General features: G+C 40.3%; 38 protein-coding genes and 25 pseudogenes (2 of these 63 running past the window's edge). 31 read left to right on the plus strand and 32 right to left on the minus strand.

The features are described 5' to 3' along the window. Positions 1-501: the 3' portion of a PD-(D/E)XK nuclease family protein gene (locus tag KA717_29210; GenBank protein ID UXE59782.1), read on the plus strand. It extends 261 nt beyond the left edge of the window; 501 of the gene's 762 nt are visible here — the last part of the coding sequence; its start codon lies off the left edge, out of view; the stop codon is at positions 499-501. 431 nt (positions 502-932) lie between these two features. On the opposite strand, the gene KA717_29215 is transcribed toward KA717_29210, so the two are convergent. Continuing rightward, positions 933-1613 carry an energy-coupling factor ABC transporter ATP-binding protein gene (locus KA717_29215; protein ID UXE59783.1) on the minus strand — a complete coding sequence of 227 codons (681 nt, stop codon included), beginning with the start codon at positions 1611-1613 and terminating at the stop codon, positions 933-935. A gap of 208 nt (positions 1614-1821) precedes the next feature. After that, positions 1822-2394 carry a hypothetical protein gene (locus tag KA717_29220; GenBank protein ID UXE59784.1) on the minus strand — a complete coding sequence of 191 codons (573 nt, stop codon included), beginning with the start codon at positions 2392-2394 and terminating at the stop codon, positions 1822-1824. Positions 2395-2497: 103 nt separating this feature from the next. On the opposite strand from KA717_29220, the gene KA717_29225 reads away from it, so the two are divergent. The 3 genes and pseudogenes from KA717_29225 to KA717_29235 all read left to right on the plus strand — a co-directional run bounded on the left by KA717_29225 (position 2498) and on the right by KA717_29235 (position 6129). Beyond that, entirely contained in the window at positions 2498-3853 is a 1356-nt protein-coding gene (locus KA717_29225) for an ISNCY family transposase (protein UXE59785.1), read from the plus strand. A gap of 676 nt (positions 3854-4529) precedes the next feature. Further along, positions 4530-4679 carry a hypothetical protein gene (locus KA717_29230; GenBank protein ID UXE59786.1) on the plus strand — a complete coding sequence of 50 codons (150 nt, stop codon included), beginning with the start codon at positions 4530-4532 and terminating at the stop codon, positions 4677-4679. A 112-nt stretch (positions 4680-4791) separates the two neighbouring features. Continuing rightward, positions 4792-6129: pseudogene (locus tag KA717_29235) on the plus strand (IS5 family transposase). A gap of 279 nt (positions 6130-6408) precedes the next feature. Here the strand turns inward: KA717_29235 and KA717_29240 are convergent. Continuing rightward, positions 6409-7584, minus strand: a pseudogene (locus KA717_29240) (IS66 family transposase). Positions 7585-7673: 89 nt separating this feature from the next. On the opposite strand from KA717_29240, the gene KA717_29245 reads away from it, so the two are divergent. Continuing rightward, positions 7674-8786, plus strand: coding sequence for a transposase (locus KA717_29245; GenBank protein ID UXE59787.1), 1113 nt, complete (start codon positions 7674-7676; stop codon positions 8784-8786). A gap of 97 nt (positions 8787-8883) precedes the next feature. On the opposite strand, the pseudogene KA717_29250 reads toward KA717_29245, so the two are convergent. Beyond that, a pseudogene (locus KA717_29250) lies at positions 8884-9159 on the minus strand (ISAs1 family transposase). A gap of 83 nt (positions 9160-9242) precedes the next feature. Between KA717_29250 and KA717_29255 the strand changes: the two are divergent. Then, entirely contained in the window at positions 9243-10286 is a 1044-nt protein-coding gene (locus KA717_29255; GenBank protein UXE59788.1) for an IS630 family transposase, read from the plus strand. On the opposite strand, the gene KA717_29260 is transcribed toward KA717_29255, so the two are convergent. Beyond that, the gene (locus KA717_29260; GenBank protein UXE59789.1) at positions 10242-11144 is read right to left on the minus strand and encodes an ISAs1 family transposase; all 903 of its coding nucleotides are present in this window, start codon (positions 11142-11144) and stop codon (positions 10242-10244) included. The genes KA717_29255 and KA717_29260 overlap by 45 nt on opposite strands. A gap of 76 nt (positions 11145-11220) precedes the next feature. Then, a complete protein-coding gene (locus KA717_29265) occupies positions 11221-11502 on the minus strand; it encodes a DUF6444 domain-containing protein (protein ID UXE59790.1) in 282 nt (93 codons plus the stop codon). 160 nt (positions 11503-11662) lie between these two features. Here KA717_29265 and KA717_29270 point away from each other — a divergent pair, with 160 nt between their 5' ends. Further along, a complete protein-coding gene (locus tag KA717_29270) occupies positions 11663-11923 on the plus strand; it encodes a hypothetical protein (GenBank protein ID UXE59791.1) in 261 nt (86 codons plus the stop codon). Further along, positions 11889-12671 (plus strand): hypothetical protein, encoded by a 783-nt coding sequence (locus KA717_29275; GenBank protein ID UXE59792.1) that lies wholly within the window; start codon positions 11889-11891, stop codon positions 12669-12671. The genes KA717_29270 and KA717_29275 overlap by 35 nt, the downstream gene beginning before the upstream one ends. Before the next feature lie 155 nt (positions 12672-12826). Here KA717_29275 and KA717_29280 read toward each other — a convergent pair. Then, a pseudogene (locus KA717_29280) lies at positions 12827-14164 on the minus strand (IS5 family transposase). Positions 14165-14305: 141 nt separating this feature from the next. Here KA717_29280 and KA717_29285 point away from each other — a divergent pair. Next, positions 14306-14497 (plus strand): annotated as a pseudogene (locus tag KA717_29285) (ISKra4 family transposase). Between the two features lie 59 nt (positions 14498-14556). Here the strand turns inward: KA717_29285 and KA717_29290 are convergent. Both KA717_29290 and KA717_29295 read right to left on the minus strand, forming a co-directional pair. Beyond that, the gene (locus KA717_29290) at positions 14557-15402 is read right to left on the minus strand and encodes a WD40 repeat domain-containing protein (protein UXE59793.1); all 846 of its coding nucleotides are present in this window, start codon (positions 15400-15402) and stop codon (positions 14557-14559) included. 169 nt (positions 15403-15571) lie between these two features. Continuing rightward, a complete protein-coding gene (locus KA717_29295) occupies positions 15572-15889 on the minus strand; it encodes a hypothetical protein (GenBank protein UXE59794.1) in 318 nt (105 codons plus the stop codon). Positions 15890-16189: 300 nt separating this feature from the next. Between KA717_29295 and KA717_29300 the strand changes: the two genes are divergently transcribed. The 3 genes from KA717_29300 to KA717_29310 all read left to right on the plus strand — a co-directional run bounded on the left by KA717_29300 (position 16190) and on the right by KA717_29310 (position 18362). Next, positions 16190-16642 carry a hypothetical protein gene (locus KA717_29300; GenBank protein UXE59795.1) on the plus strand — a complete coding sequence of 151 codons (453 nt, stop codon included), beginning with the start codon at positions 16190-16192 and terminating at the stop codon, positions 16640-16642. Positions 16643-17041: 399 nt separating this feature from the next. Next, a complete protein-coding gene (locus tag KA717_29305) occupies positions 17042-18121 on the plus strand; it encodes an IS1 family transposase (protein ID UXE59796.1) in 1080 nt (359 codons plus the stop codon). Between the two features lie 58 nt (positions 18122-18179). Further along, the gene (locus tag KA717_29310; GenBank protein UXE59797.1) at positions 18180-18362 is read left to right on the plus strand and encodes a hypothetical protein; all 183 of its coding nucleotides are present in this window, start codon (positions 18180-18182) and stop codon (positions 18360-18362) included. 30 nt (positions 18363-18392) lie between these two features. On the opposite strand, the gene KA717_29315 is transcribed toward KA717_29310, so the two are convergent. Continuing rightward, on the minus strand, positions 18393-18995 hold the full coding sequence (locus KA717_29315; GenBank protein ID UXE59798.1) for a DUF4129 domain-containing protein: 603 nt from the start codon (positions 18993-18995) through the stop codon (positions 18393-18395). Between the two features lie 71 nt (positions 18996-19066). Beyond that, positions 19067-20224 (minus strand): glutamine-hydrolyzing carbamoyl-phosphate synthase small subunit, encoded by a 1158-nt coding sequence (gene carA / locus KA717_29320; GenBank protein UXE59799.1) that lies wholly within the window; start codon positions 20222-20224, stop codon positions 19067-19069. A gap of 204 nt (positions 20225-20428) precedes the next feature. On the opposite strand from carA, the gene KA717_29325 reads away from it, so the two are divergent. Then, entirely contained in the window at positions 20429-21412 is a 984-nt protein-coding gene (locus KA717_29325; GenBank protein ID UXE59800.1) for a hypothetical protein, read from the plus strand. 71 nt (positions 21413-21483) lie between these two features. Here the strand turns inward: KA717_29325 and KA717_29330 are convergent, their stop codons facing one another. Both KA717_29330 and KA717_29335 read right to left on the minus strand, forming a co-directional pair. Further along, positions 21484-22155 (minus strand): hypothetical protein, encoded by a 672-nt coding sequence (locus tag KA717_29330; GenBank protein ID UXE59801.1) that lies wholly within the window; start codon positions 22153-22155, stop codon positions 21484-21486. Between the two features lie 9 nt (positions 22156-22164). Further along, a complete protein-coding gene (locus tag KA717_29335) occupies positions 22165-22710 on the minus strand; it encodes a hypothetical protein (GenBank protein UXE59802.1) in 546 nt (181 codons plus the stop codon). A gap of 634 nt (positions 22711-23344) precedes the next feature. On the opposite strand from KA717_29335, the pseudogene KA717_29340 reads away from it, so the two are divergent. From KA717_29340 to holA, 3 genes and pseudogenes are all read left to right on the plus strand, one after another. Continuing rightward, positions 23345-23593 (plus strand): annotated as a pseudogene (locus KA717_29340) (hypothetical protein). Positions 23594-23858: 265 nt separating this feature from the next. Beyond that, positions 23859-25859 (plus strand): ATP-dependent zinc metalloprotease FtsH, encoded by a 2001-nt coding sequence (gene ftsH / locus KA717_29345; protein UXE59803.1) that lies wholly within the window; start codon positions 23859-23861, stop codon positions 25857-25859. Between the two features lie 308 nt (positions 25860-26167). After that, positions 26168-27160, plus strand: a complete 993-nt coding sequence (gene holA, locus KA717_29350) for a DNA polymerase III subunit delta (GenBank protein ID UXE59804.1) — start codon at positions 26168-26170, stop codon at positions 27158-27160. A 407-nt stretch (positions 27161-27567) separates the two neighbouring features. Here the strand turns inward: holA and KA717_29355 are convergent. Further along, positions 27568-27876 (minus strand): annotated as a pseudogene (locus KA717_29355) (transposase). Positions 27877-27912: 36 nt separating this feature from the next. Next, positions 27913-28044 (minus strand): annotated as a pseudogene (locus tag KA717_29360) (transposase). 164 nt (positions 28045-28208) lie between these two features. On the opposite strand from KA717_29360, the pseudogene KA717_29365 reads away from it, so the two are divergent. From KA717_29365 to KA717_29375, 3 genes and pseudogenes are all read left to right on the plus strand, one after another. Further along, a pseudogene (locus tag KA717_29365) lies at positions 28209-29257 on the plus strand (IS5 family transposase). A gap of 199 nt (positions 29258-29456) precedes the next feature. Next, positions 29457-29651 (plus strand): transposase, encoded by a 195-nt coding sequence (locus tag KA717_29370; GenBank protein UXE59805.1) that lies wholly within the window; start codon positions 29457-29459, stop codon positions 29649-29651. Positions 29652-29668: 17 nt separating this feature from the next. Next, positions 29669-30844: an IS4 family transposase gene (locus KA717_29375; GenBank protein ID UXE59806.1), complete on the plus strand. Its 1176-nt coding sequence runs from the start codon at positions 29669-29671 to the stop codon at positions 30842-30844. A 357-nt stretch (positions 30845-31201) separates the two neighbouring features. On the opposite strand, the pseudogene KA717_29380 reads toward KA717_29375, so the two are convergent. The 4 genes and pseudogenes from KA717_29380 to KA717_29395 all read right to left on the minus strand — a co-directional run bounded on the left by KA717_29380 (position 31202) and on the right by KA717_29395 (position 35703). Continuing rightward, positions 31202-32538 (minus strand): annotated as a pseudogene (locus KA717_29380) (IS5 family transposase). A gap of 252 nt (positions 32539-32790) precedes the next feature. Then, complete coding sequence (locus KA717_29385) at positions 32791-33849, minus strand: IS1634 family transposase (protein ID UXE64809.1); 1059 nt, start codon at positions 33847-33849, stop codon at positions 32791-32793. 91 nt (positions 33850-33940) lie between these two features. After that, positions 33941-35222: pseudogene (locus tag KA717_29390) on the minus strand (ISKra4 family transposase). 55 nt (positions 35223-35277) lie between these two features. Beyond that, positions 35278-35703, minus strand: a complete 426-nt coding sequence (locus tag KA717_29395; GenBank protein ID UXE59807.1) for a DUF4277 domain-containing protein — start codon at positions 35701-35703, stop codon at positions 35278-35280. 679 nt (positions 35704-36382) lie between these two features. Here KA717_29395 and KA717_29400 point away from each other — a divergent pair. Next, positions 36383-37440, plus strand: a protein-coding gene (locus tag KA717_29400; GenBank protein ID UXE64810.1) for an ISKra4 family transposase whose coding sequence is annotated in 2 segments (ribosomal slippage) — positions 36383-36539 and positions 36539-37440 — 1059 coding nt in all. Because the reading frame shifts where the segments join, the coding sequence is not laid out codon by codon here. A gap of 44 nt (positions 37441-37484) precedes the next feature. Here KA717_29400 and KA717_29405 read toward each other — a convergent pair. The 3 pseudogenes from KA717_29405 to KA717_29415 form a co-directional block, all read right to left on the minus strand. Next, positions 37485-38766 (minus strand): annotated as a pseudogene (locus KA717_29405) (ISKra4 family transposase). Positions 38767-38894: 128 nt separating this feature from the next. Further along, a pseudogene (locus KA717_29410) lies at positions 38895-39466 on the minus strand (ISKra4 family transposase). A 1230-nt stretch (positions 39467-40696) separates the two neighbouring features. Beyond that, positions 40697-41353: pseudogene (locus KA717_29415) on the minus strand (transposase). A 130-nt stretch (positions 41354-41483) separates the two neighbouring features. On the opposite strand from KA717_29415, the gene KA717_29420 reads away from it, so the two are divergent. Then, positions 41484-41639: a hypothetical protein gene (locus KA717_29420; GenBank protein ID UXE59808.1), complete on the plus strand. Its 156-nt coding sequence runs from the start codon at positions 41484-41486 to the stop codon at positions 41637-41639. Between the two features lie 129 nt (positions 41640-41768). Continuing rightward, complete coding sequence (locus tag KA717_29425; protein UXE59809.1) at positions 41769-42488, plus strand: transposase; 720 nt, start codon at positions 41769-41771, stop codon at positions 42486-42488. A gap of 19 nt (positions 42489-42507) precedes the next feature. Here KA717_29425 and KA717_29430 read toward each other — a convergent pair. Continuing rightward, positions 42508-43789, minus strand: a pseudogene (locus tag KA717_29430) (ISKra4 family transposase). A gap of 82 nt (positions 43790-43871) precedes the next feature. On the opposite strand from KA717_29430, the gene KA717_29435 reads away from it, so the two are divergent. Further along, complete coding sequence (locus tag KA717_29435; GenBank protein ID UXE59810.1) at positions 43872-44132, plus strand: hypothetical protein; 261 nt, start codon at positions 43872-43874, stop codon at positions 44130-44132. Positions 44133-44360: 228 nt separating this feature from the next. Here KA717_29435 and KA717_29440 read toward each other — a convergent pair. Next, positions 44361-45059 (minus strand): annotated as a pseudogene (locus tag KA717_29440) (transposase). A 367-nt stretch (positions 45060-45426) separates the two neighbouring features. Beyond that, complete coding sequence (locus KA717_29445; protein ID UXE64811.1) at positions 45427-46563, minus strand: beta-ketoacyl-ACP synthase; 1137 nt, start codon at positions 46561-46563, stop codon at positions 45427-45429. 181 nt (positions 46564-46744) lie between these two features. Between KA717_29445 and KA717_29450 the strand changes: the two genes are divergently transcribed. Beyond that, positions 46745-47173 (plus strand): hypothetical protein, encoded by a 429-nt coding sequence (locus tag KA717_29450; GenBank protein ID UXE59811.1) that lies wholly within the window; start codon positions 46745-46747, stop codon positions 47171-47173. A 386-nt stretch (positions 47174-47559) separates the two neighbouring features. Here the strand turns inward: KA717_29450 and KA717_29455 are convergent. Beyond that, a pseudogene (locus tag KA717_29455) lies at positions 47560-48418 on the minus strand (IS5 family transposase). 761 nt (positions 48419-49179) lie between these two features. After that, a pseudogene (locus tag KA717_29460) lies at positions 49180-49434 on the minus strand (transposase). A gap of 83 nt (positions 49435-49517) precedes the next feature. On the opposite strand from KA717_29460, the gene KA717_29465 reads away from it, so the two are divergent. Continuing rightward, positions 49518-49961: a helix-turn-helix domain-containing protein gene (locus KA717_29465; GenBank protein ID UXE59812.1), complete on the plus strand. Its 444-nt coding sequence runs from the start codon at positions 49518-49520 to the stop codon at positions 49959-49961. Between the two features lie 17 nt (positions 49962-49978). Then, on the plus strand, positions 49979-50218 hold the full coding sequence (locus KA717_29470) for a hypothetical protein (GenBank protein ID UXE59813.1): 240 nt from the start codon (positions 49979-49981) through the stop codon (positions 50216-50218). A gap of 16 nt (positions 50219-50234) precedes the next feature. Here the strand turns inward: KA717_29470 and KA717_29475 are convergent. The 4 genes and pseudogenes from KA717_29475 to KA717_29490 all read right to left on the minus strand — a co-directional run bounded on the left by KA717_29475 (position 50235) and on the right by KA717_29490 (position 52545). Next, positions 50235-50384, minus strand: a pseudogene (locus tag KA717_29475) (IS1 family transposase). A 250-nt stretch (positions 50385-50634) separates the two neighbouring features. Further along, a pseudogene (locus KA717_29480) lies at positions 50635-51972 on the minus strand (IS5 family transposase). A gap of 124 nt (positions 51973-52096) precedes the next feature. Continuing rightward, positions 52097-52342, minus strand: a complete 246-nt coding sequence (locus KA717_29485; protein UXE59814.1) for a hypothetical protein — start codon at positions 52340-52342, stop codon at positions 52097-52099. Positions 52343-52416: 74 nt separating this feature from the next. Then, positions 52417-52545: an IS1-like element transposase gene (locus KA717_29490; protein UXE59815.1), complete on the minus strand. Its 129-nt coding sequence runs from the start codon at positions 52543-52545 to the stop codon at positions 52417-52419. Positions 52546-52788: 243 nt separating this feature from the next. On the opposite strand from KA717_29490, the pseudogene KA717_29495 reads away from it, so the two are divergent. Next, positions 52789-53070, plus strand: a pseudogene (locus tag KA717_29495) (ISAs1 family transposase). A gap of 128 nt (positions 53071-53198) precedes the next feature. On the opposite strand, the pseudogene KA717_29500 reads toward KA717_29495, so the two are convergent. Then, positions 53199-54480 (minus strand): annotated as a pseudogene (locus KA717_29500) (ISKra4 family transposase). Positions 54481-54668: 188 nt separating this feature from the next. Between KA717_29500 and KA717_29505 the strand changes: the two are divergent. From KA717_29505 to KA717_29520, 4 genes and pseudogenes are all read left to right on the plus strand, one after another. Next, positions 54669-55058 carry an ISAs1 family transposase gene (locus KA717_29505; protein UXE59816.1) on the plus strand — a complete coding sequence of 130 codons (390 nt, stop codon included), beginning with the start codon at positions 54669-54671 and terminating at the stop codon, positions 55056-55058. A gap of 57 nt (positions 55059-55115) precedes the next feature. Then, positions 55116-55577 (plus strand): annotated as a pseudogene (locus KA717_29510) (ISKra4 family transposase). Between the two features lie 124 nt (positions 55578-55701). Continuing rightward, a pseudogene (locus KA717_29515) lies at positions 55702-57038 on the plus strand (IS5 family transposase). A 220-nt stretch (positions 57039-57258) separates the two neighbouring features. Next, positions 57259-57671: pseudogene (locus tag KA717_29520) on the plus strand (ISKra4 family transposase) (it continues 196 nt past the right edge of the window).

A 57671-nucleotide genomic window follows, 5' to 3' on the forward strand; every position in this document is an offset into this window, starting at 1 on the left:
AATCCCTATCCAGGGCGCAGACCAGAACATTATCTGATCCTTCCCTGGCAAAACTACTTATTGACCGTGATCTATGATTTGTTAGTAACGGAACCAGACCGAGCCGAAATTCTAGACTGGAAAACCTATTTATTACCCCAAAACCCTGAAAAAATTATCTTGTCTTGGCAAACGAAGCTCTATCTCTACGTTTTAGCGGAAACGAGTGTCTATGAACCTGAACAATTGTCGATGACCTACTGGTTTGTGAAATTACCCCAAACCCCTCAATCTCTAACCATTGCCTATGGTCAAAAACAGCATCAGGAAACTCGGCAGGAACTGGATCGTTTACTGACCCAGTTAAATCAATGCTTATCTCCCCCTGATGATTCTGTTCCTGTTTTTCCTCACCAAACCGATTGCCAGTCCCGTTGTCCCTACCGTCAACACTTTCCCATGGTTTCCCAAGAAGTAAATTTGCTCAAACGTTTAGCGGCGATTCCCCCTCTCTCTCCTTAAAATATTACAAAATGTAAATTTTCTAGCCCTAAGTTGTCTGAAAGACCAAAAGCAATGTTATCCTGAATTCAGGTACAAAGAAGCCAACACAATCTTCTTCAACCCCAGAGTTTAGAGCCTGTACCGAGTCTGCTCTGCTCCCCGTAGTATCTAGCCCCAGCATCACCTCAGCACGATGGTTTTGCCCTTGCGTTTTGGTTACTGAGCCAGCCGCTTTATGGGCATAGGCTGTACCGATATTTGAGTTAGCTTAGTGATGTTTTGTTATTGGATTGTAGGTATTGCGTTAACGGTAAACCTTTATTTGTAGTCCTTTTTTGTCTTTTTTAGGAGTCCAAAATCGTTTGCATATTCGTATTTACCCGTCTCCTTAGGCGGGTATCGTTGTTTTTAGCTGATTTTTCAAGAGATAGGTGCTAGAGAGATAGGTGCTAGGAATCAATTTCTGAACGCATTAATCGCTGTTTTAAGATTTGGGGATCGCCTTGGGCAACAACTTTGCCTGATTCCAATAAAAAGGCCCCATCACAGTAATTTAATTCCTCTAAACGATGTGTCACCCAAAGAGCCGTCATCCCTCTAACTTTGACTAAACGCTGCACTTCGATCACTAATTCGCGTTGAGTATTAGCATCCAATAGGGCTGTCGGTTCATCTAATAGCAATACCTCACAATGACGGGCGATCGCACCTGCAATCGCAATACGTTGTTTTTGACCGCCACTGAGCGCATAGATGGGACGACGTTCCATTTCCAAGAGATTAACGGCGGTGAGGGCTTCGGCGACTCGTTGACGGGTTTCTTGTACTGTCAGATTTTCCTTGACTAGACCAAAGGCGATATCGGCTCCGACGGTGGGCATGACCAATTGATGATCCGGATTTTGAAAGACAAAGCCCAAGGGTTGTTTTAGACTAATTTGTCCTGATTGAGGAGTCAACAAGCCAGCTAGTAAACGCAATAGGGTCGATTTTCCACTACCATTGGTTCCTAATAGCATCCAAAATTCCCCCTTCGGCACTTTTAGAGAACAATTTTGGAGCATGGGGCGATCGCTCTGCCAATAGAAGGAAATCTGGTCGGCGATAATACTATGGGCTTCGTCGTTCATTGGCTAGGGTAGTTCTCCAAAATTGATACTCGCTTTCGACCTATCATAAATGAGCGTTGTCTCGTCTCGTTAGGTCACAACAAATCCTATTCGCTGAAACCTCTGCTGAGTAAGCATTTTTTCTGGATGAGAAAAATATTAAGTTTGATCTGGGCTTGCCCTGAGATCATTAGCCTAGTCTCTTGTCAGCAATTCTAAATTTGAAAAATCAGGAGGAATTAGTGGCGGGCAGAGAGTCAAATGGCTCAAGCATAAAATCAAGAAGGTGTTGCCAGCTATCAAAGACAAAATAGGTAGTAAGAGTGCGTAAATGGGAAAAAAAGCATCTTCGAGCCCCTAAAAGTAGTCGGATACGTTGGTAGGACTCATCTAAAAGCTGTAAAACGGTGTGAAACAAGAAAGCCAGTAAATTTAAGGTGAGCAAAAAGGTAGCAAGATGGTGGTCACCATGTCCAAAATTGTGTTCTAGATGGTAGCCCTGAGTCTTAAGAGTATTATGGTTCTCATTTTCGGTTTTCCAACGAGAGCGAGCGACACTGACTAACTCAACAATGTTATCGGCTTGGGGAAAAAGGTCGGTAATCCAATCGTTGTGAAAGAGAACCTGACCATCAGAACGGCGAGTAACGGTAACCTCGAACCAATGAGTATTGAGGGCGGCGGAACCATCTCTTAGGGGCAAGTGATAAGTCCAACGATAATGATAATCATGCCAATCGCGACCATGACGACGACGCTCATGGAAAGAGTAAACCTCTCCAATCTTCTCGGCATAGTCCAAAAACTCATAAAGAGTGGGGTGAGATTCAGCAATTCCAAATTCAAATGGTATAAATAGAGACAGAAAAACTTTGACCTATAGGAAGTTATGAATAAAGAGAAAAGTGTCTACTGATTTTGCAGAGAGAAAGATGGAAGTAAACGACCTAAGTTTTGACGGAATCGTTCACTGTTTAAACGAGGTCATTGGGAAGATAGATGACCCCCGTTCGGTTAGTAATGCAACGAAATATAGTCTAAGAGAGGCGATACTGGGGGCATTTGCCGCCTTTTTTATGCAAAATGAGTCATTTTTAGAGTACCAACGTCAGCTTAACAGCCGTTGTGGGCGAGATAATGCTCAGAGGTTGTTTGGACTAGAAAAAATACCAACAGTAGAACAGATTCGCAACATTGTGGATGGGGTAGCAGCGAGTAGTCTATTCCCTTTGTTTGGGTTAATTTACCAAGCATTGAGGAGCATGGGATTCTTGAAAGCCTATGAAATATTGAGGGGAAATCTTCTAGTAGCAATGGATGGGACAAATTACTACAGTTCGGAAAAAGTAAATTGTCCATGCTGTTCAACCAAAACGTCAAAACAGGGAAAAGTCACCTACTTCCATCAGGCATTATTGCCCGTGATTGTTTCCCCAGACCATGAATCAGTTTTTTCCTTACCCCCTGAATTTATTACCCCTCAAGACGGTTCTGAAAAGCAAGATTGTGAGCAAAATGCGGCGAAACGTTGGATAAGTAACCATGCTAGTTTGTTTGCGGGACAGAAGATAACTCTGCTAGGGGATGACTTGTACAGTCGTCAGCCCACTTGTCAGCACTGTCTCGACCACGATTTCAACTTTATCTTCGTCTGTTTACCGACTTCTCATCCCACACTCTATGAATGGTTAAACTATTTAGAAGCTAATGGAGAAGTCAAAACCACTCAACACCGACGTTGGAATGGGAAGTATTTCGAGATTTGGCACTGCCGTTATCTCAATCAGATTCCCCTGCGAGACCAACAGCCTGCTTTGTTGGTTAACTGGTGTGAGCTAAAAATCCACCGCGAATCCGATGCTCAACTTCTTTATCACAATAGTTGGATTACCAATCATTTTCTCACCCCTCACATCGTTCTTGATGTCTGTCGTGCTGGACGGACTCGTTGGCGTACTGAGAACGAGAATCACAATATTCTCAAAAATCGAGGCTATCACTTAGAGCATAATTTTGGGCATGGTAAACAACACCTCGCCTCTGTTTTGCTTACCCTGAATTTGCTGGCTTTTCTCTTGCACACGGTTTTAGGTTTGGTTGATGAACGTTACCAGAGAATTCGCGTCCAACGCGGCACTCGTAAGGGATTCTTTCAAGATATTCTCTCTTTGACCAAATATCTGTTCTTTGAAAGCTGGCATCATCTTTTAGATTTTATGCTTGATGACTCAGTTTCTCTCGCTGTCTCGAATTCTTCCTAGTTGATTAATTGGCAATTTTCATAGCAAAACCCTTGCCAGTAAATACATCGAGCCTTTTGTATCTTTGACTACATTCTGAATTTGGAATTGCTGATAAAGAGTACGCCTGATGTGAGTTGGAGCATGGAATGGCGTAAACTCGTTTAATTGATGCTTTCTCTAATTAAAGGGGGGGCTAAAACCCTTGCTGACTACTAGGTTATTTTAACTCACATCAGACGTAGAGTCTAGAATTTTGATGCGTTTGCCCTGATTGATGACCAGCAATTCCAAATTCAGAATGTAGTCCAAGATACAAAAGCCTTGAAGTGCTTACGGTCAAGGGGTTTTGTATCAATATGTGGAATCAGCGTAATGCTCTATTTAGTGATTGATCAAGTTTGTTTGCAGGTTGCTGACTCTCCAAGAGGCTAAGATTCGAGGAGGAAGTACGAAAAACGTCAGAAATCAGCGAAATCTCTTTTAACTGCATAAAAGCGAGATAACGTCTGTATCTTATGTTACTGTTTGAATTTGGAATTGCTGACTCTTTATTTGACAAGCCTTTTAGCATTTCATAAAAAATCAATAATGATTGCTGAAACCTTTACCTAGCCTATCGTTCAAAAATTAAGATGCGTTTGCCCTGGGGGTATGACCTTTAGTTGATGAAGGAAAAGAAAAGTGTTAACATGAGATGAAAAGTGACAAAGAGGAAACAATGATGACAGCAAAACTAATTAATGTAGAGGGTTCAAAGATAAAAATAGAACTAACATTAGAACTCAGTCGTTCAATGTTGGATACAGAAATAAATATTCAAAAAGGCGTAATTAGGGCTTGCTGAAAAAAGCTGAGACCTTTACGGAGAAAAATAGTAGGCGAATTAAGAACCGCTAGAATGCACGAAAATAGGGTAGAATGCCTCAAAACCATTGCATTAAGAAGAGAGAAAGCAGATGTACCGAAAGCAACAGTACTCAATTGAAACACCAGAAAACTTGAAAAATCTGTTCGGCGGGCAGTTAGACGAAGAAAATCGTTGGATAGAAATGTCAAAAATGATTCCCTGGGAAGAATATGAGGAAGAATATGCAAAAAACTTCACAGAAAAAAAAGGAGCCCCAGCCAAATCATTTAGAATGGCATTAGGAGCATTAATTATCAAAGAAATTTCAGGAAAAAGTGACAGAGAAACAGTAGAACAAATAAAAGAGAACCCTTATTTACAGTACTTTATAGGAATGGAAAGCTATAGTAGCAAAGAAGCATTTAATGCGTCAATGATGGTTCATTTTCGTAAAAAAATAGGAATGGAATTAATAAATAAAATTAATAAAGAAATAGAAAAAAAAGCGACGGGTGTAGCGTCAGAAAAAAAAGAAAATGAAGGAAAGTTATTGTTAGATGCGACTTGTACACCAGCAGATATAAAATATCCAACGGATATAGGAATATTGAATGATGCCAGAGAAAAAACAGAAAAAATAATAGATAAGCTGTATGAAGAAATAAAAGAGAAAAGGAAAGAAAAGCCGAGGACTTATAGGGAAGTGGCAAGAAAAGAGTACTTAGCCATAGCAAAAAAACGTCGTGTGTCAAAAAAAGAAAGAAGAAAAGGAACAAAAAAACAACTAGGATATATAAAAAGAAACTTGTCTCATATAGAAAAAATGATAGAAGAGGGAGCAAAGTTAGAAAAACTAACGAAAAAAGAGCAAGAAGAGCTTGTAACGATAGGAAAAGTGTATGAGCAACAGTTAGAAATGTATGAAAAAAAGACAAATAAAGTAGAAAACAGAATTGTGAGTGTAAGCCAACCTCACGTGCGTCCAATAGTGCGTGGAAAAGCGGGAAAAGCAGTAGAGTTTGGAGCTAAAATATCGGCAAGTAATGTGAATGGCTTTGTCTTCTTAGACAAATTAAGTTGGGATAATTACAACGAATCGGGAGATTTACAAGCGCGAATAGAAGAATATAAAAGGGAAACAGGATGTTATCCGGAATCGGTTCATGTGGATAAAATCTATCGAACAAAAGCGAATCGAGCTTATTGTAAAGAAAGGGATATAAGAATGAGTGGTCCCCGATTGGGAAGACCGCCGAAAGAGGTGAGCAAAGAAAAAAAGAAAGAGGCACGCTCAGATGAAAGAGTGCGTAATGCCATTGAGGGTAAATTCGGACAGGGAAAGAGGAAATTTAGTCTTGGTCGAGTGATGGCCAAACTACCTGAGACCTCGGAAACGGTAATTGCGATGAACTTTTTGGTAATGAATCTTTCTACTCTACTTCAGAAGACAAAAAGTAAAAAGTTGTAGAGTCGTTTTTCTTGTGAAAAATGGTGTTAATTTTCCTCTCTTTTGTGAGGAGTGATTTGTGTTGACCTTTTTAGACAGAAAGGAACAATAGATTAAACAAAATCTGTATTTTGATTTGTTTCCATAAGGATAAGTTATCTATGCTTTTTCAGTCCATACTTCCCTAACCCACATTTCTTTCGTTTTTTGACTTTTTCAGCAAGCCCTAATTAGTCACAGCAATAAGTGGGGCTTAATTCTCATTAAGCCCCAAAAATACTAGAGAGGAAGAAAGTCATCAATGGAAGGAGGAGAAAGACCAGAGGAAGATAAAATAAGAGATAACTGTTCGACCGCACTTTTACCTTGAAGTCTCATGGTTTCAAGAAAACTAAACATCATGGCAACAAGTTGTCCGCCCCAATGACTTCTAGCACCGCCACTAACCTTACGATGAATAACAACAGGACGCAAGGCTCTCTCGGCATCATTGTTATCAGGTTTAACTTCAGGAAAAGTAAGAAAAGTAAACCAATCATGCCAATAACGTCGAAAGCGATTAGATAACAATTGGGAATCACTTGCCCATCCCGTGGGCGGCGGATTATCCAGAACCTCTTGAAGTTGAGCTTCTACTAGGGGTCGCTGTTGTTGTAAAGCTTCTAAGCTCAGTTTGCCTTGATGATAATCTCGATGGGATTGACGAGCTTGCTCTAGAATAGGAAAAACTCTCTGAGCAAAAAGTTTATTTTCAGAAAAGTGGGAAGTTTCCAAGGCCTTCAATTCCCGCCCAATATGAGCCAGACATTTCTGTTTATGCTGGGCATTTTGGCGATGGTAAGCCCCCCAACAGTCCGTACTGAGAAGCCCATGAAAATCTTTACCTAATAGGGAATGAACCTCATCGGAACTCCGGCTGGGAGCCAGAAACAAAACACAAACAGAGGAGGAAGTAGCCACCCACATCCAATAGTTAACCCCATTGACGCGATAGCTGGTTTCGTCCACACAACGGACTCCAGGCTCCTGTATGTAAGTCCACCACTGTTCATAACTAGGATACAAGCTTTCGCAAAACCATCGGTGCATTTTAGCTAAACTCCCTTGAGACAGAGGAATGCCAAAGACCGTTTCTACCAAGTATCGTTGTTTTAGCCAAGTCAAATTTCCCCCATATCCCAGCCATCCCACTAAGCTGGATAAGGTTGCACCGTAGCTAAAATCTTCACGACATCCCAAAGGAAGTGGGGCATAACCTTCCCAATCACATTTTGAGCATTGATACTTTTCCCTAACATATTCCCTTACCTCTACTGGTTTACTGACTAATTCAGCTATTTGATTTTTTTTGATGATAGTCTCCTTTTGCTTTTCCACTGACGCACCACATTTTGGGCATTTTTCCATCCTTAAATCTACTATTTCATCTACCCGACCAAACCCGTTTCTGGTTTTACTTACATCTTGCAGCAGAACAAAAGAACGACTGGCGGAAAGGGTCAAGAAAGTGGAAAAAGGAGTAGAAGTGAAAAAACAGCAAAACAATGGAAACCATTCTTATACAAGCCCAGACCCTAGTTTATACATTGCTAGGTTTGATGCCGACCTCCTATCAACGCGATAGTTTGCAGGCAATGTTGGGGCTATTCCTAGAAGCTCAAGGTCATCCTCTACCCCAACATAGTCAAACAAAATCACCCTCGGCCTTAAGCCGATTTTTGAATCAGTATGATTGGGGTACTCGCCAAATTATCCGAGCAGTGCAAAAAGCAATTCTCAAAGAACTACTTACCTATGCTCCAAGAGGAAGACGACCTTGGTTGCAGGTGATTGTGGACTTAACGACACTGGAGAAATGCGGAAAATTTAAGGCTTTTGAGCATTTAATTCATGTTCTTCACGGGAAGAGGGGTTTACATCTTTTGGTGATTTATCTGGTGATAGGAGAATTTCGAGTCCTTTGGGGATTTCGAGTTTGGAGAGGTAAAGAAACAAGAAGTCCCGCTCAACTCGCGGTGCGATTAGTGGATAGCCTACCCAAAGAACTCCTGAGTGCTTTTCGGGTTGTCATTTTAGCCGATACCGCCTTTAGTAGTGTGCAATTCCTTCAAGCGATGAAAAAACGCCGTCTTGCGGTTATCGTCGGTGTGCGTTGTGACCGTAAATTAGCTGATGGTCGTCAGCTTCGTGATTTGCTCAAAAAAGGACAACAGGTCACTCTTGATGGATTATCTTTCCCTGTTACTATCTCTTGGTTCTACCTCAAACGTAACGGCAAACTCGAAAAACGCTTCGTCTTATCGACTCGTCCTCTTAAGTCCAGTACCATTATCTGGTGGGGACGGCGAAGATGGAGTATTGAGGGCTTTTTCAAGACCGTAAAACATCGTTTTGGTTTACATCGTTTTGGTCAACAAACTCTTCTGGGGGTTTATCGCTGGTTGCTTCTTTCGATGATTAGTTTTCTTCTTGCCCATTGGGTTTATCTTTCTACTGACTCCTCTAAACCACCTGATTGGGGTCAAGCTTCTGCTTCTGCTCTTCAGACACTTTTTCCTGATGTTGCTCTTTGTTCCCTTTTTTCTCAAGTCGAGCGATTACGTCCACTTTTGCAATCTTTTGGGCTCCAACTTCAGTTAGTTGCTGTCACAACTTAGAACATGAGTTTTGGTGCAAGATGTAAGTTTACCCACATGGTCGTACTTTGGACCTCTTTTTTTTCCTTTTTGACCGAAGGTTCAGGGCAAACGCATCTTATCCGAGTAAAACCTTAAGGAGATAGTCCTCGTCCCAACCAGCGCGTAGCCGTTTATTCTTGATACCAAGTTTCAGAGTATTTTCCTTTGTGAGCAAGTTAAGAGCGATATGGCGTAAGACGGCTAAATTCTCAGGAGCAAAATCCTTACGAATGCGACAAGCATCCTCGTTGAAGGCCAAGTCTAGAACCCAATGTAAAGAGTTTTCTATCAACCAATGACTACGAACAGATTGGGATAATTTTTGAGCATTACTCGGCAGGCTACTGATATATACTAAACACGGTCACAGGTTGCGAATTCTAAAAATAAGAGATAATATAATAAAAATAGAAAAATTAGTCAAGAGGCTGAGAAATGATTAAGTTAGAATTTACAGAAGAAGACAAAAGACTGTTGTCTTACGGTCGGTTTAATCACCCGCATCCTAGAGTGCAGCTAAAGATGGAAGTTTTATGGCTAAAAAGTCAGGGATTGTCTCATCAAAAAATTGCTCAATTCGCAGGAGTTTCAGTAAATACGGTGACAAGCTATATCCGTGATTATCAAGAGGGCGGGATAGAAAAACTAAAAGAAATAAAATTTAATCGCCCGAAAAGCGAGTTAACAGAGCATCAAGGGACAATTGAGGCATATTTTGAGTCAAATCCACCAGCAACAATAAATGAAGCAGTAAAAAGAATAGAAGAATTAACAGGAATAAAAAGAAGTCCGACGCAAGTCAGAAAATTTTTAAAGTCAATAGGAATGAGGTGTCTAAAGGTGGGAACAATTCCATCAAAAGCAGATGTAGAAGCTCAGAATAGCTATAGAGAAAAAGAGCTAGAACCAAGGCTAGAAGAGGCAAAAGCAGGAAAAAGGGCAGTTTTCTTTGTAGATGCCTCTCATTTTGTAATGGGAGCATTTGTAAATTTTATATGGTGCTTCAAGAGGATTTTTATTAAGTCACCATCAGGGAGAAAACGTTTTAATGTGTTAGGAGCATTAAATGCAATTACCCATGAAGTAATTATGGTAACGAACAGTTCTTATATTACGGGAACTCAGGTTTGTGAACTCCTAGAAAAGATAGCAGAATTAGGACTATTAATACCGATTACGTTGGTATTAGACAATGCTCGTTATCAAAAATGCCGAATTGTACAGGAGTTGGCAGAATCATTAGGAATAGAGTTACTGTACTTACCTCCTTATTCTCCTAACTTGAATTTAATTGAAAGACTGTGGAAGTTTGTGAAGAAGAAGTGTTTATACGCAAAATATTATGAAGATTTTACGCAGTTTTCTGCAGCAATTTCAGGATGTCTTGAGGATGCTAACGTAAAATATAAGGAGGAGCTTGATTCTCTGCTCACCTTACGATTTCAACGCTTTGATAAATCTCAGATTATGAACGTTTGAAGTATAGTAGCGAGTCTCATACTCTGTTTTGTCTTTCAATCGTCTCTCCGCTTTAATCATACAGATGCTCGTCAACTTTGCCCATTTCTCCCCACCCAGCAAAAATTCTGTTTGTTCCATCGTCCAGCAACGGCGAATTTCAATCCGTCCATGTCCCTTGTCTATTGTTTGATGAAAATCATGCTTAATTCCCACAAAATTAACCGATTGAGCATGAGCAAATAATTGTTCAACATCCTCACATAAATTACCTTGATTGCCTTTCAATGCCAAAACATAATCTCCCCCTCGCCCTACTATCTGTTGGGCAATCTTTGTCTGAGTTCCCATGGCATCAATCGTTACGATACAACCTTTGACCTCTAGCATTTTCAGGAGTTTAGGAATCGCCGTGATTTCATTCGATTTGCTTTCCACCTTGCACTGTCCTAGTACTAGACGATTTGCTGTTGCCCATGCACTTACCATCTGAATTGCGCCCTTTCCGTTGGCATTGTCATAGGAGTGGCGAAGGGTTTTGCCGTCAATCGCTATCACTTCTCCTTCACTTACCTCCGCTATACTTTTGACCCAATGCAGAAAACAGTCTTGAAATTGCTCTGGATTCAGACTAGCAAATACACGCGCAAACGTATCGTCGGAGGGGATGCCATTCGGCAATTCCAAAATTTTTTTTAGCCATTGATGTTTAGCCTTGCCGAAACTTTCCATGGCTACCCAACCTTCTGCTCCACAAATGACGGCTAAGATGGCAATCGTTAGAATATCAATGAGTTTATGCCGTTTTGTTCGTTCGATGCGAGGGTCATCTATTTCGGCAAAGTGTTCTACCAGTCTATATTTGGGTCGGAGTTTCATCGCTTTTGTTTTCTATGCACTTTCCCTTATTTTCCCTTATCCATCCCTCTATAATGTTCTTGTATCTGTATCATTTTTAGATGCGTTCGCCCTGACCGAAGGTTTTGGCGACTTTCTTTTTGTAACCGTCACTGCTTGGGGGCTGAGAGCTATTTTCACTCGTTCTTTGGTTAAGCTTTTTCAGCTTTTCTTTCAACTTTTCTATCTCTTTCTTTAACTCTACCAATTCTTTTCTCAGCTTTTCGTTCTCTTCTTTTTCTTTCTGATAATCTTCATACCAATCTTTTGCCACTTCTTTTTGCCATGGCATTTTCACTTCTTCTTGGTTTAAGTCTGGAACTGGGTCTAGTTTTTTCATAGTCTCCCTATTCTAACCTATCTCTTTAACCGCCTTTCCTTTCTTCATTATTCTTTACTTTTTTCATTTGCTTCTCATTCTCAATAATTTCCTTCTTTATTGCGGTGACTAATTACAAAAAGGCTTAAACGAAGTAGGTTGCATCGCCAGCAAAGAAGCCTTGAAATATTTAGATACAGATGGTTCACCCTTAAAAATCGGTGAAGAAATCTGGAAGAGTAAGGGAGAGCAACCGAAAGAATATCAAACACCTTATGGTGAGGTTATAGTGAATCGTCATGTATATCAGCGTTCACCTTTGAGGAAAAACGTATTGCCCCTTAGAAAGAGAAGCAAGGATAATCATAACATCAACGCCATTATTGGCAAAACAGGTATCCTCAAAAATGTCAGGGATGGCAGGCAAAGAGGTGAAAAATGATTTATTAGAAAATCATGGTAGAAAAGTAGCGCTATCCTATATCCAAAGATTGAGTGAAGCAGTAGGAAGTGTGGTACAAGCAAAAGAAGAAGCGTGGAGTTATGCCCCGCCCAAGGAGGATAGCCAAATTGCAACAGTGGGAATAGGATTAGATGGAACCTGTATGCTGATGTGTGAGGATGGCTACCGTGAAGCAATGGTGGGAACCGTTTCCCTATACGATAGTGAAGGCGAACGTCAACCTACAATCTATCTAGGTGCGGCACCAGAGTATGGAAAAAAGAGTTTTCTAGAAAGATTAGAAAGAGAAATTGAGCGAGCGAAAAAACGTTATCCAGAGGCAACATTGGTCGGGATAGCAGACGGGGCAGAATCAAATTGGAAGTTTTTAGAAAAGCAAACGGAAGAACAGATATTAGATTTCTATCATGCCTCTGGTTACTTAGGTGCCTTGGCAGAAGCGTTGCATCCGAATACAGTGTCAAAACAAAAAGAATGGTTGACTGAAAATTGTCGAGAACTCAAGCATGAAAAAGGAAAAGCAGGAGAACTGCTAAATCTGATGAAAGAAGTCAAAGAAGAAAAAAGTCATTCTAAGAATCTTACCGAGAAACTACAAGCGGCGATTACTTATTACGAGAATCATCAGCATCAAATGGATTATGCTGAATACTTAGGGCTTGCTGAAAAAGTCAAAAAACGAAAGAAATGTGGGTTAGGGAAGTATGGACTGAAAAAGCATAGATAACTTATCCTTATGGAAACAAATCAAAATACAGATTTTGTTTAATCTATTGTTCCTTTCTGTCTAAAAAGGTCAACACAAATCACTCCTCACAAAAGAGAGGAAAATTAACACCATTTTTCACAAGAAAAACGACTCTACAACTTTTTACTTTTTGTCTTCTGAAGTAGAGTAGAAAGATTCATTACCAAAAAGTTCATCGCAATTACCGTTTCCGAGGTCTCAGGTAGTTTGGCCATCACTCGACCAAGACTAAATTTCCTCTTTCCCTGTCCGAATTTACCCTCAATGGCATTACGCACTCTTTCATCTGAGCGTGCCTCTTTCTTTTTTTCTTTGCTCACCTCTTTCGGCGGTCTTCCCAATCGGGGACCACTCATTCTTATATCCCTTTCTTTACAATAAGCTCGATTCGCTTTTGTTCGATAGATTTTATCCACATGAACCGATTCCGGATAACATCCTGTTTCCCTTTTATATTCTTCTATTCGCGCTTGTAAATCTCCCGATTCGTTGTAATTATCCCAACTTAATTTGTCTAAGAAGACAAAGCCATTCACATTACTTGCCGATATTTTAGCTCCAAACTCTACTGCTTTTCCCGCTTTTCCACGCACTATTGGACGCACGTGAGGTTGGCTTACACTCACAATTCTGTTTTCTACTTTATTTGTCTTTTTTTCATACATTTCTAACTGTTGCTCATACACTTTTCCTATCGTTACAAGCTCTTCTTGCTCTTTTTTCGTTAGTTTTTCTAACTTTGCTCCCTCTTCTATCATTTTTTCTATATGAGACAAGTTTCTTTTTATATATCCTAGTTGTTTTTTTGTTCCTTTTCTTCTTTCTTTTTTTGACACACGACGTTTTTTTGCTATGGCTAAGTACTCTTTTCTTGCCACTTCCCTATAAGTCCTCGGCTTTTCTTTCCTTTTCTCTTTTATTTCTTCATACAGCTTATCTATTATTTTTTCTGTTTTTTCTCTGGCATCATTCAATATTCCTATATCCGTTGGATATTTTATATCTGCTGGTGTACAAGTCGCATCTAACAATAACTTTCCTTCATTTTCTTTTTTTTCTGACGCTACACCCGTCGCTTTTTTTTCTATTTCTTTATTAATTTTATTTATTAATTCCATTCCTATTTTTTTACGAAAATGAACCATCATTGACGCATTAAATGCTTCTTTGCTACTATAGCTTTCCATTCCTATAAAGTACTGTAAATAAGGGTTCTCTTTTATTTGTTCTACTGTTTCTCTGTCACTTTTTCCTGAAATTTCTTTGATAATTAATGCTCCTAATGCCATTCTAAATGATTTGGCTGGGGCTCCTTTTTTTTCTGTGAAGTTTTTTGCATATTCTTCCTCATATTCTTCCCAAAGAATCATTTTTGACATTTCTATCCAACGATTTTCTTCGTCTAACTGCCCGCCGAACAGATTTTTCAAGTTTTCTGGTGTTTCAATTGAGTACTGTTGCTTTCGGTACATCTGCTTTCTCTCTTCTTAATGCAATGGTTTTGAGGCATTCTACCCTATTTTCGTGCATTCTAGCGGTTCTTAATTCGCCTACTATTTTTCTCCGTAAAGGTTTCAGCTTTTTTCAGCAAGCCCTACTTAGAGAAAAAGTATCCGATTGGTTCAGGTGTTACGGAAGCAGCTTGTAAGACGTTGGTCAAACAACGATTATGTTGTTCAGGGATGCGATGGAAGGAAAAAGGAGCAGGAATTATTTTGAGCCTACGAGCTTTGGTATTGACCAAGGAACGATGGAGTCAATTTTGGGCAAAACTTGATCAATATGGGTTCCCTGTAGAACCCTGATTACAACAGCTTTTATCAACTAAAGGTCGCACCCGCCCTGAGAATCGTTACGATTAGATTTACCTTGTCGCAGGCCAGAGATAGATAGTACCATCCATGCCTCCTCCCGCTAACCATTGACCATTAGGACTAAAGGTCAGCGTATTAATAATTGTGGGTTGATTTTGAAAGAAACCAGCCGACTCGCCGGTGCTAACTTGCCATAATCTGACCCCATCACGACTGCTACTGGCCAAGATTCGACCACTGGGACTAAGAGCCAAAGCATTGATACGAGAATTATGGCCGCTTAAGGTGGTGCGAAGATGACCGCTTTTTACCTCCCAAATTTTAATACTGCCATCGAAACTGGCCGTGATTAAGCTTTCTCCATCGGGTGTCCAAGCCAATCCGGTCACAGGTTCACGATGGGCTGTAAATTCGGACACCAACTTGCCATTGCGCAGATTCCAAATCTTGACTTGACCGCGATCGCCGCCACTGGCCAATAGATAACCATTGGGATGAATTGCCAAAGAATAGCCAGAATCGCCAAACTTTGAAAGCTGATAAAGCAAGCTAGGGGGACTCACCTGCCAAACTCGAATGCCATCTAAAGAAGCACTCACCACCATCTGACTATCCGGCGTAACAGCGAGGGCCAGAACCTTATTTTGATGCTCGAAAAAAGTAGTTTGACTGGTTTGATTTTGCCAATCCCAGAAATGAATATCTGCATCCTCACCACTACTAATCAAGGTTTGGCCATTAGGTGTAATGGCTAGGGTTAAAATGCCAGAATTCTGTGATCCCAGTTGACTTAAAGCCTCTCCTCCTGCCACCGACCAGGTTTGAATACGAGGATCACTGTTACCACCGCCACTAATCAGGGTCAGACTATCGGGACTAAAAATTAAACTTTCCACCGAACCCTGATAGCCAGTGAGAATGGTTGTCGCCTGAATTTTTTGGAGAGAAGAGACTGTTGGTGAATTCTGGGTTTGGCTAATCGCCGGCGATGGCAACAAAAAGCCACCACCAAGGCAAAAGCCTAAGCAGCAATAGAAAAAAACAAAGCCGACTTTTAACCTCTCCCTAGCGATGCCGATGCTCATGGATCAACAGGGGTAAGGGAGGAAGACTTGAACTAGGAGGTAAATAACGTCTGGGTTTATGCTCTACGGCGATCGCCTCTGATTTTTGAGTTTGCCACCAACGTAGGCCAGCCGCTAATAATGCCGTCAATAATCCCAAAGAGAGTAAACTCCACTGTTCTCCCATTCCACCAATGACGATATCCACCGCACCGACAATTAAAATGAAGCTAGAGATGGGTTCTTTACGGTAAGCAACTTTGAGAAAACGAGGTAGCAAAGGAGTCATGGGGTTAAGGATTGCGAGAACGACTGCCAACGCTTGAAGTTACAAAATAGTCGGTTGAAAAGTTGGAACAGCCTTGAGAATCTACACCCCCATTTTATCTCTCTTGTGTTACTTTAGGAAATAATTTTAAATCTCAAATCCTACACCCCTTGCTCAACAAGGATTCTGTCGTTATTTCTGAGAATAAATAAAATGTGTGTTTTCTCCTAATTTAATAGCTCAAAAGTCTTGCTATGGAAGGACTTTAGTATTTGAGGACTGAAAATGTCTTCCTAGACTAACAGGATGTGACCTTTATTTGATGAAGGCAAAGAAAAGTGTTAACATGAGATGAAAAGTGACAAAGGGGAAACAATGATGACAGCAAAACTAATTAATGTAGAGGGTTCAAAGATAAAAATAGAACTAACATTAGAACTAAGTCGTTCAATGTTGGATACAGAAATAAATATTCAAAAAGGCTTAAACGAAGTAGGTTGCATCGCCAGCAAAGAAGCCTTGAAATATTTAGATACAGATGGTTCACCCTTAAAAATCGGTGAAGAGCTCTGGAAGAGTAAGGGAGAGCAACCGAAAGAATATCAAACACCTTATGGTGAGGTTATAGTGAATTGTCATGTATATCAGCGTTCAGTAGGAGAAAAAACTTATTGCCCCTTAGAAAGAGAAGCAAGGATAATCATAACATCACCCCCATTATTTGCAAAACAGGTATCCTCAAAAATGTCAGGTATGGCGGATAAAGAAGTGAAAAATGATTTATTAGAAAATCACTACCTGTAAATAATTCGTTGATAGCTTTTCCTGTGAAAAGGGATGATAAGACTTCTGTGATAACATCAGGCATAATCAACGAAAAATTTACAGCAAGAAACATTTTATAGATGTGTTATCCCCTTTTCTTTGGCAATGGATGTTGTTGTATGCTGCCGTGATTGTCGTTATGGGTAAACTCTGCTGGTTAGCGGGTCTAAAAAATGCAACTTCTACGGAACTCAATATGGCCAATTTATTGAACCCAATCCTGGCTATTTTTGGTACTGGTATCGTGTGATCAAAGCTAGAAAAAGTTATGGTGTAAGAGTTTGAGAAAATAGAAAATAACTTACGACTGGACATATTCCCGTTTTTGTTATACTATTATTATTGTCATTATATTAAAGAAAGGGAAAACGGAAAGCAATGTCAACATTGAATAAAAGCTCAATTGACCTCCTAAGTGATATTGGCTTACCTCAAGAGAAAGAGGAAGCCTTATTTCAGAAAAACTGCCCTCATTGCTATAGTGAAAAAGTAAAAATACATTCTCATTACCAAACGAAAGGTAACGGGGAACGTAAAATGTTCATCTGTCAAGAATGTAGTTCTTGTTTTGCTGAGACTTATGGTAGCGTAATCGCTGGCTTAGAAACCCCATTAAGTGAAATTGTAAAAGTATTAAAAGCCAGAATGGAAGGAATAGGATTAAATGCAGCAGCCCGAGTATTCGGCTACGCAAAAACAACAATATTGAATTGGGAAAAGAAATTATCAGGATTACAAGAGACATTATTTTTATACGCCTTAGTGAATGAATTTGTTAAATTAGTAATAGAAGGGGATGAACTATACACAAAAGTTGGAAAAAATAAAGAAGCAAGTGCCTCTGAGGGGTGGACAATCGTGCTCATGGACAGGGCTAGCCGCTTTATTTGGCATTTAAAATGTGGTAAAAAAGAGCAGAAATTATTTCTAGAAGCAATGATGACGGTAGCGGAATTATTTGAAAGGAGTGCAGAATCTCTCCAGTTATTTACAGATGGAGAAAAGCGATATAGTCAACTGCTATTTAATATTTGTCACGAAGTATTAAGGACTGGGAAGCGAGGTCGTCCCACCAAAGTATTACCGAAGGGTATGGTGGTAAGATTAAAAAATAAGAGTAGTAAACGTCGAGATTCTGAGGGTAAACTAGAGAAAGTAGAAACTCCGAAAACTGAACATCCTGAGACAACAGAAAAACCAGAAGACAAGGATGTTCATGCCAACCACGTTGAGGCATTTAATAGTTCTCTACGACGCTATTTAGCCGCCTTTCGTCGTCGAACAAATACTTATGCTAAATCTGTTGTGGGATTACAGCGAGTGCTAGATATTTTCTGGATGGTTCATAACTTTGTTCGCAGCCATTTTACGACGAAAAAAGTTCCTGCGGTAGCTCTCGGTATAATTCAAAAAGGGTTAACTTGGGAGGACTTACTCCAAATTCGCCTGATTTGTTGAACCTCTTGTATTGCAACGTTTATAGCTTCTAGCTAGACGATACCAGTGCCCTATTTTTATGGCCTATTTGATTTTAGGAGAAAAACCTACTTTTGCTCAATATTGTGGTGGTATTCTTTTATTAATTGGCTTTATTTTAAGTTTGATTGGCAACCGTACTCAAATTAGCAAAACTCCAAGGGTAGAAAAAAGCAATCCCCGTGAAGCAATGGAAATGTTTATGGGATTTCGAGGGGTTTAATGGATTGGATTAAGCGTTTTCTGGAAAGCCTTAATTTTTGGGTTGAGGGATAATTTCTTGACAAGCTTGATGGCAACGAGCATACAAACTAGCGGAGGCTTCCCTCTGTCCAAAACAGAGTTGCTGATGAGTAATTAAAAGAGTTTCGTAGGGATCAGGTTGAGGCAATTCTAAAATTAAAAGACGATATTCTTCATCGGTACGGCTAGGGGAATGGGGAATTAAGCCCTTTTCATGGAGGTGTTGCAGCATGGCCAGGTATAAACAACGGCAAGCCTGATAATAATCTCCTTTTTGATGATAGGAATGCGATCGCTCTATCCAATCAGAGACAGAAAAAGATTCTGTTTTACTTAAAACCGGTAAGGAAAGGCCACGCCAACTTTTCAGATGAGATAACCACCAGCGCCGCGATCGCCAAATACTCCAGAATAGGAGTGCAAACAAGCAAAAAATTAAACTATTGGCAACGAATCTGACCCAAAATTCGGGATCTTCAATCCTGGGAGCTTTAATATCCGGCAAAGAGCCAAACCACCGCCGCCACTGTAATTCCCACCATTCTCCCAAATTTTGTTGGAGTTGTTGTAATCGCCAAGCAAGATTAACTTTTTCAAACTGAGGTGTGGTCATGGTTTTAAAAAGTTAATAACTCCTGACAAGGTTTTACAACAAATCTCAAAATCTCAACTATGGAATCTCAACTATGGAGTCAGTGAAGTCCGACGATGCTCACGCATTAACTTCACAAAATTCTCAAATAAATAGTCGGCATCGTGGGGGCCAGGGCTGGCTTCGGGGTGATACTGGACGGAAAAGAAAGGTAAGGTTTTATGACGTAAACCAGCGACGGTGCGGTCATTCAAATTGAGATGGGTAATTTCTACCTCCGCACTTAAGGATTCCTCCGTAACCGCAAAACCATGATTTTGGCTAGTAATTTCCACCCGTTGTTTTAAGCCAGCCGGTTGATTTAAACCACGATGGCCAAATTTTAATTTAAACGTTTCTGCCCCCAAGGACAGTCCTAAAATCTGATGGCCCATACAAATGCCAAAGGTGGGTTTCTGGACTTCTAATAGGGCTTTGGTCGTGACAATTCCCTCTTGTACAGCAGCAGGATCACCAGGGCCATTGGAAAGGAAAATACCATCGGGATTATGTTTTAAAATTTCTTCGGGAGAGGTAGAGGCCGGAACCACAATCACCTTACAACCGTAACTGGCTAAACGTTTTAGGATATTTCGTTTTACGCCAAAGTCTAAGGCCACAACGGTTAAGGGGGCTTGATCTTTCTGTTCTGTAACGGGGCCAAATTCCCAATTTTTGTCTGTCACCTCTGACCATTCATACACTTCTGTGGTTGTCACCTCTTTGACTAAGTTCAAACCGGCCATACTAGGCGCGGCCTGCACATGACGAATGAGGGCTTCTGGGTCAAGAATTTCTGTCGAGATGCCACCATTCATCGCACCAACGGAACGCAGTTTACGAGTCAACGCACGGGTATCAATTCCGTAGATGCCGACGACTTGGTTTTGAAGCAGATAGTCGGGTAAGGATTGCTGCGATCGCCAATTACTGGGACGATAGGTGACATTGCGAGCAATAACGCCCTTGATCTGGGGAGAGTGGGACTCCTCATCTTCAGCATTAACGCCCGTATTTCCTAATTCTGGATAGGTAAAAGTGACAATTTGACCACAGTAACTCGGATCGGTCAGAACCTCTTGATAGCCAGTCATGCCAGTATTAAATACGACTTCTCCAACGGTGGTTCCCTTTGCCCCAAAAGACCAACCTTGATAGACGGTGCCATCAACGAGAACAAGAAGAGCGGGTTTAGCCTCAGCAATTGGCATAATTTTTAAAAATATGTAAAAAGTTAGTAGAAAGGAAATAATCGCTCAAGTTAAATTAGACTGGGTAGCTAGTAAGTTTAAGGTTTCTCCTTAAAAAAGCTATGATTAATTTAGCCTAAGCAAATCCAGACCAATCTTAACAGATCCAATTCGGTAATCTGCCCTGCTAATGTCAAGTTGCCATGATGATGGTAGTAAAGTCCTATGAGTCCTAAAAAACTGACCGAAGAAGATAAGAAAGTTATTCTGGAGCTTTATCGTCAAACGCCAGAAACCACTTCTACCCTAGCCGATCGCTTTGGTGTCAGTAGTTCTACCATCAGTCGTTTTCTCAAAAATAGCTTATTAGAGGCTGAATACGACGATTTAATTCAGCAAAAGCGGTTAGCTCGTGTGCCGAAGGGAGAAAGTCAACTTTCCTTGGGTTTATTAGAGGAGTCTGAATCTGCTTCCCCTGCTGCGATCGCTGAGGAGCCGGTGGCGATCGCTGAAGAGTCTTCTCAGGAAACATCTAAACCGCCTCTGATTATTCGTTCCCGCCGGCGGCGGAGTTCTGTAACGGACGAGGAAGGTTCAGAACCTGTTGTGGTTAGCAATACAGAGTCGGAACCGGTCTCCTTTCAAACTTTCTCTACCGAAATACTGGCTAAAGTCGAGGAAACAGCCAGTTATGCTAAACCGATTCTCAAGTCCTCAATCCCTGTAGCAGCAGTTAAAAATACGGATCTTGGGGCGATCGTCAAAGACCTAGATGAGGATCTTGATGACTTAGAAGATTTGGATGACATGGATGAGAGTCTAGAAGAGGAAGAAGAAGAGGATTGGGAAGAGGCAGATGGTAGTTTTATGCCTTCTCTAACTAGTCTAGATGATATTCGGGTACTGCCTTTGGCTTCGGCCGTGTTTCCCCCTAGCTGTTATCTGGTCATTGATCGGATGGCAGAACTAATTGTGCGTCCCCTTAAAGAATTTGCCCATCTTGGTAAAATTCCCCCAGAGGAAGTTCAGCAAAAAACCCTACCGGTTTTTGACAATCATCGCGTGGCCCGCCGTTTCTCCAATCGTACTCAGCGAGTCATTAAAGTGCCAGACAGTCGCATTTTACATAAGACTTCTTCCCATCTTCAGGCCAAGGGGATTACCCGTATTTTTCTGGATGGAAAAGTGTATTCTCTGGGGGGCAAGTAAACTTTTGAGAAAAGTTATGTGCTTACCCTAGTCCAGTATTAATCTCGTTTGAATTGAGTATAAACTACACCCTAAAGTTTGAGTTGGAATTCTCCTAAAGAGGGCTGTACAGGGCCATTGTCGCCATTATCAATCGCCGGTGTGGGTAAATCTTCCACATAAACCTGCTGCCGTTGTTCTTCACTCAGGGTAATGGGAGCCAGGGTTCCTTCCGTATTATTGATTTGATAGGCCTCTATGATTAAATCCGTTGGACAACACATGGGATCAGTGTCCTTGTGTTTGAGCATCTTCAGGCGCACCTGTCCGTCCTTAATCCTAAGGGTTTGTACGCGCACGCGATCGCCGAGGGGATAGGTATCGAGGTTAACAAGACGACCGTTCTGATTACTGACAATTGCTAAATATTCAAAGGTGCCTGATCCCCCTGTTTCCAACGCTAAAATCACAGCAGCATCGTCCACACCATCCTGATTGACATCGCCGATCGCCGTCGGTTTAATCAGCGTCAAGGTGACAGAACCCTGTTGATAACGACCATTACTGAGGGTATAACTCCCCTGATCAGGAATCTTATAGGTCGCATTTTGTAACCCATCTAAAGCGATCGCGCCTGGGGACTGAGCTAAAGGAGATAGGGGAAAAGTAAGGTTCTTAGGACTCGCTAGACTCATGGGATTAAAACTCACCATTAGACCGACACAAAGCCCCAATCCAAAAGCACGTCGATAAAATTTACGCATAAAAATTTTCTATTCCCAATACTTGTTGGTTTCGGAAGTGGTACAAACCATATTGTATTTGTTGGTTAAGGCCGTCATCCAGGATTTCATCTGATCCTGCCCACCGTCTCCTTTTAACCAATAGACGGAAATTAAGCCCATCGTTTCCGTTGGCTCACAGGAAAAGGTTTGTTTTTTACCAGGAATATCAGATAACTTTTGAGCACACTGCCAGACCTTACTCTCTTGCGTTAACTGGTTCCAGAAACTAATATCTTTAACCTCAACTGCTACCATTTTGTCTCCACTATTGCAAACCCAGGTCGTGAGTTGAGTCGGATCTCTGAGAACATCATCCACATTTGATTGTTGGAGGGCATCATTGGCATTAGGAAGAGAATCACCTGGAGCCACCATGTCACTGGGTTGGGGCATCCCTGACGCAGGAGGAGTAACCTTCGGAATATTGAGAGGAGGGTATTGAGCCGAAATAGCTAGGGGAAATCCTAGCCATTGCACCGTACCAATCAAAAGAGTAGCAGCTAAACCAGAGTAGGAAATTAGGGGCTTCATCATTGGGGCGACTGACCTAAAGAAAATAATGTAGGGATTGCTGTAACGAAGAGAAACACTGATACTCTCTTGAAAATAACATTTTTCTGGGTAGTAAGGAACCCAAGATATTAAAGACTTTCTTTCGGGTAAGCCCAGCATTCTGAAACGGGTGTTGAATCAGGCAAAGTCGCCATTATAAAGATGCCACTGCGGTTAATTCAACTCGCTGGGCTTTATTTAATGCCCACATTCCGTACTTGGCAACAAGAATTTTGATTAATACGAACAAGTCTAGATTAGCAGAAGTGCTTCCCCACAAAGGTTTCAGGAATCACAATCTGCTGATCAACAAAAGTACGCCTCTTTATGCAGCACAAAAGCACTGATAAACGCACTACTATAGTCTTTCCTTCTCTGTCTATATCTAGTGTTATGATGGCTAATGATGCCTACATATAGCGTGTAAATTTTAAATTATTTATTTTCTTCTAATTGGTACGGAATATGGGTTAATGCCTTTAAAACCACTGGACTTCCTGTTTTTACGGGGTCTGGTGGGCAGACAAAATTTAATCGGATTCGATTAAGTCTTCCTAAGACTCACTGGGTTGATGCCGCCTGTGTTGGAACAACCGAGTCCTTGAAAATCCTTATAATTCAGTGGTGACGCACTTCCAAGCAGCAAAATCCTTTCCCGTGTTTCTCTTTGCCTTGGGCGACTTGGCTCATCGCTCGTCTGGGCAGTTGGTCTGGCTATCGCTCTCAACGTCCCCCTGGTATGCCTACCTTAATACACGGGCTGCGACAGTTTGAGTCCATTCTGCTCGGATGGAAACTAGCTCAGACTCTAGGCGTTGCTGACTTGAGGTATGAATCTCTAAAGATGCAATTTTTAAAACATTGACTCACACTGGTTTCTAGATGTATGCAAAATTCTATTTCATACCCTGATTAAGCAACGCCCTCAGACTCTACTTGTGTGTACACAGTAGCGTCAAGCATGGGGATTGGCAGACAGATGGCTTTTAAGAAAATGATAAACGGCGATCGCGCTTAAAGGCTTAACGTCAAGATCTAGTGCGGTCAGCTAAGGCGTGGAAGCCCTAGGCTATGATGAGTTTGGGGGATCTTGATCAGAAACCTTTGCCTCACACCTTTGTTCTAGTGCCATGAGCCTTAAAAATAAGAAGTCTTTTCCTTTACCCAGTTTGTCTCCTCTCAGCAATTTGTTATTGGCGGCCGGCGGGGTGATTCTGCTCATTGCCTTTTTTTTTCCACGCACCTCCGAACAGATAGCTCTGCGTCCCTATAGCCAATTTCTGAATGATGTCGAGAAGGGCCGGGTGGCACGGGTAAAAGTCAGTGATAAATTAATTCTATTTCAGCTTAAACCCTCTCCCCTAGAACCGAGCGGCGATCTTTTTCCCCTTCCCTCCAGTCCGCTCATTCCCTCAGAAGAAAGCAATAATCCGTTCCACACCTCGTCGGGAAATGCAAGGGAGAATCTAGAGAGTGAAGCCTTAAATTCTTCGACTAATCGGGAGACAGTTTTTGGGACGGTTCCCCTCAATGATCCCCGACTACCAGAAAGACTTGAAAAACAGGGGGTTATTTTTGAGGCGGTTCTACCTCCTCAGCCCAATTGGATCTCAACCGTATTGGCCTGGGTGGTTCCGCCCCTGATCCTGGTCTTTGCCATGCAATTTTTGCTCTATCGGGGAGACGATAAGTATTCCCTTGCCTTTGGAAAGAGTAAGGCCAAGATCTATGTGGAAGGAGAATCGGAAAAAATCACCTTTTTAGATGTGGCAGGTGCGGAAGAAGCGAAAACAGAGTTAGTGGAAATTGTCGAATTTCTCAAAAGTCCTGATCGCTTTAGTCAGATTGGGGCGCGGATTCCCAAGGGGGTATTGTTGGTGGGGCCACCCGGAACTGGCAAGACACTCTTGGCTAAGGCTGTGGCCGGGGAAGCCGGTGTAACCTTTTTTAGTATCTCAGCTTCGGAATTTGTGGAATTATTTGTCGGCACGGGAGCGGCCAGGGTACGGGATCTCTTTAACCAAGCAAAACGTCAGGCTCCTTGTATTGTCTTTATTGATGAGTTAGACGCGATCGGCAAATCTCGTAGTAGCGGTGGCACACAAAGTGGCAGTAATGATGAAAGAGAACAGACTCTCAACCAGCTTTTGACAGAAATGGACGGTTTTAATGCCAGTGACTCTACGGTCATTGTTCTAGCGGCCACCAATCGTCCTGAAACCCTCGATCCGGCCCTACTGCGCCCTGGCCGTTTTGATCGCCAGGTATTGGTCGATCGCCCTGATTTGGCCGGTCGTTTAGCCATTCTTGATGTTTATGCCAAAAAAGTTTGTTTAGCCGCCGGCGTGGATCTCAAAGCGATCGCCACCCAAACCCCAGGATTTTCAGGAGCGGATCTCGCTAATTTGGTCAATGAAGCGGCTCTCTTGGCTGCCCGTAACCAAAGAACCGAAGTGTTATTGGGAGACTTTAAAGAGGCCATTGAACGTCTAGTGGCCGGTTTAGAAAAGAAAAGTCGGGTTCTCTCCGAACAGGAAAAGAAAGTGGTTGCCTATCATGAAGTGGGTCATGCCTTAGTGGGGGCGGTGATGCCAGGGGGCGGCAAAGTTTCCAAAATTTCCATCGTGCCCAGGGGCTTATCGGCTCTTGGTTATACCTTGAAAATGCCCACAGAAGACCGTTTTTTAATGACTCAGCAGGAATTATGTCAACAAATTGCCATGCTGTTGGGGGGGCGGGCCGCCGAGGATTTGATTTTTGGAGATGTCACCAATGGAGCCTCAGGGGATCTGCAACGGGCAACGGATATTGCCGAGCAAATGGTAACGCTCTACGGCATGAGTACCAGCTTAGGCCCCTTGGCCTATAATCGTTCTGCCGCTAGCAATTTTTTAGGCAATGGTACTGGGGATTTTCGTCGTTTGCATAGTGAAGAAACCGGAAAGGCGATCGATGCTGAAGTTAAACTGATTGTAGAACGGGAATATGAACTGGCTAAAGCAATTTTGACCCAAAACCGTGAATTATTAGAGCAAATGACTCAGAAATTGCTGGAAACAGAGGTTTTAGAAGGCGAGGAATTGTATCGTTTTCTGGATCAAACCCAAGCATCAACTAACTTGATAAAATAGAGCCAGTCTTCTGTAACTTTTCTGTCAACGATTATGGGTGGAATATTTTCCTTTGTTGTCATTGCTACCTACATCAGTGGCATATTCGTTTTTTGGTCGGGCTATAAGCGAACCAACTTTAGTCCTAATCTTTTGAGTCGTCTCTATCTTTCCCTGGCCTGGCCAGTTCTTTTCGCGGTCAATGCCAGTTATCGTCGGAACTTTAAAAAGGCTCTGAGAGGCTATTAGGGGAATTTCTGATAAAAATTAACAGCCAGTCTCCCAGTATTGGAGGATTTTGTTGAACCAAAATATCTGTATCTATCCCTATGCCTGTTTATTTTTTTTGGGGTGAAGATGACTTTACGCTAAACCAAGCCATCAAACAATTACAGCAGCGTGTGCTTGATCCGGACTGGATTGCCTTTAATTTTGAAAAAATTGCCGGAGATGATTCCGAAGCCACTGAACAGGCCTTGAATCAAGCAATGACTCCGCCCTTTGGCTTTGGCGATCGCCTGGTGTGGGTAGAGGACTCTAATTTGGGACAACAATGTACTGATCCCCTGTTGGCCAGGTTAAAAGCGACTTTACCTGTCATTCCGTCTCAAAATCATCTCCTGTTTAGTAGCAGTAAAAAGCCCGATGGCCGGCTCAAATCAACTAAATTGCTGCAAGAGCAGGGACAGATGCGGGAGTTTTCTCTAATTTCCCCCTGGAGAACCGATGAGTTAGTGGGACAAATTCAAGCGATCGCCCGTGATCTTTCCCTCTCCTTAACCCCCCAAGCCGAAGCCTTTTTAGCCGAAGCTTTGGGCAATAATACGCGACAGATTTGGAATGAATTACTCAAATTACAGTTATTTAAAGGGGAGCAAACTAAACCCTTAGGTATTGATGAGATCAGTCAACTCATTAATGCCAGCACTCAGAATAGTTTGCAATTAGCTGAAGCCATTCGTCAGGGCAAAGGAGAAAAAGCCTTGCGTTTGGTGGATGAACTGTTAACGCGCAATGAACCGGCTCTCCGTATTATTGCAACTTTAGTCGGTCAATTTCGGACTTGGGCTTTAATTAAAGTGGCTCTCGAAACGGGTGAAAAAGATGAAAAGGCGATCGCGGCCTTAGCTGAAATCAGTAATCCTAAACGGCTCTTTTTTCTCCGCAAAGAATTACAAACGATTACAGGAAAACAGTTACTCGCGACTTTACCTCTGTTAATGACTCTGGAATATCAACTCAAACGGGGGGCAGATCCTCTGGCTAGTTTACAGACCAAAGTGCTAGAACTCTGCCAAATCTTTGTTCCAGTTCGTCGTTAAGGTATTTTGGTTATGTTCTGAATCGGTGGAAACGAGTTTAAATGAGGCATCCAAATTCAACCCGATTGATAAATATTTCAAGGATAATATTGTGTATCATAATGGACTTGAAGAAGTGAATTTTTCTTTGCAAAGCGTTTGATTCCAGTCTTTAATGTCAAGTATTTCTGCTCGACTCGACTTTTAGGTGATAATTATCTAGGGCTTGCTGAAAAAGTCAAAAAACGAAAGAAATGTGGGTTAGGGAAGTATGGACTGAAAAAGCATAGATAACTTATCCTTATGGAAACAAATCAAAATACAGATTTTGTTTAATCTATTGTTCCTTTCTGTCTAAAAAGGTCAACACAAATCACTCCTCACAAAAGAGAGGAAAATTAACACCATTTTTCACAAGAAAAACGACTCTACAACTTTTTACTTTTTGTTTTCTTTTTTGTCTTCTGAAGTAGAGTAGAAAGATTCATTACCAAAAAGTTCATCGCAATTACCGTTTCCGAGGTCTCAGGTAGTTTGGCCATCACTCGACCAAGACTAAATTTCCTCTTTCCCTGTCCGAATTTACCCTCAATGGCATTACGCACTCTTTCATCTGAGCGTGCCTCTTTCTTTTTTTCTTTGCTCACCTCTTTCGGCGGTCTTCCCAATCGGGGACCACTCATTCTTATATCCCTTTCTTTACAATAAGCTCGATTCGCTTTTGTTCGATAGATTTTAGGCTCTCCTGAATAAAGAGTTATAATCAAAACTTATCACGAAAAGCAAGCTAAAAAGCGACTTCGCATATTATCAAAGTTAACAAATCCATAAGCTTGACGCTTAATTAGCTTCAGACGATTATTAATTCCTTCCATCGCCCCATTCGTTGTTCGACTTAAAAAGTAATTACAAATAGAGTCTAAATGACTCCGAATTGTGCTAATTAGGGCTTGCTGAAAAAAGCTGAAACCTTTACGGAGAAAAATAGTAGGCGAATTAAGAACCGCTAGAATGCACGAAAATAGGGTAGAATGCCTCAAAACCATTGCATTAAGAAGAGAGAAAGCAGATGTACCGAAAGCAACAGTACTCAATTGAAACACCAGAAAACTTGAAAAATCTGTTCGGCGGGCAGTTAGATGAAGAAAATCGTTGGATAGAAATGTCAAAAATGATTCCCTGGGAAGAATATGAGGAAGAATATGCAAAAAACTTCACAGAAAAAAAAGGAGCCCCAGCCAAATCATTTAGAATGGCATTAGGAGCATTAATTATCAAAGAAATTTCAGGAAAAAGTGACAGAGAAACAGTAGAACAAATAAAAGAGAACCCTTATTTACAGTACTTTATAGGAATGGAAAGCTATAGTAGCAAAGAAGCATTTAATGCGTCAATGATGGTTCATTTTCGTAAAAAAATAGGAATGGAATTAATAAATAAAATTAATAAAGAAATAGAAAAAAAGCGACGGGTGTAGCGTCAGAAAAAAAAGAAAATGAAGGAAAGTTATTGTTAGATGCGACTTGTACACCAGCAGATATAAAATATCCAACGGATATAGGAATATTGAATGATGCCAGAGAAAAAACAGAAAAAATAATAGATAAGCTGTATGAAGAAATAAAAGAGAAAAGGAAAGAAAAGCCGAGGACTTATAGGGAAGTGGCAAGAAAAGAGTACTTAGCCATAGCAAAAAAACGTCGTGTGTCAAAAAAAGAAAGAAGAAAAGGAACAAAAAAACAACTAGGATATATAAAAAGAAACTTGTCTCATATAGAAAAAATGATAGAAGAGGGAGCAAAGTTAGAAAAACTAACGAAAAAAGAGCAAGAAGAGCTTGTAACGATAGGAAAAGTGTATGAGAAACAGTTAGAAATGTATGAAAAAAAGACAAATAAAGTAGAAAACAGAATTGTGAGTGTAAGCCAACCTCACGTGCGTCCAATAGTGCGTGGAAAAGCGGGAAAAGCAGTAGAGTTTGGAGCTAAAATATCGGCAAGTAATGTGAATGGCTTTGTCTTCTTAGACAAATTAAGTTGGGATAATTACAACGAATCGGGAGATTTACAAGCGCGAATAGAAGAATATAAAAGGGAAACAGGATGTTATCCGGAATCTGACTTTTCCCGTTAAGTCCAAAATCCAGCAATGCAAACTTCTAGAGGCTTTATCTGGCAAGGGTTTGAGTAATGATTCTCTTGACAGGAAAAAAATATTCTGAAGCCATCATCCCGCTTATCGTTCAAATTTCAAAAACAAAGGATGAAGGGAGTATGAGACTGTAAAATGGAGAAAATCTTAAAGGGCAGGTCAAAAAATGTTGGAATGGTGGACAAAAAACTTTGCCAGTTGTGAATTGGGAGACGAGAGGCTAAACAATCGTGCCTTCTCGATTGGGAAAAAGTTAAGTGAGGGGTTTGGAAAAGCCTTATCAGAAGTGTTTAAGGGAGGAAACGAGTTAAAGAGGGCCTATGAATTTTTGGGAATCCGAAAACAGACTTTGTCAAGATAATAGAGCCGCACTGTGAAATGACAACTGCCGCCGTAGAAGAATATAAGATAATGCTATCAGTCGGAGATACGACCTTCTTAGATTATCGCAATATCAAGGAAAAAAGGGAAGGGTATGGGCCGACTGGAAAAGGAGGGAATGGATTAATACTGCATAGTGCTTTAGCAATTGAGCCAGAAAAAGGACAAGTATTAGGTTTATTATGGCAAAAACTGTGGAATAGGGAGGTAAAAGAAAAGCCCCCAACAGATGAAACGGCGAAGCAGAAAAAAGAAAGACAGAAAGAACAAAGAAAAGCAGCTCGTCAAAGACCATTTGAGGAAAAAGAATCCTACAAATGGGTAGAGGCTCTAAACACCTGTGAGAAACAGGTAGAAAGTTCAACGAGGGTAATTCATGTATTTGACAGAGAAGGAGATGTTTCAGAAGTCTTTGACTCAGTGCGTCAACTCAAGCATACAGGAGTGCTGGTCAGAGCGTCTCATAATCGTAGTTTAGACAAAAATAGTGAACGACTTTGGCAACATTTGGAATCAGAACCGATTCGTTTTCATCAAGAAATCGAGATTCCGAGTACAGGAAAAAGAAAAGCACGGAAGGTTAAGCTTGCCGTCCGATTTTGCTCAGTTAATCTACGAACTCCCTATCGTTTTGATAATCGTGACCCGTTGAATGTCTATGCTGTTTATGCGACAGAAATCGATTGTCCCGAAGGCGAAACTCCTTTATCTTGGATGCTTCTGACTACAGAAGTTGTTGAGACTATTGAGATGGCTGTCACTATTCTTCGTTGGTACACCTACCGATGGCGGGTTGAAGAATTTCATAAAGTCCTTAAGTCTGGTTGTCAGAGTGAGCGTTATCGACTTGCCTCTGATGGAATGAAAACTCTTTTGGGTTTTTTAAGTGTCATTGCTGTTGAACTTTTACACGTTACTTATCTTCATCGTACCCAGCCCGATGCTCTCGCGATTGAAATTCTTAATCCTCTTCAACTTCAGGTGTTAAAAGCAGCCGCCTCTCAAAAACTTCCCCCTATTTTGACTGTTGCTTGGGCTGTCGAGTCTGTTGCTTTTCTTGGTGGTTATCTTGAACATCGTCGTAAAACTCCTCTCGGTATCCAAGTCCTTTGGCGCGGTTGGTTGAAGTTGCATGACCTTTGCCAAGGCTGGCAGCTTGCAATCCGCACTTAACGGGAAAAGTCAGAATATTGGCGTGCTTAATTTTGTAAGCCGCTCCTTTGCCGATGGATACCAAATCTTTTAGGGTCTGACGTTCTTCTTGACTTAATCGGACAATATAGGTCTTGAGCATGGTTACTTAGGGCTTGCTGAAAAAGTCAAAAAACGAAAGAAATGTGGGTTAGGGAAGTATGGACTGAAAAAGCATAGATAACTTATCCTTATGGAAACAAATCAAAATACAGATTTTGTTTAATCTATTGTTCCTTTCTGTCTAAAAAGGTCAACACAAATCACTCCTCACAAAAGAGAGGAAAATTAACACCATTTTTCACAAGAAAAACGACTCTACAACTTTTTACTTTTTGTCTTCTGAAGTAGAGTAGAAAGATTCATTACCAAAAAGTTCATCGCAATTACCGTTTCCGAGGTCTCAGGTAGTTTGGCCATCACTCGACCAAGACTAAATTTCCTCTTTCCCTGTCCGAATTTACCCTCAATGGCATTACGCACTCTTTCATCTGAGCGTGCCTCTTTCTTTTTTTCTTTGCTCACCTCTTTCGGCGGTCTTCCCAATCGGGGACCACTCATTCTTATATCCCTTTCTTTACAATAAGCTCGATTCGCTTTTGTTCGATAGATTTTATCCACATGAACCGATTCCGGATAACATCCTGTTTCCCTTTTATATTCTTCTATTCGCGCTTGTAAATCTCCCGATTCGTTGTAATTATCCCAACTTAATTTGTCTAAGAAGACAAAGCCATTCACATTACTTGCCGATATTTTAGCTCCAAACTCTACTGCTTTTCCCGCTTTTCCACGCACTATTGGACGCACGTGAGGTTGGCTTACACTCACAATTCTGTTTTCTACTTTATTTGTCTTTTTTTCATACATTTCTAACTGTTGCTCATACACTTTTCCTATCGTTACAAGCTCTTCTTGCTCTTTTTTCGTTAGTTTTTCTAACTTTGCTCCCTCTTCTATCATTTTTTCTATATCAGACAAGTTTCTTTTTATATATCCTAGTTGTTTTTTTGTTCCTTTTCTTCTTTCTTTTTTTGACACACGACGTTTTTTTGCTATGGCTAAGTACTCTTTTCTTGCCACTTCCCTATAAGTCCTCGGCTTTTCTTTCCTTTTCTCTTTTATTTCTTCATACAGCTTATCTATTATTTTTTCTGTTTTTTCTCTGGCATCATTCAATATTCCTATATCCGTTGGATATTTTATATCTGCTGGTGTACAAGTCGCATCTAACAATAACTTTCCTTCATTTTCTTTTTTTCTGACGCTACACCCGTCGCTTTTTTTTCTATTTCTTTATTAATTTTATTTATTAATTCCATTCCTATTTTTTTACGAAAATGAACCATCATTGACGCATTAAATGCTTCTTTGCTACTATAGCTTTCCATTCCTATAAAGTACTGTAAATAAGGGTTCTCTTTTATTTGTTCTACTGTTTCTCTGTCACTTTTTCCTGAAATTTCTTTGATAATTAATGCTCCTAATGCCATTCTAAATGATTTGGCTGGGGCTCCTTTTTTTTCTGTGAAGTTTTTTGCATATTCTTCCTCATATTCTTCCCAGGGAATCATTTTTGACATTTCTATCCAACGATTTTCTTCGTCTAACTGCCCGCCGAACAGATTTTTCAAGTTTTCTGGTGTTTCAATTGAGTACTGTTGCTTTCGGTACATCTGCTTTCTCTCTTCTTAATGCAATGGTTTTGAGGCATTCTACCCTATTTTCGTGCATTCTAGCGGTTCTTAATTCGCCTACTATTTTTCTCCGTAAAGGTTTCAGCTTTTTTCAGCAAGCCCTAGTTATACCCCACATTCCGCAGGTAAGTCAAGAGACAAAGTAGTACTTTTGACATGAAGAGCCAAGAAAGGAAAGAATATGTTTGTGTTTGGAGGTCAAATTAACGATAGTTTGAATGCCGTCAATCTCTACTCTAACCAACGGATAAACAGAAAAGACTGAAAGACCCAAAGCAGAGTGGGAATGGCGGTCGGTTTACCCTTTTGATTAGGAATAGTCTGATGGGCAAGAGCCAAAGCCTGTCGTAGGCGACGTTGTGCCAAAGTATAAACCAATAAAGAGACAACCATAATCATCATCAAAGCCATAATGCGTTGAGGATTCTTGAGAAAAAGAGCAGAGGCAAAAAAGAAAGGGTCTTTGAGAAAGCGAAAGCCGCGCTCGGTGTTTTGTTGAGCCTTATATTCAGCCAACATCTGATCGGGACTCAAAACCTGAGAATCAAGAACATTAGTAGCTAAAATAAAACGTCCAGCCCGTTTAGATGCGGCTTCCAAGCAAGAGGAATCAAGGCTTAATTGCCCAGTTAAGCGGTAATGAAAACCGAGAGGGGTAGCCCCTTGTTTCGGTCTTCCTCCCTTGGCATAGTAAGGAATAGTCTGAACCTCAACTTGACTGAGTTGATGATAAGTCAAGGTTTTTGGCCAGAGTTGAGCCTCAGTAAGAGCATCGGCCTCACAAGCAAAATTCTGTCCACAAAGTTTCTGCCATTCTTTTTTGACAACTTTATCGGCTTTCTCAATTTTTTGACTTATAGCTTTATTATCGGACTGGAGACGTTGAGCACTTTCGACCACAAGCCATCGTTGCTGTTCACCCCCATATTCCGAAGCCCTCACTTGCCAACGATAACCGTCCTGTTCACCCTGCTGCCATTGGTCTTCTGATATATTTGCCAAAGTCTCAGTGGCTTCTTTCAGAGGGACACGACTTAACCATTGAATTGACCTCGCCATGCCCACATTTTCCGCCGTATAAAAAGCTCCATCAATCACCGATAAACCTTCCATATTCAACCTTTCTTGACAGTCTTTGATTATCTGGGGAAACACCTTTTTATCCGATTCATTGCCATCTCCTAATTGCATAAAGAGAGGGACACCACCATCTCCACTACATATCATATTTAACATAAACTGTTTTAGGTCTGGTCGTTTATCTCTGGAATAACCAAATTTTATTTTTATGGCTTTTGTCTGCTCGTCTTCCTCATCTTCTATCCTTTCCTTATACTTCCCTTGTACGGGTGCGACCTTTAGTTGATAAAAGCTGTTGTAATCAGGGTTCTACAGGGAACCCATATTGATCAAGTTTTGCCCAAAATTGACTCCATCGTTCCTTGGTCAATACCAAAGCTCGTAGGCTCAAAATAATTCCTGCTCCTTTTTCCTTCCATCGCATCCCTGAACAACATAATCGTTGTTTGACCAACGTCTTACAAGCTGCTTCCGTAACACCTGAACCAATCGGATACTTTTTCTCTATGTATTCAGCATAATCCATTTGATGCTGATGATTCTCGTAATAAGTAATCGCCGCTTGTAGTTTCTCGGTAAGATTCTTAGAATGACTTTTTTCTTCTTTGACTTCTTTCATCAGATTTAGCAGTTCTCCTGCTTTTCCTTTTTCATGCTTGAGTTCTCGACAATTTTCAGTCAACCATTCTTTTTGTTTTGACACGGTATTCGGATGCAACGCTTCTGCCAAGGCACCTAAGTAACCAGAGGCATGATAGAAATCTAATATCTGTTCTTCCGTTTGCTTTTCTAAAAACTTCCAATTTGATTCTGCCCCGTCTGCTATCCCGACCAATGTTGCCTCTGGATAACGGTTTTTCGCTCGCTCAATTTCTCTTTCTAATCTTTCTAGAAAACTCTTTTTTCCATACTCTGGTGCCGCACCTAGATAGATTGTAGGTTGACGTTCGCCTTCACTATCGTATAGGGAAACGGTTCCCACCATTGCTTCACGGTAGCCATCCTCACACATCAGCATACAGGTTCCATCTAATCCTATTCCCACTGTTGCAATTTGGCTATCCTCCTTGGGCGGGGCATAACTCCACGCTTCTTCTTTTGCCTGTACCACACTTCCTACTGCTTCACTCAATCTTTGGATATAGGATAGCGCTACTTTTCTACCATGATTTTCTAATAAATCATTTTTCACCTCTTTGCCTGCCATCCCTGACATTTTTGAGGATACCTGTTTTGCCAATAATGGCGTTGATGTTATGATTATCCTTGCTTCTCTTTCTAAGGGGCAATACGTTTTTCCTCAAAGGTGAACGCTGATATACATGACGATTCACTATAACCTCACCATAAGGTGTTTGATATTCTTTCGGTTGCTCTCCCTTACTCTTCCAGATTTCTTCACCGATTTTTAAGGGTGAACCATCTGTATCTAAATATTTCAAGGCTTCTTTGCTGGCGATGCAACCTACTTCGTTTAAGCCTTTTTGAATATTTATTTCTGTATCCAACATTGAACGACTGAGTTCTAATGTTAGTTCTATTTTTATCTTTGAACCCTCTACATTAATTAGTTTTGCTGTCATCATTGTTTCCTCTTTGTCACTTTTCATCCCATGTTAACACTTTTCTTTTCCTTCATCAACTAAAGGTCACACCCCCTTGTACAGACATTGAGGTTGAGTCTAAATGCTTTGACTTTTGTTCTATTCCAAAGATTGCTGCCGCTTTTAGGACTATTTTCGTGAACCGGTTTTTTACCCCCACTCCAAATACCTTATCCAATGACCTTCCTAGCTTGTCATCATTTAAATCTTCTGCTTTTATTCCTTCTCCTAATAGGTATTCTAATGCTTTTCCTTTAAAAAACTCACTCAACAAATATAACGGAGCATTGATACATCCTAAGCAGTTTAATATCATTGCTTTTACTATTGTACCTACACTGAGCTTTTCTTGAGGATGAGTTCCCACTTCCTCATCGATAATTTCTACTAAACCCATTTCATCTATAATTCCCGCTACGATTCCTAAGTGGTCGAGGTCTTTAATATTTAGGTTATTCATTTTTACTGTTGATTCTATCTAAGACAAGACTCCATTTTAGAACTTTATTGACATTTTTTATCCTTGCCCGAAATCAATGCACAAGCACCGATACTAGCTCGCATGAACTAGTACTCCTCTTCGACAACCTGCGGAATGTGGGTTGAATCTTCCCCTGAGACATCGGAAGGTCTGGTGCGGTAGTGTTCTGAATCTGTGGAAGCACATCTAAATAAGACATCCAAATTCAAAGCGATTGATAAATAATCCAAGGACAATATCGTGCATCACAATAGATTTGGAGAAACAAATCGTTTTTCTCGCTAATCTCTTTATTCGAGTTCTCAATGTCAAGTGCTTTCGTTCGATTTTTTGAGTATTATACTTACCCACCTCATGCAATGCTGGCTCAATATGTCGTTCGTAAGCCCCCCATCCATCTGTATAATATTGAGTAATACCAAAAGGTTCTAACAACTTTTTTAGCCTTAGAAATGCTTCGTCTTTGTGACCAGACAAAACATAAGCTAATATCTCACCTGTGGGAGCATCTCACTTATGCCATAAGTATTAATACTTATGGGCAGAAAAATAAGACTTTGAACTTTATCGAACTTTATCAAAAAAAGAAATGAGAGTATAATAGTCGAGACCCACTTTCCAAAATCTATCCCAATTGAGGAACAATCTCATGTTATCAGTGTTATCAGAAAATGAAAAAAGGATTCAAGAGTTATGTCAAGAGTTGGGAGAATGTCTCTATCAACAATCTCAAGTTAAAACATTTAATAATTTGGGAGAAATAGAGGAGACTGTCAGAGACTTAATGATTCAGTATGTCAACCCAGAAATAGGTATTTTTTTGTCAAAACAAGTACCGAGGAAACCACAGGTCGGATACGAACAGTAAAAAGTATTTTGGGGGAATTGCCCATTACAGAAAAACAAGCGAAGAAATTAGAACTAAAGCCTCGAACTCAGATGAGTCCAATGTTAGAGAAGAACTGTTTGCTACTGAGTGGCGATGAGTCTTATGAAAAAGCAGCTAAGAAAATCCAATCATTGACGGGAATTGCTGTTTCTCACAGTACGCAACAACGCCTTGTACATCGCTATCATTTTGAAGAATTACCCTCTAACACAGAAGTCGAAGAAATTAGCATAGATGGTGGGAAGGTACGACTCAGAACTCCCAAGGGAGAACCCTTAATTTGGCGTGATTATAAAGGAGTCAGTTTTCATCAATTGGGGGTAGCTGCCTTTTTTCAAGATAACTCGGCTTTATTAGATTTGGTTAATTCTCAAATTTTGGCTAAGCCTTTAATTTGTTTGGGAGATGGACATGATGGTATCTGGAACTTATTTCGTGAGATAGGACAGAAACATGAGCGAATTGAAATTTTGGACTGGTATCACTTAATTGAAAACCTCTATAAAGTTGGGGGGTCATTCCAGCGAATTGAGGAGGTCAAGTCTTTTCTTTGGACGGGTGAAGTGGATGCCGCTATCTCCTGTTTTGAGGGATGGTCAGAGCCTCAAGCTGAGAATTTTATCATTTATTTAAACAAGCATAAACATCGGATTGTCAATTATGGTTATTTGCAGGCAGAGGGCATTTCCATTGGCTCTGGCTCTGTCGAATCTCAAGTTAAACAAATTGGTCATCGTCTTAAAATTACTGGTGCGAGTTGGAATTCTGACAATGTACCACAAGTCCTTCGTCATCGCTGTTCCTATTTAAATGATTACCTTTTTTGACTCTTTCATTGGGTGCGACCTTTAGTTGATAAAAGCTGTTGTAATCAGGGTTCTACAGGGAACCCATATTGATCAAGTTTTGCCCAAAATTGACTCCATCGTTCCTTGGTCAATACCAAAGCTCGTAGGCTCAAAATAATTCCTGCTCCTTTTTCCTTCCATCGCATCCCTGAACAACATAATCGTTGTTTGACCAACGTCTTACAAGCTGCTTCCGTAACACCTGAACCAATCGGATACTTTTTCTCTAAGTATTCAGCATAATCCATTTGATGCTGATGATTCTCGTAATAAGTAATCGCCGCTTGTAGTTTCTCGGTAAGATTCTTAGAATGACTTTTTTCTTCTTTGACTTCTTTCATCAGATTTAGCAGTTCTCCTGCTTTTCCTTTTTCATGCTTGAGTTCTCGACAATTTTCAGTCAACCATTCTTTTTGTTTTGACACGGTATTCGGATGCAACGCTTCTGCCAAGGCACCTAAGTAACCAGAGGCATGATAGAAATCTAATATCTGTTCTTCCGTTTGCTTTTCTAAAAACTTCCAATTTGATTCTGCCCCGTCTGCTATCCCGACCAATGTTGCCTCTGGATAACGGTTTTTCGCTCGCTCAATTTCTCTTTCTAATCTTTCTAGAAAACTCTTTTTTCCATACTCTGGTGCCGCACCTAGATAGATTGTAGGTTGACGTTCGCCTTCACTATCGTATAGGGAAACGGTTCCCACCATTGCTTCACGGTAGCCATCCTCACACATCAGCATACAGGTTCCATCTAATCCTATTCCCACTGTTGCAATTTGGCTATCCTCCTTGGGCGGGGCATAACTCCACGCTTCTTCTTTTGCCTGTACCACACTTCCTACTGCTTCACTCAATCTTTGGATATAGGATAGCGCTACTTTTCTACCATGATTTTCTAATAAATCATTTTTCACCTCTTTGCCTGCCATCCCTGACATTTTTGAGGATACCTGTTTTGCCAATAATGGCGTTGATGTTATGATTATCCTTGCTTCTCTTTCTAAGGGGCAATACGTTTTTCCTCAAAGGTGAACGCTGATATACATGACGATTCACTATAACCTCACCATAAGGTGTTTGATATTCTTTCGGTTGCTCTCCCTTACTCTTCCAGATTTCTTCACCGATTTTTAAGGGTGAACCATCTGTATCTAAATATTTCAAGGCTTCTTTGCTGGCGATGCAACCTACTTCGTTTAAGCCTTTTTGAATATTTATTTCTGTATCCAACATTGAACGACTGAGTTCTAATGTTAGTTCTATTTTTATCTTTGAACCCTCTACATTAATTAGTTTTGCTGTCATCATTGTTTCCTCTTTGTCACTTTTCATCCCATGTTAACACTTTTCTTTTCCTTCATCAACTAAAGGTCACACCCCTTTCATTTACCTCGTTAAGTATTTCTACTTATTGCAAAGGTGAGATGCTCCCCGTCAATAAAAAAGGCAGCTACCCCCAATTGATGAAAACTGACTCCTTTATAATCACGCCAAATTAAGGGTTCTCCCTTGGGAGTTCTGAGTCGTACCTTCCCACCATCTATGCTAATTTCTTCGACTTCTGTGTTAGAGGGTAATTCTTCAAAATGATAGCGATGTACAAGGCGTTGTTGCGTACTGTGAGAAACAGCAATTCCCGTCAATGATTGGATTTTCTTAGCTGCTTTTTCATAAGACTCATCGCCACTCAGTAGCAAACAGTTCTTCTCTAACATTGGACTCATCTGAGTTCGAGGCTTTAGTTCTAATTTCTTCGCTTGTTTTTCTGTAATGGGCAATTCCCCCAAAATACTTTTTACTGTTCGTATCCGACCTGTGGTTTCCTCGGTACTTGTTTTGACAAAAAAATACCTATTTCTGGGTTGACATACTGAATCATTAAGTCTCTGACAGTCTCCTCTATTTCTCCCAAATTATTAAATGTTTTAACTTGAGATTGTTGATAGAGACATTCTCCCAACTCTTGACATAACTCTTGAATCCTTTTTTCATTTTCTGATAACACTGATAACATGAGATTGTTCCTCAATTGGGATAGATTTTGGAAAGTGGGTCTCGACTATTATACTCTCATTTCTTTTTTTGATAAAGTTCGATAAAGTTCAAAGTCTTATTTTTCTGCCCATAAGTATTAATACTTATTGCATAAGTGAGATGCTCCCCATTGACGTTGATAAATTCCATGAACTTTATCCCAAGATAGGGCTTCTTCTCGGCTTACTTGTTCCACTCTGCTCACATTTACTCGATTATACACATATTCTTCATACCGCACTGTATATTTTCTACGTGCTTCCATAAATTCTAGGTTTTCTGTAAAAAACCTTTGACATTTTTTACAATAAAACTTACGACGAGGGACTTGTAGGTACACTGTTTGACCAGAAATGGGCAAATCCCTTATAAGTAGATTGTTGGTCTGATGTAATTCATCGGTTAATCTTCCACAGTAATTAGGGTCTGCTGAAAAAGTCCACAAAACGAACCTAGATGCCACAGGAGGCGAAAAATGGTGACTTCAGAGAGTAGTTTCCAATTTCAACCCCCAGTTTTCCAACGACGTGCATGGGCTTTGAGCCTCCAAAGGCCATAACCTTGCACCTGATCGTTTTTAAAATGCTTGAAAGCATTATCTGGCAAGGGTTCTATACTTATTCAGCAAGCCCTAATTACATTTGACTTCTTCCTCTTGACAACTCAGTATCAAAAAAGCCTCTGTTCCTTCTTGAATAACATTTCTTATTTTTACCTTTGGCAAATCTACCAGATTTTCTAGAAAAAATAACATTGATGCCATCCTCATATAGGGTATCTTATTATACATTTTTCAACGTCAATCCAGAAGAGCCACAAATATAACGGAGCATTGATACATCCTAAGCAGTTTAATATCATTGCTTTTACTATTGTACCTACACTGAGCTTTTCTTGAGGATGAGTTCCCACTTCCTCATCGATAATTTCTACTAAACCCATTTCATCTATAATTCCCGCTACGATTCCTAAGTGGTCGAGGTCTTTAATATTTAGGGCTTGCTGAAAAAGTCAAAAAACGAAAGAAATGTGGGTTAGGGAAGTATGGACTGAAAAAGCATAGATAACTTATCCTTATGGAAACAAATCAAAATACAGATTTTGTTTAATCTATTGTTCCTTTCTGTCTAAAAAGGTCAACACAAATCACTCCTCACAAAAGAGAGGAAAATTAACACCATTTTTCACAAGAAAAACGACTCTACAACTTTTTACTTTTTGTCTTCTGAAGTAGAGTAGAAAGATTCATTACCAAAAAGTTCATCGCAATTACCGTTTCCGAGGTCTCAGGTAGTTTGGCCATCACTCGACCAAGACTAAATTTCCTCTTTCCCTGTCCGAATTTACCCTCAATGGCATTACGCACTCTTTCATCTGAGCGTGCCTCTTTCTTTTTTTCTTTGCTCACCTCTTTCGGCGGTCTTCCCAATCGGGGACCACTCATTCTTATATCCCTTTCTTTACAATAAGCTCGATTCGCTTTTGTTCGATAGATTTTATCCACATGAACCGATTCCGGATAACATCCTGTTTCCCTTTTATATTCTTCTATTCGCGCTTGTAAATCTCCCGATTCGTTGTAATTATCCCAACTTAATTTGTCTAAGAAGACAAAGCCATTCACATTACTTGCCGATATTTTAGCTCCAAACTCTACTGCTTTTCCCGCTTTTCCACGCACTATTGGACGCACGTGAGGTTGGCTTACACTCACAATTCTGTTTTCTACTTTATTTGTCTTTTTTTCATACATTTCTAACTGTTGCTCATACACTTTTCCTATCGTTACAAGCTCTTCTTGCTCTTTTTTCGTTAGTTTTTCTAACTTTGCTCCCTCTTCTATCATTTTTTCTATATGACTGGACAGTGGGAAGTTCTCGAGGCGTGTAAGTGGAGAAAAGAAAATCGGACATCCGATACAAAAGAGTGCCGTTATGTCCGAAACTGGCTGATATAAGAAAATCGATAGCCAGTGCTATCTATCAATTATGCAACTATGTCAGCGACTAGAGCAAATCCTCAATAATCTCCGTCCAGCCTTTAGCCGAGAAGCAACGTTCCAATGGTTTATCCTGTTAGTCTGGGGAGTAGTGCTCAACAGCCAACCCAGCGCAATAACTAGCTATGTCAATGCCATTGGCTGAACAGAGAGCTACTACAATCAGGCTCTACATTGGTTTGATTCCAAGGCGTTTAGGGTCGAAGGACTAACTTTACAATGGTCAAAGTGGCTAAGTCAGCATGAAAGTCTATACAGAATTAAAGGGAAACGGGTGTATGTGGGTGATGGCATCAAAGTGGGGAAAGAAGGACGCAAGATGCCAGGTGTAAAACGACTACACCAAGAATCGGAAGATGTGTCCAAGCCAGAGTGGATAAGGGGTCATTACTTCAATGCCTTGAGTATTTTGGTGGGAGTAGGGAAAGCCTGCTTTGCCTTGCCCTTAGTGTTGCGGCTAGACGATGGCATCAAGTCCAAAGCAACCGAGAAGGGGGAGGGAAAAGGCAAAAAAAAGGTGAAGACGAGCCTGGTGACAAAAATGGCTGACCTTTGTGTTACTTACGCAGAGGCAGGGAGTTATGTAATTTTGGATGCTTATTTTGCTTGCGAACCAGTGCTCAAAAGTTTTCGCCAGAACGCCTTGCATCTAATCACAAGAGTGCGTTGCTCCACCGTCGCCTATGCCCCCTTTTGTTCCGTGCCGACGCTGACGGGGAGAGGACGACCACGGATTTGGGGGAGTTCGATAAAACTAGAAAAGCTGTTCGCTCTGGCGGCGGACTTTCCGACAGCTAAAGTCTGGCTCTATGGTCAACAAGTCACGGTTTCTTATCAGTGCTTTGAGTTCCACTGGGATAGTCCCCATCAGCTCGTCAAGTTTGTTCTGACCCAATTGCCTAACGGACGACGACTGATTCTGCTTTCTACTGATCTCTGTTTGACTGGACCTGAGATTATTGCCGCTTACGGTCTCCGAGGGTGCGACCTTTAGTTGATAAAAGCTGTTGTAATCAGGGTTCTACAGGGAACCCATATTGATCAAGTTTTGCCCAAAATTGACTCCATCGTTCCTTGGTCAATACCAAAGCTCGTAGGCTCAAAATAATTCCTGCTCCTTTTTCCTTCCATCGCATCCCTGAACAACATAATCGTTGTTTGACCAACGTCTTACAAGCTGCTTCCATAACACCTGAACCAATCGGATACTTTTTCTCTATGTATTCAGCATAATCCATTTGATGCTGATGATTCTCGTAATAAGTAATCGCCGCTTGTAGTTTCTCGGTAAGATTCTTAGAATGACTTTTTTCTTCTTTGACTTCTTTCATCAGATTTAGCAGTTCTCCTGCTTTTCCTTTTTCATGCTTGAGTTCTCGACAATTTTCAGTCAACCATTCTTTTTGTTTTGACACGGTATTCGGATGCAACGCTTCTGCCAAGGCACCTAAGTAACCAGAGGCATGATAGAAATCTAATATCTGTTCTTCCGTTTGCTTTTCTAAAAACTTCCAATTTGATTCTGCCCCGTCTGCTATCCCGACCAATGTTGCCTCTGGATAACGGTTTTTCGCTCGCTCAATTTCTCTTTCTAATCTTTCTAGAAAACTCTTTTTTCCATACTCTGGTGCCGCACCTAGATAGATTGTAGGTTGACGTTCGCCTTCACTATCGTATAGGGAAACGGTTCCCACCATTGCTTCACGGTAGCCATCCTCACACATCAGCATACAGGTTCCATCTAATCCTATTCCCACTGTTGCAATTTGGCTATCCTCCTTGGGCGGGGCATAACTCCACGCTTCTTCTTTTGCCTGTACCACACTTCCTACTGCTTCACTCAATCTTTGGATATAGGATAGCGCTACTTTTCTACCATGATTTTCTAATAAATCATTTTTCACCTCTTTGCCTGCCATCCCTGACATTTTTGAGGATACCTGTTTTGCCAATAATGGCGTTGATGTTATGATTATCCTTGCTTCTCTTTCTAAGGGGCAATACGTTTTTCCTCAAAGGTGAACGCTGATATACATGACGATTCACTATAACCTCACCATAAGGTGTTTGATATTCTTTCGGTTGCTCTCCCTTACTCTTCCAGATTTCTTCACCGATTTTTAAGGGTGAACCATCTGTATCTAAATATTTCAAGGCTTCTTTGCTGGCGATGCAACCTACTTCGTTTAAGCCTTTTTGAATATTTATTTCTGTATCCAACATTGAACGACTGAGTTCTAATGTTAGTTCTATTTTTATCTTTGAACCCTCTACATTAATTAGTTTTGCTGTCATCATTGTTTCCTCTTTGTCACTTTTCATCCCATGTTAACACTTTTCTTTTCCTTCATCAACTAAAGGTCACACCCGTCTCCGATTGAAGATTGAAGTCACTTTTCGTCAATTAGTCCATCTTTTGGGCAGCTTTGCCTATCGTTTTTGGCTTAAGAGTCTTCCTACTTTACCTACCTGGCCCAGCAATCTTATCCTCAGTGACTATCCACAAGCTGTTCAGACTCAGATTTTAAACAAGGTAGAAGCCTTTGAGCGTTTTGTTAACCTTAATGCCATTGCTTTAGGGCTACTTCAAATTCTCGCCTTAGAGTTACCCCAGGGGATTTGGGCTAATTTTCCTTGATGGTTTCGGACATTACCATCCCATGGCTACCCTAGTGAACGGATTGCTCAACTAGCCCTTCAACATCAAGCCCAAATGATTTTTCCTCAAAGTCCACCCAGTCTGCTTTTGCCTAAATTCCTTACCGCTAAACTTGCCTCTTCCTCAAGCCCTGATATGCTTACTTTCGTCGCATAGTCATTACCTTATCTGGCATCCATAAACTTCCCACTGTCCAGCTATATGAGACAAGTTTCTTTTTATATATCCTAGTTGTTTTTTTGTTCCTTTTCTTCTTTCTTTTTTTGACACACGACGTTTTTTTGCTATGGCTAAGTACTCTTTTCTTGCCACTTCCCTATAAGTCCTCGGCTTTTCTTTCCTTTTCTCTTTTATTTCTTCATACAGCTTATCTATTATTTTTTCTGTTTTTTCTCTGGCATCATTCAATATTCCTATATCCGTTGGATATTTTATATCTGCTGGTGTACAAGTCGCATCTAACAATAACTTTCCTTCATTTTCTTTTTTTTCTGACGCTACACCCGTCGCTTTTTTTTCTATTTCTTTATTAATTTTATTTATTAATTCCATTCCTATTTTTTTACGAAAATGAACCATCATTGACGCATTAAATGCTTCTTTGCTACTATAGCTTTCCATTCCTATAAAGTACTGTAAATAAGGGTTCTCTTTTATTTGTTCTACTGTTTCTCTGTCACTTTTTCCTGAAATTTCTTTGATAATTAATGCTCCTAATGCCATTCTAAATGATTTGGCTGGGGCTCCTTTTTTTTCTGTGAAGTTTTTTGCATATTCTTCCTCATATTCTTCCCAAAGAATCATTTTTGACATTTCTATCCAACGATTTTCTTCGTCTAACTGCCCGCCGAACAGATTTTTCAAGTTTTCTGGTGTTTCAATTGAGTACTGTTGCTTTCGGTACATCTGCTTTCTCTCTTCTTAATGCAATGGTTTTGAGGCATTCTACCCTATTTTCGTGCATTCTAGCGGTTCTTAATTCGCCTACTATTTTTCTCCGTAAAGGTTTCAGCTTTTTTCAGCAAGCCCTATTTAGGTTATTCGTTTTTACTGTTGATTCTATCTAAGACAAGACTCCATTTTAGAACTTTATTGACATTTTTTATCCTTGCCCGAAATCAATGCACAAGTACCGATACTAGCTCGCGTGAACTAGTGTTCCTCTTCGACAACCTGCGGAATGTGGGATTTAGACTACCACTACTATCGAATCACTACCAACTCGTTCACTCTATTGTGAAAGACAGAAGCAAAATCACTTCTGTATCCTACACTACTGTTTGAATTTGGAATTGCTGAACACTACTATCGAATCACTACCCCCTAAGGCGATCGCCGCATTTTGTCCACCGAAACCAAAACTGAAACAGAGAGCATAACGAAGGTTTGCTGCATAGGTTTTTTTAACCAGATTTAGATCAAAAGCTGGAGTTCGCAGACCCACATTGGGAAACAAGACTTGCTCCTGTAATGCCATCACACTAAAAGCAACGGCCAAAGCTCCTGATGCACCTAACGTGTGACCCGTTGCCCCCTTGCTAGAACTAACGGCCACCGATGCCGGAAAAAGAGATTGAATGAGGTCAGCTTCTCGGCGATCGTTTAACTGGGTTCCCGTTCCATGAGGATGAATCAAATCGATCGCGTCTGGCGTTAACCGACTTCTTTCTAAACATTGTTTAACAGCTAAGGTTGCACTGTGATTATCGATTGCTGGCGCACTAACATGACTCGCATCGCAACTAAAACCCCAGCCCTGAATTGTCCCATAGATTTTTGCCCCTCGTTGTTGAGCCAAAGTGGAAGATTCAAGTACAAAAATAGCTCCACCTTCTCCGAGCACTAATCCTTCTCGCTCCTGGGAAAAAGGATAACAACCCTTTGCAGCTAAGGCTCCCATCTGTTGAAAACCGGCTAAAGTTAGGGGCGTAATCGGTACTTCTATGGCTCCCACTAGTACCCGTTGACAACGACCTTGTTGAATTAATTGACAGCCCTGAGCGATCGCCCAGATTCCGGTTGCACAGGCCGCCATTGGCGATAAAATCAGTTCTGCCCGACCGATCTGATCAGCCGTTAAAAGAGAAGCTTGGTGGGGTAAGGTTTCCAGCCAATTTTCTATAACTGGTTGCTTTGAACTAGCCCATTGTTCCCAAATACCTTGACAACCTCGACTAGAACCAACCACCACGCCGCAATCTTCTAACGGTGCAACTAATTGAGCATCCTGGAGTGCATCCTGGGCGATCGCCGCCACCAGGGGCGGTAAGGTACTGGGTAAGCTGGCCATTAAACCCAGGGGAATTGGCACGAATTGGGAAAAGGGCTGGTGCAAGCTCAGTCCCGATCTGCCTTGGAGGAGAGATTGCCAACTCTCGGTTAAATTTCCCAACGCAGAACGTAAACCCATGCCGGTAATCACGATCTTCACTGCAAGCTCTCTCCTTAATAAAATTTAGGCAGCCAGGATCGGGGGAAAACCCACTAAGAAATGATTATTTTAATTGTTTGAAAGGGTTATTGCTAATCAGTTTTAGATGAATCGGGTGTGACCTTTAGTTGATGAAGGAAAAGAAAAGTGTTAACATGAGATGAAAAGTGACAAAGAGGAAACAATGATGACAGCAAAACTAATTAATGTAGAGGGTTCAAAGATAAAAATAGAACTAACATTAGAACTCAGTCGTTCAATGTTGGATACAGAAATAAATATTCAAAAAGGCTTAAACGAAGTAGGTTGCATCGCCAGCAAAGAAGCCTTGAAATATTTAGATACAGATGGTTCACCCTTAAAAATCGGTGAAGAAATCTGGAAGAGTAAGGGAGAGCAACCGAAAGAATATCAAACACCTTATGGTGAGGTTATAGTGAATCGTCATGTATATCAGCGTTCACCTTTGAGGAAAAACGTATTGCCCCTTAGAAAGAGAGGCAAGGATAATCATAACATCAACGCCATTATTGGCAAAACAGGTATCCTCAAAAATGTCAGGGATGGCAGGCAAAGAGGTGAAAAATGATTTATTACGCCTGATGTGAGTTGGAGCATGGAATGGCGTAAACTCGTTTAATTGATGCTTTCTCTAATTAAAGGGGGGGGCTAAAACCCTTGCTGACTACTAGGTTATTTAACTCACATCAGACGTTTATTAGAAAATCATGGTAGAAAAGTAGCGCTATCCTATATCCAAAGATTGAGTAGACCTCTTGCAAAAGTTTTTTAACGGTTGATATGAAAAATACATTTAATCTAGAAAATTCGCCTCGACTGTCAAAAACGGTGAACAACTCATCGAAAATCAAGCCAAAATAATCTCTTAAAGTAGAAGAACAAAAAATTGGCACACTCAATCCGCTCAGCTTGTCTCCAAAAGCTGAACTTAAAGAATAAATTATCTTGAATAAATTATTCTGTTTTCATCTCCACCTTAGTTTTTAACTCTTTTGTTTCTAATTCGTAGTTATAAATACCTGCTATTAAATTTGCTCTTAAACCGAACCTACGATGTCTATTTCTATAGGTTGAAGATAATATTCTGAAAATTTTTAATCGTCGATTAACGTGTTCTACTACTACTCGAAGACGGTTTAACAACCGATTATATTGCTTTTCCTCTTTACTTAATTTTTTACCCTTTTTTCTCTTAATCGGTGTTTCACTTCATTTATGAATTTTGGCAATTCCTTGATATCCCTTGTCCGCTATCATTTTTATCAAATCTCCTACTCTTACTCCACTATTTTGGAATAGCTTGAAGTCATGCACTCTCCCTTTACCACTCGCTAGACAGATGATTTTCTGGCTTTTTAGGTCAACAATTATTTGCGTCTTTAATGTATGTTCTTTTTGCTTCCCACTATAATAATTTTTCTGATTTTCTTTTGGTTTTTCTATCGGACTCTCTGTTACATCCATTGCCACTACTTTTTCTTCTGTCCCTTTTTGACGTAACTCTTTCTTTCCAGGTAGACTGAATACTCCTGAGCGAATTAAGCTATTTTCGATTTTCTGAGTTGTACGACACACCGTTGATTCTGATACTCCCCAGTCTGTTCTAATATGGTACTGTGTTCTATATTCTCTTAAATATTGAAGGGCCACTAAAACTTGATCTTCTATTCTCAATTTACACGGACAACCAACCTTCTTTTTTTTTCTCCTCATTTTTGACCAACTCTACCATTCGCTTAAATGTCGGTTTTTGAACCCCTGTCAGTCTCTTGAATCGATTTGCTGATAGTTTTCTTGCCTTGCTATATTCCATAATTAAATTACGATGAGTGATTTTAGTTTCCACTTTCACGATAGCATTTTCTGTTTTTATACGGTAAATTTATGCCACTGTTTGTATAAAACGTATTTTAGTTAACCCTTTACTGTAACATATAATATTTATGCAAGAGGTCTAAGCTATTGGGATTTCTTCATGCTATAGTCAAGAGTCAAAAACCTTGGCGATGTCCTGAAAATATAGAGACAAAGGAGGAAAAACTGCAAGCGTGCTAATTCTCTGATATTGGTTGAAAGAGTTAACATAACTCATTCTCTGACGAGTTGTATGAGGATGAGTTGTTTGTTTTGACTAATTTTATTTGATAGCGATCCTATCAAGGCCTTGACAAACAAGATAATCGCTAAATCCCCCAGTATTGGGTAGGGCTGATTCATTCTCTGGTTTGATTCCTTTTTTGTCTCTCTTCAATCGCTTATGGGGTAAGCAAAGTAAGGTATTTTTAAAAATTTTCAAATATTTATTCTGAGAAATCGCCTTAAAACCTTGCCAGATAAGGATTTGATTGATTGAGATTTGTTAGAATGAATCAGCCCTACCCAATACTGGGGGATTTAGCGATTATCTTGTTTGTCAAGGCCTTGATAGGATCGCTATCAAATAAAATTAGTCAAAACAAACAACTCATCCTCATACAACTCGTCAGAGAATGAGTTATGTTAACTCTTTCAACCAATATCAGAGAATTAGCACGCTTGCAGTTTTTCCTCCTTTGTCTCTATATTTTCAGGACATCACCAAGGTTTTTGACTCTTGACTATAGCATGAAGAAATCCCAATAGCTTATGAGCGCAGGCAATTAAAGCTACTTTTTTGGCCTTACCTGCCTGGAGCAATTTTTGATAAAACGCCTTAATTACCGGATTGTGTTGTATTGCCACTAGGGCTGACATATACAGCACGGCACGCACCCTTGCTCGTCCACCGATAATACGTCGTTTTCCTCGCATTTGCCCACTGTCACAGTTCATGGGAGCAATTCCCACTAGTGGTCTGTCAAGCTAAAGATTGTGAATTTGAGGGAAAATGGAGAGGCTATTCATTACCTCAACAGATATCGTAATAAGTAACCATGCTCAAGACCTATATTGTCCGATTAAGTCAAGAAGAACGTCAGACCCTAAAAGATTTGGTATCCATCGGCAAAGGAGCGGCTTACAAAATTAAGCACGCCAATATTCTGTTAAACATTGATGTGAATGGACAAGGATGGACGGATGAGGAAGCTGCCGCCGCCTTTAGTTGTCACCGTAACACAGTCGCCAATCTCAGGGAGCGATTGGTCAATGAAGGTGTGGAGTCAGCATTAAGCCACAAGCCCCGCAAAACGCCGCCTCGTCAACCGATTATTGATGGAGAGGTAGAAGCAAAACTAATCGCCTTACGTTGTGGAGAACCGCCTGCTGGTCAAGCCCGTTGGACATTGAGGTTACTAGCCGACAAGGCGGTCGAGTTAGAAATTGTGCCAGCAATTAGTCACGAAACCGTGCGTCAAGTGTTAAAAAAAACGAACTAAAACCTCATCTGCGACAGATGTACGTGATTCCACCAGAAAAGAGTGCCGAATTTGTGTCTAACATGGAAGATGTTCTAGAAATTTATCACCGACCCTATGACCCCAATTGTCCAGTGATTTGCATGGATGAGCAACCTATACAATTGGTCAAAGAAACCCGCCTTCCTCTACCAGCCAAACCTGGACAGCCAGAGGCGCATGATTACGAATATGAACGCAATGGAACAGCCAATATCTTTATGTTGGTAGTGTTCTGAATCTGTGGAAGCACATCTAAATAAGACATCCAAATTCAAAGCGATTGATAAATAATCCAAGGACAATATCGTGCATCACAATAGATTTGGAGAAACAAATCGTTTTTCTCGCTAATCTCTTTATTCGAGTTCTCAATGTCAAGTGCTTTCGTTCGATTTTTTGAGTATTATACTTAGGGCTTGCTGAAAAAGTCAAAAAACGAAAGAAATGTGGGTTAGGGAAGTATGGACGGAAAAAGCACAGATAACTTTTCCTTATGGAAAGAAGTCACAATACAGATTTTGTTTAATCTATTGTCCCTTTCTTTCTACAAAAAGTCAACAAAAATCACTCCTCACAAAAGAGAGGAAAATTAACACCATTTTTCAGAAGAAAAACGACTCTACAACTTCTTACTTTTTGTTTTCTTCTTTGTCTTCTGAAGTAGAGTAGAAAGATTCATTAGCAAAAAATTCATCGCTATCACAGTCTCAGAGGTTTCAGGAAGTTTGGCCATCACTCGACCCAGACTAAATCTTCTCTTTCCCTGTCCGAATTTACCCTCTATGGCATTACGCACTCTTTCATCTGAGCGGGCCTCTTCCTTTTTTTCTTTGCTCACCTCTTTCGGTGGTCTTCCCAAGCGGGGACCACTCATTCTTATTCCCCTCTCTTTACAATAAGCTCGATTCGCTTTTGTTCGATATATTTTATCCACATGAACCGATTCGGGATAACATCCTCTCTCCTTTTTATATTCTTCTATTCGCTCTTGTAAATCTCCCGATTCGTTATAATTATTCCAACTCAATTTGTCTAAGAAGACAAAGCCATTCACACTACTTGCCGATATTTTAGCTCCAAACTCTACTGCTTTTCCTACTTTGCCACGCACTATTGGACGGATGTGAGGTTGGGTTATACTCACAATTCTGTTTTCTACTTTATTCGTCTTTTTTGCATACATCTCTAACTGTTGCTCATACACTTTTCTTATCGTTACAAGCTCTTCTTGCTCCTTTTTCGTTAGTTTTTCTAACTTGGCTCCCTCTTCTATCATTTTTTCTATATGAGACAAGTTTCTTTTTACATATTGTAGTTGTTTTTTTATTCCTTTTCTTCTTTCTTTTTTTGACACACGACGTTTTTTGACTATCTCTAGGTAGTCTTTTCTTGCTGCTACTCTATACGTTCTTGGCTTTTTTTTCTCTTTTCCTTGTATTTGTTTATAAAGCTCATCTATTGTTTCTTCTGTTTTTTCTCTTGCTTCATTCAATATTTCTATATCCGTTGGATATTTTATATCTGCTGGTGTACAAGTTGCATCTAACAATAGCTGTCCTTCATTTTCTTTTTTTTCTGACACTACTCCCTCGAACTTCTTTACCATTTCTTTATTAATTTTATTGATTAATTCCATTCCTATTCTTTTACGAAAATGAACCATCATTGACGCATTAAATGCTTCTTCGCTACTATAGCTTTCCATTCCTATAAAATACTGTAAATAAGGATTTTCTTTAATTTGTTCCACTGTTTCTCTATCACTTATTCCTAACATTTCTTTGATGATTAATGCCCCCAACGCCATTCTAAATGATTTCGCTGGTGCTCCTTTTTCCTCTGTGAAGTTTTTTGCATATTCTTCCTCATATTCTTCCCAGGGAATCATTTTTGACATTTTTACCCAACGATTTTCTGCGTCTAACTGCCCATCGAACGGATTTTTGAAGTTTTCTGGTGTCTTAGTTTCGTACTGTTGTCTTCCGTACATATGTTTTGCCTCCTTTTCCGGCAAGGTTTTCAAGCCATTTTAACCTATTTCCCTGTATTCTGCCTGTCCTTAATTCGGCTACTATCTTTTCTCCGTAAGAGTTTCAGCTTTTTTTCGGCAAGCCCTACTTACCCACCTCATGCAATGCTGGCTCAATATGTCGTTCGTAAGCCCCCCATCCATCTGTATAATATTGAGTAATACCAAAAGGTTCTAACAACTCTTTTAGCCTTAGAAATGCTTCGTCTTTGTGACCAGACAAAACATAAGCTAATATCTCACCTGTCTTATGATCAATAGCGTGCCATAACCATCTTTGCTCTTTTTTGCTCTTCACAAAACCCCACATTTCGTCGAGTTCTGCTTCCACGTCATTCCATTGGCAGAGCGTTACAATACTCTGACTGGGTTCCAGTTCTGCTAGTTTTTTTTCGTTGACGAATACTAAACTAGACTCTTTTTTTTTAGTTCACTAATCACTGTTGATGGACTAATCCTCAGCACACGGGCTGTATCCCTTATGCCACTACCATTCATTGCCATTTCGGCAATCTTTTCCTTTACTTCTGGCAAATAACCTTTATAAGTATAGTTTAAGATAAATGTGCAACGCTTACATTCTGTATTACGACATCTGTAACGCTCTTTCCCCTCCCCAGAGGGGCCGTGTTTCACAATATCCGTACTTTGACAACTTGGGCAAACAATTGCTTTGAATAGCATGGCACACCAATTTTAAGATTTACATTTATTTATTATTACTCTTTTCCACAGGTTTAGAACACGACCTCTTAACTTACGCCTTAGACTACTAGTCTGAATCCAGAGCAATTTCAAGACTGTTTTCTGCATTGGGTCAAAAGTATAGCGGAGGTAAGTGAAGGGGAAGTGATAGCGATTGACGGCAAAACCCTTCGCCACTCCTATGATAATGCCAACGGAAAGGGCGCAATTCAGATGGTAAGTGCATGGGCAACAGCAAATCGTCTAGTACTAGGACAGTGCAAGGTGGAAAGCAAATCGAATGAAATCACGGCGATACCCAAACTCCTGAAAATGCTAGAGGTCAAAGGTTGTATCGTAACGATTGATGCCATGCAGCAATTCTAAATTTGCGCTGTAGCAAGAGTTTCAGGTTTTAGTTCGCGTAATACGGGGTAAAATTCAACGGGATTAACAAGTTCATTTTACGGGGTGCGACCTTTAGTTGATAAAAGCTGTTGTAATCAGGGTTCTACAGGGAACCCATATTGATCAAGTTTTGCCCAAAATTGACTCCATCGTTCCTTGGTCAATACCAAAGCTCGTAGGCTCAAAATAATTCCTGCTCCTTTTTCCTTCCATCGCATCCCTGAACAACATAATCGTTGTTTGACCAACGTCTTACAAGCTGCTTCCGTAACACCTGAACCAATCGGATACTTTTTCTCTATGTATTCAGCATAATCCATTTGATGCTGATGATTCTCGTAATAAGTAATCGCCGCTTGTAGTTTCTCGGTAAGATTCTTAGAATGACTTTTTTCTTCTTTGACTTCTTTCATCAGATTTAGCAGTTCTCCTGCTTTTCCTTTTTCATGCTTGAGTTCTCGACAATTTTCAGTCAACCATTCTTTTTGTTTTGACACGGTATTCGGATGCAACGCTTCTGCCAAGGCACCTAAGTAACCAGAGGCATGATAGAAATCTAATATCTGTTCTTCCGTTTGCTTTTCTAAAAACTTCCAATTTGATTCTGCCCCGTCTGCTATCCCGACCAATGTTGCCTCTGGATAACGGTTTTTCGCTCGCTCAATTTCTCTTTCTAATCTTTCTAGAAAACTCTTTTTTCCATACTCTGGTGCCGCACCTAGATAGATTGTATGTTGACGTTCGCCTTCACTATCGTATAGGGAAACGGTTCCCACCATTGCTTCACGGTAGCCATCCTCACACATCAGCATACAGGTTCCATCTAATCCTATTCCCACTGTTGCAATTTGGCTATCCTCCTTGGGCGGGGCATAACTCCACGCTTCTTCTTTTGCCTGTACCACACTTCCTACTGCTTCACTCAATCTTTGGATATAGGATAGCGCTACTTTTCTACCATGATTTTCTAATAAATCATTTTTCACCTCTTTGCCTGCCATCCCTGACATTTTTGAGGATACCTGTTTTGCCAATAATGGCGTTGATGTTATGATTATCCTTGCTTCTCTTTCTAAGGGGCAATACGTTTTTCCTCAAAGGTGAACGCTGATATACATGACGATTCACTATAACCTCACCATAAGGTGTTTGATATTCTTTCGGTTGCTCTCCCTTACTCTTCCAGATTTCTTCACCGATTTTTAAGGGTGAACCATCTGTATCTAAATATTTCAAGGCTTCTTTGCTGGCGATGCAACCTACTTCGTTTAAGCCTTTTTGAATATTTATTTCTGTATCCAACATTGAACGACTTAGTTCTAATGTTAGTTCTATTTTTATCTTTGAACCCTCTACATTAATTAGTTTTGCTGTCATCATTGTTTCCTCTTTGTCACTTTTCATCTCATGTTAACACTTTTCTTTTCCTTCATCAACTAAAGGTCGCACCCATTTTACGAGTCTTCAGGCTTTTAGGCGCAATAGTACATACAGGATTGCCCCAAAAACCCCCTTTGAAATGTTCTTTAAATCCCTAAAAGGCTTGCTGTGTCTAAAACTGAGAATTGCTGGATGCCATGGGAACTCAGACAAAGATTGCCCAACAGATAGTAGGGCGAGGGGGAGATTATGTTTTGGCATTGAAAGGCAATCAAGGTAATCTATGTGAGGATGTTGAACAATTATTTGCTCATGCTCAATCGGTTAATTTTGCGGGAATTAAGCATGATTTTCATCAAACAATAGACAAGGGACATGGACGGATTGAAATTCGCCGTTGCTGGACGATGGAACAAACAGAATTTTTGCTGGGTGCGGAGAAATGGGCAAAGTTGACGAGCATCTGTATGATTAAAGCGGAGAGACGATTGAAAGACAAAACAGAGTATGAGACTCGCTACTATATCAGTAGCCTGCGGGAGCATCCCAAATTTGCAGTAAGTATAAATGCTTAGTTACAAAGAAGGGAAAAGGGGATAATCTAAAAAGTTATAAAAATTGGAGTACAAAAAATGAACGTTGAAGATAAGCAAAAATTAGACGACCATCTCAAAGCTATCGCAGAAATCATGGTCAGAAATACGCAAAAAGAAGACTTGAAAAGCTTTGAAAGTATAGAACTAGCGGTACGAGAGCAAATGTTGACGGTCGTAAGTCCAGCTATTGGCCGTTTTTTTTGTGAAACAGCAACAGGAACAAAAGCAGGAAGAGAAAGAACAGTGGACAGTATTATCGGAAAAGTAAAAATTACAGAAAAACAGGCGAAAAAGCTAGGGTTAGAAAAAAATAAACAAGTGAGTCCTTATTTAGAAAAATGCTGCTTAAATATTGTAGCCTGTGAGTCATTTGAGAGAGGAGAAAAAACAATCAAGATGACGACGGGAATGTCCATCTCAAAAAGCAGTCAACACCGATTAGCATTAGGGTATGAATTTCAAGAAGCTCAAGGTAAAGGGAAAATAGAAAGTCTAAGCAGGGCTTGCTGAAAAAAGCTGAAACCTTTACGGAGAAAAATAGTAGGCGAATTAAGAACCGCTAGAATGCACGAAAATAGGGTAGAATGCCTCAAAACCATTGCATTAAGAAGAGAGAAAGCAGATGTACCGAAAGCAACAGTACTCAATTGAAACACCAGAAAACTTGAAAAATCTGTTCGGCGGGCAGTTAGACGAAGAAAATCGTTGGATAGAAATGTCAAAAATGATTCTTTGGGAAGAATATGAGGAAGAATATGCAAAAAACTTCACAGAAAAAAAAGGAGCCCCAGCCAAATCATTTAGAATGGCATTAGGAGCATTAATTATCAAAGAAATTTCAGGAAAAAGTGACAGAGAAACAGTAGAACAAATAAAAGAGAACCCTTATTTACAGTACTTTATAGGAATGGAAAGCTATAGTAGCAAAGAAGCATTTAATGCGTCAATGATGGTTCATTTTCGTAAAAAAATAGGAATGGAATTAATAAATAAAATTAATAAAGAAATAGAAAAAAAGCGACGGGTGTAGCGTCAGAAAAAAAAGAAAATGAAGGAAAGTTATTGTTAGATGCGACTTGTACACCAGCAGATATAAAATATCCAACGGATATAGGAATATTGAATGATGCCAGAGAAAAAACAGAAAAAATAATAGATAAGCTGTATGAAGAAATAAAAGAGAAAAGGAAAGAAAAGCCGAGGACTTATAGGGAAGTGGCAAGAAAAGAGTACTTAGCCATAGCAAAAAAACGTCGTGTGTCAAAAAAAGAAAGAAGAAAAGGAACAAAAAAACAACTAGGATATATAAAAAGAAACTTGTCTGATATAGAAAAAATGATAGAAGAGGGAGCAAAGTTAGAAAAACTAACGAAAAAAGAGCAAGAAGAGCTTGTAACGATAGGAAAAGTGTATGAGCAACAGTTAGAAATGTATGAAAAAAAGACAAATAAAGTAGAAAACAGAATTGTGAGTGTAAGCCAACCTCACGTGCGTCCAATAGTGCGTGGAAAAGCGGGAAAAGCAGTAGAGTTTGGAGCTAAAATATCGGCAAGTAATGTGAATGGCTTTGTCTTCTTAGACAAATTAAGTTGGGATAATTACAACGAATCGGGAGATTTACAAGCGCGAATAGAAGAATATAAAAGGGAAACAGGATGTTATCCGGAATCGGTTCATGTGGATAAAATCTATCGAACAAAAGCGAATCGAGCTTATTGTAAAGAAAGGGATATAAGAATGAGTGGTCCCCGATTGGGAAGACCGCCGAAAGAGGTGAGCAAAGAAAAAAAGAAAGAGGCACGCTCAGATGAAAGAGTGCGTAATGCCATTGAGGGTAAATTCGGACAGGGAAAGAGGAAATTTAGTCTTGGTCGAGTGATGGCCAAACTACCTGAGACCTCGGAAACGGTAATTGCGATGAACTTTTTGGTAATGAATCTTTCTACTCTACTTCAGAAGACAAAAAGTAAAAAGTTGTAGAGTCGTTTTTCTTGTGAAAAATGGTGTTAATTTTCCTCTCTTTTGTGAGGAGTGATTTGTGTTGACCTTTTTAGACAGAAAGGAACAATAGATTAAACAAAATCTGTATTTTGATTTGTTTCCATAAGGATAAGTTATCTATGCTTTTTCAGTCCATACTTCCCTAACCCACATTTCTTTCGTTTTTTGACTTTTTCAGCAAGCCCTAAGCATAGATGGCGGAACAGTAAGAATACGAACGAGCGTAGGCGAAGAAAGTATCTGGAAAAATTATAAAGCAGTAAGCTTACATGGTCAGGTATGTGCGGCATTTTTTCAAGCGCAGGAAGAATTAATCGCTTGGACAAATAATCAACCATTAGCGAGAGTAGTAACTTGCTTAGGAGATGGACATGATGGGATTTGGAATCTGATAGAAAAGATAAGGGATAAAGACGAAAGAAGGGAAGTATTGGATTGGTATCACTTGGTGGAAAATATCCATAAAGTGAAAGTTTCAAAAAAGGTAAAGAGGCAAATAGAGACGTACTTATGGCAAGGGGAGCAAGATTCAGCAATTAAAGAATTGAACGGTTCAAAACAAAAGGAAGCAATTAACTTCATCAATTATAT

The organism is Woronichinia naegeliana WA131 (assembly GCA_025370055.1).
Taxonomy (GTDB): Bacteria; Cyanobacteriota; Cyanobacteriia; order Cyanobacteriales; family Microcystaceae; genus Woronichinia; species Woronichinia naegeliana.

Bases quoted from the DNA above. Each gene is read 5' to 3' on its own strand.
- KA717_29375 (UXE59806.1), top strand. From the start codon at position 29,669: ATGACAACTGCCGCCGTAGAAGAATATAAGATAATGCTATCAGTCGGA.
- KA717_29370 (UXE59805.1), top strand. From the start codon at position 29,457: ATGTTGGAATGGTGGACAAAAAACTTTGCCAGTTGTGAATTGGGAGAC.
- KA717_29260 (UXE59789.1), bottom strand. From the start codon at position 11,144: ATGAAACTCCGACCCAAATATAGACTGGTAGAACACTTTGCCGAAATA.
- KA717_29265 (UXE59790.1), bottom strand. From the start codon at position 11,502: ATGAAAAAACTAGACCCAGTTCCAGACTTAAACCAAGAAGAAGTGAAA.
- KA717_29215 (UXE59783.1), bottom strand. From the start codon at position 1,613: ATGAACGACGAAGCCCATAGTATTATCGCCGACCAGATTTCCTTCTAT.
- KA717_29465 (UXE59812.1), top strand. From the start codon at position 49,518: ATGCTCAAGACCTATATTGTCCGATTAAGTCAAGAAGAACGTCAGACC.
- KA717_29470 (UXE59813.1), top strand. From the start codon at position 49,979: ATGTACGTGATTCCACCAGAAAAGAGTGCCGAATTTGTGTCTAACATG.
- KA717_29255 (UXE59788.1), top strand. From the start codon at position 9,243: ATGATTAAGTTAGAATTTACAGAAGAAGACAAAAGACTGTTGTCTTAC.
- ftsH (UXE59803.1), top strand. From the start codon at position 23,859: ATGAGCCTTAAAAATAAGAAGTCTTTTCCTTTACCCAGTTTGTCTCCT.
- KA717_29450 (UXE59811.1), top strand. From the start codon at position 46,745: ATGAAAAGTGACAAAGAGGAAACAATGATGACAGCAAAACTAATTAAT.
- carA (UXE59799.1), bottom strand. From the start codon at position 20,224: ATGCCAATTGCTGAGGCTAAACCCGCTCTTCTTGTTCTCGTTGATGGC.
- KA717_29245 (UXE59787.1), top strand. From the start codon at position 7,674: ATGGAAACCATTCTTATACAAGCCCAGACCCTAGTTTATACATTGCTA.
- KA717_29310 (UXE59797.1), top strand. From the start codon at position 18,180: ATGGCCTATTTGATTTTAGGAGAAAAACCTACTTTTGCTCAATATTGT.
- KA717_29445 (UXE64811.1), bottom strand. From the start codon at position 46,563: ATGGGTTTACGTTCTGCGTTGGGAAATTTAACCGAGAGTTGGCAATCT.
- KA717_29300 (UXE59795.1), top strand. From the start codon at position 16,190: ATGAAAAGTGACAAAGGGGAAACAATGATGACAGCAAAACTAATTAAT.
- KA717_29330 (UXE59801.1), bottom strand. From the start codon at position 22,155: ATGCGTAAATTTTATCGACGTGCTTTTGGATTGGGGCTTTGTGTCGGT.
- KA717_29315 (UXE59798.1), bottom strand. From the start codon at position 18,995: ATGACCACACCTCAGTTTGAAAAAGTTAATCTTGCTTGGCGATTACAA.
- KA717_29325 (UXE59800.1), top strand. From the start codon at position 20,429: ATGAGTCCTAAAAAACTGACCGAAGAAGATAAGAAAGTTATTCTGGAG.
- KA717_29305 (UXE59796.1), top strand. From the start codon at position 17,042: ATGTCAACATTGAATAAAAGCTCAATTGACCTCCTAAGTGATATTGGC.
- KA717_29335 (UXE59802.1), bottom strand. From the start codon at position 22,710: ATGATGAAGCCCCTAATTTCCTACTCTGGTTTAGCTGCTACTCTTTTG.
- KA717_29275 (UXE59792.1), top strand. From the start codon at position 11,889: ATGTCAGGGATGGCAGGCAAAGAGGTGAAAAATGATTTATTAGAAAAT.
- holA (UXE59804.1), top strand. From the start codon at position 26,168: ATGCCTGTTTATTTTTTTTGGGGTGAAGATGACTTTACGCTAAACCAA.
- KA717_29420 (UXE59808.1), top strand. From the start codon at position 41,484: ATGCAACTATGTCAGCGACTAGAGCAAATCCTCAATAATCTCCGTCCA.
- KA717_29395 (UXE59807.1), bottom strand. From the start codon at position 35,703: ATGAATAACCTAAATATTAAAGACCTCGACCACTTAGGAATCGTAGCG.
- KA717_29230 (UXE59786.1), top strand. From the start codon at position 4,530: ATGAAAAGTGACAAAGAGGAAACAATGATGACAGCAAAACTAATTAAT.